This is a genomic window from Xanthobacter sediminis (assembly GCF_043195015.1).
GTDB lineage: Bacteria > Pseudomonadota > Alphaproteobacteria > Rhizobiales > Xanthobacteraceae > Xanthobacter.
Genome location: NZ_JBAFWH010000010.1, coordinates 55,916 through 111,586, shown reverse-complemented (window position 1 = coordinate 111,586; position 55,671 = coordinate 55,916). Strand labels below are relative to the sequence as shown.

The 55,671-nt window shown below is 70.9% G+C and carries 51 protein-coding genes (2 of these 51 only partly in view); 26 read left to right on the top strand and 25 right to left on the bottom strand.

Translation table 11 applies throughout. The features are described from left to right. Both rplS and trmD read right to left on the bottom strand, forming a co-directional pair. On the bottom strand, positions 1-92 hold the 5' end (the start) of the coding sequence (gene rplS, locus V5F61_RS14570) for a 50S ribosomal protein L19 (RefSeq protein WP_393988699.1). Its footprint begins 319 nt before the window's first position; 92 of the gene's 411 nt are visible here — the first part of the coding sequence; it begins with the start codon at positions 90-92; the stop codon falls past the left edge of the window. 118 nt (positions 93-210) lie between these two features. Next, positions 211-933: a tRNA (guanosine(37)-N1)-methyltransferase TrmD gene (trmD, locus tag V5F61_RS14565; RefSeq protein WP_393988800.1), complete on the bottom strand. Its 723-nt coding sequence runs from the start codon at positions 931-933 to the stop codon at positions 211-213. A 307-nt stretch (positions 934-1,240) separates the two neighbouring features. Between trmD and V5F61_RS14560 the strand changes: the two genes are divergently transcribed. Continuing rightward, positions 1,241-3,127, top strand: a complete 1,887-nt coding sequence (locus tag V5F61_RS14560; protein WP_393988700.1) for a potassium transporter Kup — start codon at positions 1,241-1,243, stop codon at positions 3,125-3,127. 196 nt (positions 3,128-3,323) lie between these two features. Next, positions 3,324-4,415 (top strand): putative bifunctional lysylphosphatidylglycerol flippase/synthetase, encoded by a 1,092-nt coding sequence (locus V5F61_RS14555; RefSeq protein WP_393988701.1) that lies wholly within the window; start codon positions 3,324-3,326, stop codon positions 4,413-4,415. 27 nt (positions 4,416-4,442) lie between these two features. On the opposite strand, the gene V5F61_RS14550 is transcribed toward V5F61_RS14555, so the two are convergent. Beyond that, a complete protein-coding gene (locus V5F61_RS14550) occupies positions 4,443-5,066 on the bottom strand; it encodes a hypothetical protein (RefSeq protein WP_393988702.1) in 624 nt (207 codons plus the stop codon). A 327-nt stretch (positions 5,067-5,393) separates the two neighbouring features. On the opposite strand from V5F61_RS14550, the gene V5F61_RS14545 reads away from it, so the two are divergent. The 7 genes from V5F61_RS14545 to phoB all read left to right on the top strand — a co-directional run bounded on the left by V5F61_RS14545 (position 5,394) and on the right by phoB (position 12,536). Further along, on the top strand, positions 5,394-6,737 hold the full coding sequence (locus V5F61_RS14545) for an ATP-binding protein (protein ID WP_393988703.1): 1,344 nt from the start codon (positions 5,394-5,396) through the stop codon (positions 6,735-6,737). 211 nt (positions 6,738-6,948) lie between these two features. Next, complete coding sequence (pstS, locus tag V5F61_RS14540; RefSeq protein ID WP_393988704.1) at positions 6,949-7,989, top strand: phosphate ABC transporter substrate-binding protein PstS; 1,041 nt, start codon at positions 6,949-6,951, stop codon at positions 7,987-7,989. Positions 7,990-8,243: 254 nt separating this feature from the next. Beyond that, positions 8,244-9,221 (top strand): phosphate ABC transporter permease subunit PstC, encoded by a 978-nt coding sequence (gene pstC / locus V5F61_RS14535; protein ID WP_393988705.1) that lies wholly within the window; start codon positions 8,244-8,246, stop codon positions 9,219-9,221. A gap of 15 nt (positions 9,222-9,236) precedes the next feature. Next, a complete protein-coding gene (gene pstA / locus V5F61_RS14530; RefSeq protein ID WP_393988706.1) occupies positions 9,237-10,070 on the top strand; it encodes a phosphate ABC transporter permease PstA in 834 nt (277 codons plus the stop codon). 84 nt (positions 10,071-10,154) lie between these two features. Then, the gene (gene pstB / locus V5F61_RS14525) at positions 10,155-10,979 is read left to right on the top strand and encodes a phosphate ABC transporter ATP-binding protein PstB (protein ID WP_393988707.1); all 825 of its coding nucleotides are present in this window, start codon (positions 10,155-10,157) and stop codon (positions 10,977-10,979) included. A 19-nt stretch (positions 10,980-10,998) separates the two neighbouring features. Continuing rightward, positions 10,999-11,727, top strand: a complete 729-nt coding sequence (phoU, locus tag V5F61_RS14520; RefSeq protein ID WP_393988708.1) for a phosphate signaling complex protein PhoU — start codon at positions 10,999-11,001, stop codon at positions 11,725-11,727. A 107-nt stretch (positions 11,728-11,834) separates the two neighbouring features. Continuing rightward, positions 11,835-12,536, top strand: coding sequence for a phosphate regulon transcriptional regulator PhoB (gene phoB, locus V5F61_RS14515; RefSeq protein ID WP_393988709.1), 702 nt, complete (start codon positions 11,835-11,837; stop codon positions 12,534-12,536). Between the two features lie 512 nt (positions 12,537-13,048). On the opposite strand, the gene V5F61_RS14510 is transcribed toward phoB, so the two are convergent. Further along, positions 13,049-13,573 (bottom strand): GcrA family cell cycle regulator, encoded by a 525-nt coding sequence (locus V5F61_RS14510; protein WP_393988710.1) that lies wholly within the window; start codon positions 13,571-13,573, stop codon positions 13,049-13,051. Between the two features lie 640 nt (positions 13,574-14,213). On the opposite strand from V5F61_RS14510, the gene V5F61_RS14505 reads away from it, so the two are divergent. From V5F61_RS14505 to V5F61_RS14490, 4 genes are all read left to right on the top strand, one after another. Further along, positions 14,214-15,422: an aspartate aminotransferase family protein gene (locus tag V5F61_RS14505; protein WP_393988711.1), complete on the top strand. Its 1,209-nt coding sequence runs from the start codon at positions 14,214-14,216 to the stop codon at positions 15,420-15,422. After that, positions 15,419-16,345: an ornithine carbamoyltransferase gene (gene argF / locus V5F61_RS14500; protein WP_393988712.1), complete on the top strand. Its 927-nt coding sequence runs from the start codon at positions 15,419-15,421 to the stop codon at positions 16,343-16,345. The genes V5F61_RS14505 and argF overlap by 4 nt, the downstream gene beginning before the upstream one ends. A gap of 161 nt (positions 16,346-16,506) precedes the next feature. Continuing rightward, positions 16,507-17,502 (top strand): Hsp33 family molecular chaperone, encoded by a 996-nt coding sequence (locus V5F61_RS14495; protein WP_393988713.1) that lies wholly within the window; start codon positions 16,507-16,509, stop codon positions 17,500-17,502. A 41-nt stretch (positions 17,503-17,543) separates the two neighbouring features. Beyond that, positions 17,544-18,158 carry a 2-hydroxychromene-2-carboxylate isomerase gene (locus V5F61_RS14490; protein ID WP_393988714.1) on the top strand — a complete coding sequence of 205 codons (615 nt, stop codon included), beginning with the start codon at positions 17,544-17,546 and terminating at the stop codon, positions 18,156-18,158. Positions 18,159-18,235: 77 nt separating this feature from the next. Here the strand turns inward: V5F61_RS14490 and V5F61_RS14485 are convergent, their stop codons facing one another. The 5 genes from V5F61_RS14485 to V5F61_RS14465 form a co-directional block, all read right to left on the bottom strand. Continuing rightward, positions 18,236-18,748, bottom strand: a complete 513-nt coding sequence (locus V5F61_RS14485; protein WP_393988715.1) for an RNA pyrophosphohydrolase — start codon at positions 18,746-18,748, stop codon at positions 18,236-18,238. A 154-nt stretch (positions 18,749-18,902) separates the two neighbouring features. Then, complete coding sequence (locus tag V5F61_RS14480; RefSeq protein ID WP_393988716.1) at positions 18,903-19,535, bottom strand: GNAT family N-acetyltransferase; 633 nt, start codon at positions 19,533-19,535, stop codon at positions 18,903-18,905. A 184-nt stretch (positions 19,536-19,719) separates the two neighbouring features. Then, on the bottom strand, positions 19,720-19,992 hold the full coding sequence (gene rpmA, locus V5F61_RS14475; RefSeq protein ID WP_393988717.1) for a 50S ribosomal protein L27: 273 nt from the start codon (positions 19,990-19,992) through the stop codon (positions 19,720-19,722). 20 nt (positions 19,993-20,012) lie between these two features. Continuing rightward, positions 20,013-20,387 carry a 50S ribosomal protein L21 gene (gene rplU / locus V5F61_RS14470; RefSeq protein WP_393988718.1) on the bottom strand — a complete coding sequence of 125 codons (375 nt, stop codon included), beginning with the start codon at positions 20,385-20,387 and terminating at the stop codon, positions 20,013-20,015. Between the two features lie 172 nt (positions 20,388-20,559). Continuing rightward, positions 20,560-21,624, bottom strand: coding sequence for a linear amide C-N hydrolase (locus V5F61_RS14465; protein ID WP_393988801.1), 1,065 nt, complete (start codon positions 21,622-21,624; stop codon positions 20,560-20,562). A 483-nt stretch (positions 21,625-22,107) separates the two neighbouring features. Between V5F61_RS14465 and V5F61_RS14460 the strand changes: the two genes are divergently transcribed. Next, complete coding sequence (locus tag V5F61_RS14460; protein WP_393988719.1) at positions 22,108-22,503, top strand: acyl-CoA thioesterase; 396 nt, start codon at positions 22,108-22,110, stop codon at positions 22,501-22,503. A 154-nt stretch (positions 22,504-22,657) separates the two neighbouring features. Here the strand turns inward: V5F61_RS14460 and hrpB are convergent, their stop codons facing one another. After that, entirely contained in the window at positions 22,658-25,132 is a 2,475-nt protein-coding gene (gene hrpB / locus V5F61_RS14455) for an ATP-dependent helicase HrpB (RefSeq protein ID WP_393988720.1), read from the bottom strand. 173 nt (positions 25,133-25,305) lie between these two features. On the opposite strand from hrpB, the gene V5F61_RS14450 reads away from it, so the two are divergent. From V5F61_RS14450 to V5F61_RS14435, 4 genes are all read left to right on the top strand, one after another. Beyond that, positions 25,306-26,508, top strand: a complete 1,203-nt coding sequence (locus V5F61_RS14450) for an ABC transporter substrate-binding protein (protein ID WP_393988721.1) — start codon at positions 25,306-25,308, stop codon at positions 26,506-26,508. Positions 26,509-26,729: 221 nt separating this feature from the next. Further along, on the top strand, positions 26,730-27,749 hold the full coding sequence (locus V5F61_RS14445) for a WD40 repeat domain-containing protein (RefSeq protein WP_393988722.1): 1,020 nt from the start codon (positions 26,730-26,732) through the stop codon (positions 27,747-27,749). A 128-nt stretch (positions 27,750-27,877) separates the two neighbouring features. Further along, the gene (locus V5F61_RS14440; RefSeq protein WP_393988723.1) at positions 27,878-28,627 is read left to right on the top strand and encodes an acetoacetate decarboxylase; all 750 of its coding nucleotides are present in this window, start codon (positions 27,878-27,880) and stop codon (positions 28,625-28,627) included. A 123-nt stretch (positions 28,628-28,750) separates the two neighbouring features. Further along, entirely contained in the window at positions 28,751-29,908 is a 1,158-nt protein-coding gene (locus tag V5F61_RS14435) for a patatin-like phospholipase family protein (RefSeq protein WP_393988724.1), read from the top strand. 273 nt (positions 29,909-30,181) lie between these two features. On the opposite strand, the gene V5F61_RS14430 is transcribed toward V5F61_RS14435, so the two are convergent. Together V5F61_RS14430 and V5F61_RS14425 are read right to left on the bottom strand one after the other, a co-directional pair. Further along, positions 30,182-31,924: an FUSC family protein gene (locus tag V5F61_RS14430; RefSeq protein WP_393988725.1), complete on the bottom strand. Its 1,743-nt coding sequence runs from the start codon at positions 31,922-31,924 to the stop codon at positions 30,182-30,184. 170 nt (positions 31,925-32,094) lie between these two features. Beyond that, positions 32,095-32,748: a TetR/AcrR family transcriptional regulator gene (locus V5F61_RS14425; protein WP_393988726.1), complete on the bottom strand. Its 654-nt coding sequence runs from the start codon at positions 32,746-32,748 to the stop codon at positions 32,095-32,097. A gap of 339 nt (positions 32,749-33,087) precedes the next feature. On the opposite strand from V5F61_RS14425, the gene V5F61_RS14420 reads away from it, so the two are divergent. Beyond that, positions 33,088-34,728: a SulP family inorganic anion transporter gene (locus tag V5F61_RS14420; protein ID WP_393988727.1), complete on the top strand. Its 1,641-nt coding sequence runs from the start codon at positions 33,088-33,090 to the stop codon at positions 34,726-34,728. 529 nt (positions 34,729-35,257) lie between these two features. On the opposite strand, the gene V5F61_RS14415 is transcribed toward V5F61_RS14420, so the two are convergent. The 9 genes from V5F61_RS14415 to V5F61_RS14375 form a co-directional block, all read right to left on the bottom strand. Continuing rightward, on the bottom strand, positions 35,258-36,064 hold the full coding sequence (locus tag V5F61_RS14415) for an enoyl-CoA hydratase/isomerase family protein (protein WP_394104050.1): 807 nt from the start codon (positions 36,062-36,064) through the stop codon (positions 35,258-35,260). Positions 36,065-36,162: 98 nt separating this feature from the next. Next, positions 36,163-37,827, bottom strand: a complete 1,665-nt coding sequence (locus tag V5F61_RS14410; protein WP_393988729.1) for an AMP-binding protein — start codon at positions 37,825-37,827, stop codon at positions 36,163-36,165. A 38-nt stretch (positions 37,828-37,865) separates the two neighbouring features. Next, positions 37,866-38,660, bottom strand: a complete 795-nt coding sequence (locus V5F61_RS14405; protein WP_393988730.1) for an ABC transporter ATP-binding protein — start codon at positions 38,658-38,660, stop codon at positions 37,866-37,868. Beyond that, positions 38,653-39,396 carry an ATP-binding cassette domain-containing protein gene (locus tag V5F61_RS14400; protein WP_393988731.1) on the bottom strand — a complete coding sequence of 248 codons (744 nt, stop codon included), beginning with the start codon at positions 39,394-39,396 and terminating at the stop codon, positions 38,653-38,655. Before V5F61_RS14400 ends, V5F61_RS14405 begins: the two co-directional genes overlap by 8 nt. Continuing rightward, positions 39,393-40,424 (bottom strand): branched-chain amino acid ABC transporter permease, encoded by a 1,032-nt coding sequence (locus tag V5F61_RS14395; RefSeq protein WP_393988732.1) that lies wholly within the window; start codon positions 40,422-40,424, stop codon positions 39,393-39,395. The genes V5F61_RS14400 and V5F61_RS14395 overlap by 4 nt, the downstream gene beginning before the upstream one ends. A 3-nt stretch (positions 40,425-40,427) precedes the next feature. Continuing rightward, positions 40,428-41,303 carry a branched-chain amino acid ABC transporter permease gene (locus V5F61_RS14390; protein ID WP_393988733.1) on the bottom strand — a complete coding sequence of 292 codons (876 nt, stop codon included), beginning with the start codon at positions 41,301-41,303 and terminating at the stop codon, positions 40,428-40,430. 11 nt (positions 41,304-41,314) lie between these two features. Beyond that, positions 41,315-42,523 carry an ABC transporter substrate-binding protein gene (locus V5F61_RS14385; RefSeq protein WP_393988734.1) on the bottom strand — a complete coding sequence of 403 codons (1,209 nt, stop codon included), beginning with the start codon at positions 42,521-42,523 and terminating at the stop codon, positions 41,315-41,317. A 443-nt stretch (positions 42,524-42,966) separates the two neighbouring features. Next, on the bottom strand, positions 42,967-43,446 hold the full coding sequence (locus V5F61_RS14380; RefSeq protein WP_393988735.1) for an RrF2 family transcriptional regulator: 480 nt from the start codon (positions 43,444-43,446) through the stop codon (positions 42,967-42,969). A gap of 5 nt (positions 43,447-43,451) precedes the next feature. Further along, positions 43,452-43,913 (bottom strand): GNAT family N-acetyltransferase, encoded by a 462-nt coding sequence (locus V5F61_RS14375; protein WP_393988736.1) that lies wholly within the window; start codon positions 43,911-43,913, stop codon positions 43,452-43,454. 206 nt (positions 43,914-44,119) lie between these two features. Between V5F61_RS14375 and V5F61_RS14370 the strand changes: the two genes are divergently transcribed. From V5F61_RS14370 to V5F61_RS14340, 7 genes are read left to right on the top strand one after another with little or no spacing between them, the layout of a single operon-like run. Then, positions 44,120-47,101: a xanthine dehydrogenase family protein molybdopterin-binding subunit gene (locus tag V5F61_RS14370; protein WP_393988737.1), complete on the top strand. Its 2,982-nt coding sequence runs from the start codon at positions 44,120-44,122 to the stop codon at positions 47,099-47,101. Beyond that, positions 47,098-47,934, top strand: a complete 837-nt coding sequence (locus V5F61_RS14365; RefSeq protein ID WP_393988738.1) for an FAD binding domain-containing protein — start codon at positions 47,098-47,100, stop codon at positions 47,932-47,934. Before V5F61_RS14370 ends, V5F61_RS14365 begins: the two co-directional genes overlap by 4 nt. Continuing rightward, complete coding sequence (locus V5F61_RS14360) at positions 47,922-48,437, top strand: (2Fe-2S)-binding protein (protein ID WP_393988739.1); 516 nt, start codon at positions 47,922-47,924, stop codon at positions 48,435-48,437. Before V5F61_RS14365 ends, V5F61_RS14360 begins: the two co-directional genes overlap by 13 nt. After that, a complete protein-coding gene (locus V5F61_RS14355) occupies positions 48,434-49,528 on the top strand; it encodes an MBL fold metallo-hydrolase (protein WP_393988740.1) in 1,095 nt (364 codons plus the stop codon). Before V5F61_RS14360 ends, V5F61_RS14355 begins: the two co-directional genes overlap by 4 nt. Beyond that, positions 49,525-50,088: a cupin domain-containing protein gene (locus V5F61_RS14350; RefSeq protein ID WP_393988741.1), complete on the top strand. Its 564-nt coding sequence runs from the start codon at positions 49,525-49,527 to the stop codon at positions 50,086-50,088. Before V5F61_RS14355 ends, V5F61_RS14350 begins: the two co-directional genes overlap by 4 nt. 22 nt (positions 50,089-50,110) lie before the next feature. Then, on the top strand, positions 50,111-50,899 hold the full coding sequence (locus tag V5F61_RS14345) for an alpha/beta fold hydrolase (protein WP_393988742.1): 789 nt from the start codon (positions 50,111-50,113) through the stop codon (positions 50,897-50,899). 20 nt (positions 50,900-50,919) lie between these two features. After that, the gene (locus tag V5F61_RS14340) at positions 50,920-51,816 is read left to right on the top strand and encodes an alpha/beta fold hydrolase (RefSeq protein ID WP_393988743.1); all 897 of its coding nucleotides are present in this window, start codon (positions 50,920-50,922) and stop codon (positions 51,814-51,816) included. A gap of 18 nt (positions 51,817-51,834) precedes the next feature. On the opposite strand, the gene V5F61_RS14335 is transcribed toward V5F61_RS14340, so the two are convergent. From V5F61_RS14335 to V5F61_RS14320, 4 genes are all read right to left on the bottom strand, one after another. Continuing rightward, entirely contained in the window at positions 51,835-52,764 is a 930-nt protein-coding gene (locus tag V5F61_RS14335) for an efflux RND transporter periplasmic adaptor subunit (protein ID WP_393988744.1), read from the bottom strand. Continuing rightward, the gene (locus V5F61_RS14330) at positions 52,761-52,967 is read right to left on the bottom strand and encodes a DUF1656 domain-containing protein (protein WP_393988745.1); all 207 of its coding nucleotides are present in this window, start codon (positions 52,965-52,967) and stop codon (positions 52,761-52,763) included. Before V5F61_RS14330 ends, V5F61_RS14335 begins: the two co-directional genes overlap by 4 nt. 11 nt (positions 52,968-52,978) lie before the next feature. Beyond that, positions 52,979-55,018, bottom strand: a complete 2,040-nt coding sequence (locus V5F61_RS14325) for an FUSC family protein (RefSeq protein ID WP_393988746.1) — start codon at positions 55,016-55,018, stop codon at positions 52,979-52,981. A 241-nt stretch (positions 55,019-55,259) separates the two neighbouring features. Continuing rightward, on the bottom strand, positions 55,260-55,671 hold the 3' portion of the coding sequence (locus V5F61_RS14320; protein WP_393988747.1) for an FAD binding domain-containing protein. The gene runs 704 nt beyond the window's last position; 412 of the gene's 1,116 nt are visible here — the last part of the coding sequence; the start codon falls outside the window, past its right edge; its stop codon occupies positions 55,260-55,262.

Below are 55,671 nucleotides of genomic sequence, written 5' to 3'. Positions count from 1 at the left end.
ATGACCGTGTCACCCGGCTGGAATTCCGGGATCGCGCGCTTCTCGGCGAGCTTGGCTGCCTGCTCGGCTTCGAGCGTTTCAATGATGTTCATGTCACCAACCTCTAGCGGTCGCCTTCAAAACGCGGGATGGCCCGCGCCTGCCCCGGCGCCGCATCGTGTCGTTGTCAGTTCAGGGGACGCGGCTCCATACATGGAAACGGGTGCGCTGTCATTCCCTTTCCTTCACCGGGCCGTCACACGCCGGTGGCGGTTCGCCCAGGAGGTCCGGCCGGCGGGCGCGGGTCACGGCCTCAGCCTCGGCATGGCGCCAGCGCCGGATGCGGGCATGGTCGCCGCTCACCAGCACCTCGGGGATGGCCACGCCTTCGAACTCCTGGGGCCGCGTGTACTGCGGATATTCCAGGAGGTTGCCGGAAAAGCTCTCGTCCTCCCCGCTCTCGGTCTTGCCCATGACGCCGGGGATGAGCCGCACGCAGGCGTCGAGCAGCAGCAGCGCTGCCGCCTCGCCACCGGAGAGCACCACGTCGCCCACGCACACTTCCTCCAGCCCGCGCGCCGCGACGATGCGCTCATCCACCCCCTCGAACCGGCCGCAGAGGATGACGGCGCCCGGCCCCGCGGCCAGCTCGCGCACCCGCGCCTGGGTGAGGGGGCGCCCGCGCGGGGTCATCAGCAGGCGGGGGCGGGGGTCGCCGGGCGGCGCGGCGGCATCGATGGCACGGGCGAGCACGTCGGCGCGCATCACCATGCCCGGGCCGCCGCCGGCCGGGGTATCGTCAACGGAGCGGTGGCGGTCGAGGGCGAAATCGCGGATCTGCAGGGCATCAAGGCTCCACAGCCCGCGCGCCAGGCCCTTGCCGGCGAGCGCGTGGCCGAGCGGGCCGGGAAACATTTCCGGGTAGAGAGTGAGGATGCTGGCGCGGAAGGTCATGGCGCGGCGCGTCCCGGCGCGGTGGGTCTCATGTCCCCGCTCATGGGCGACTTCGCCGGCGAGGTCAAATGCCCGCAGCGCGAGTGCGGGGCTGCCGTCGTGATGGCGCGCATTGTCATCCCAGGCGAACAGGGCTAGGTGTGGAGCATCCGCCATGATGCGGGATCAAGTGCTGCGGGGGCCTCCCTTGATCGAAGCTCCGTTCGGGCCACAGGGCGAGACCTGGTGCGAAAGTGATGGCGTGGTCTTGATCCTCATTCCTCCTTCCTCCCGTTCGCGCACGCGCTGAAGGGCCGGACGCTTCGCCATGGCCACCAGCCTCACCCGCGACCGCACCCGAACCCTGCCTTTCGCAGCGGAAATCGGCGCCCTCGGCGTCGTCTTCGGTGATATCGGCACCAGCCCTCTCTACACCTTGAAGCAGGGCGTGCTCGCCGTGGGCGGCACCAATTTCATGGGCGAGGACGTGCTGGGCCTGCTCTCGCTCATCACCTGGAGCATCATCCTCTCCGTCACCGTGAAATACGTGATGCTGGTGCTGCGCGCGGACAATGACGGCGAAGGCGGCATCCTCGCGCTGGTGACGCTGCTCGACCTGCACCGCAGCGCCCTGGGCCTGCGGTGGTATCTTTTGGCGGCGGGCCTTATCGGTTCGGCCATGCTCATCGGCGACGGTGTCCTCACGCCCGCCATGTCGGTGCTCTCGGCCATCGAGGGGCTGCAGGTGATCGCACCGGAGCTGGACCACTGGGTGGTGATGCTCACGGTGCTGGTCCTGCTCGCCATCTTCCTGTCCCAGCGCCTGGGCACCGAGCGCATCGCCTCGTTCTTCGGGCCGATCATGCTCCTGTGGTTCACCGTGCTCGCGGCGATGGGCGTATACGGCATCGTGCAGGCGCCACAGGTGCTGGCGGGGCTCGATCCGCGCCATGGCGTGATGCTCATGCTGGATCATCCGGGGCTGGCGGGCGTCATCCTCGGAGCCTGCTTCCTGGCCATCACCGGCGGCGAGGCGCTTTACGCCGACCTCGGCCACTTCGGCCGCAAGGTCATCGCGCGGGCCTGGCTGTTCGTGGCCATGCCGGCGCTGCTGCTCAACTATTACGGCCAGGGCGCGATCCTGCTGGTGGACCCCAACGCGGTCCGCAATCCCTTCTACGACCTCTCGCCCGACGTGTTCGACGTGCCGCTGCTGTTCCTCGCCACGGCGGCGACGGTGATCGCCTCGCAGTCGATCATCACGGGCGTGTTCTCGCTGGCCAAGCAGGCCATCGAGCTCGGCTACCTGCCGCCTATGCGCATCCGCTACACTTCCGAGCACAATGAGCAGCACATCTATGTGGGCCGCCTCAACTGGCTGCTGATGATCGCCTGCATCGCGGTGGTGGTCGGCTTCGGCGGCTCGGAACGGCTGGCTTCGGCCTACGGCATCGCGGTGGCGTTCGCCATGGTGACCACCTCGGTGCTGTTCATTGCCCAGGTGCACCGCTCCTGGGGCTGGCCGGCGCCGGCGGTGTGGGTGATGGCGGTGCTGGTGCTGACGATGGACTTCTCCTTCGCCTCCGCCAATCTCACCAAGCTGCACGACGGCGGCTGGCTGCCGCTGACCATCGCCGGCGTCATCATTCTCGTCATGGTGAGCTGGCGGCGGGGGCTGGAGGCGGTGGTGTCCCAGCAGGTGCGCTTCACCGAGCCGCTCGACGCCTTCATGGCCCGCAAGGACCGCTCCGGCGACGTGGACAGCCCGCGCACCGCCATCTTCCTCTCCCGCGCGGGCGCGATGACGCCGGTGGCGCTCTCGCGCATGGCGGAACTGCTCAAGGTGCGGTTCGAGAAGGCGGTCATCGTCTCCGTGTGGATCGCCGCCCGGCCCCGGGTCTCGGTGGAGGATCGGGTGCGGGTGACCACGCTCAACGAGAATTTCGTGCGGGTGGACCTGCGCTTTGGATACATGCAGCAGATCGACGTGCCGTCCGTGCTCGGCCCGGCGCTGAGCGCGCGCGGCATCGATCCCGATGCCGCCGTGTACGTGATCGGCCACGAGCGCATCATCCCGCCGGACGAGGTGGTGCGCCTGCGCGACATCGTGGCTCACGTGTTCGCCTTCCTCGCCCGCAATGCCGAGCGCTCCGTGGACCGCTTCGGGCTGCCACGTGCGCGCACGGTGGAGATCGGCTACCCCGTGAAGATGTGATGGAGCGGGAAGGGCCCTGCCCGCAAGCTGACGCTTTTTGATGTTCTGTGCGCGTCAGGTACGGCAGGAAGCGCGGCGCGCCGCGCAACGCCCGCAAAGAGGCGCCCTTTAAGCCGGGGCGGGGAAGCGTTCAGTCGCCGGAAAGGCGTGCCTGTTGCGCGCTTCGACGGTCCAGGGGCGGGGGGATGGTGTCGGTATGGGTGTGAGATCGGGTCTTTCCAGGGTTTGGGCCTTCCTGCGCGACAAAGTCGGTCTCCATGGTCTCGGGCTGGTGCTGAGCCTGGCCGTCATCGCCTTCGCCGCGGTGGTTCTCTACCGGATGCTTCACGATCTGAAGTTGCATTCGGTGCTGAAGGCGCTCTCCCACAAGGACCCGTTGCACGTAGGCATCGCCTTCGTGCTGGTGGCCTGCGCCTATCTGACGCTGACCTTCTATGACTGGTTCGCCCTGCGCACCATCGGCAAGAACGGCGTGCCCTACCGGGTGGCGGCGCTGGCGGGCTTCTGCTCCTATTCCATCGGGCATAACGTGGGCTTCACGGTCTTCACCGGCGGCTCGGTGCGCTACCGCATCTATTCGGCCTGGGGCCTCGGCGCCATCGACGTGGCGAAGATCTGCTTCATCGCGGGGCTCACCTTCTGGCTCGGCAATCTCGCCGTGCTGGGGCTCGGCATCACCATCCACCCCGATGCCGCCACGGCGGTGGACCACCTGCCGCCGGCCATGAACCGCATGATCGGCATCGGCGCGCTGACGCTGCTCGCGGTCTATGTGGCCTGGGTCTCCTGGGCGCCGCGCAACATCGGCCGCTCGTCCTGGTTCGTGACCCTGCCGGCAGGACGCTCCACCCTGGTGCAGATGGGCATCGGCATCCTCGACCTCAGCCTGTGCGCGGCCGCCATGTACATGCTCATGCCGGCATCGCCCTACATCGATCCGGTCTCGCTGGCGGTCATCTTCGTCACCGCCACCCTGCTAGGCTTCGCGAGCCATGCGCCGGGCGGGCTCGGTGTGTTCGATGCCGCCCTCCTAGTGGCACTGCCGCAGTTCGACAAGAGCGAGATGGTGGGCGCGCTGCTCATCTTCCGCCTCTTCTATTACATCGTCCCCTTCGCCTTTGCGCTCACGCTGCTGGGCATCCGGGAGGTGCGCCTCGGCACCTTCAGCTTCTGGCGGCGCAAGGCGTGCGCCCCGCCGGCAGCACAGGATGACGTTGAGGCACGGCGCGACGAGCCGGCCGCGGCTCCGGCCGCGCCGGAGGATCGCATCCGGCAGGCGGCGCGGTAGTGTCGCCCGCGCTGCGGCGACCTCACCTCAGAACTTGAGTGCGCCGCCGGGGATCAGGCCGAGCTTGTCCTTGGGCATCTTCACGACCTTCACCCCCGGCGGCAGCGCGAACAGCTTCGGGTCCTGGGGACCGCGAACCAGCTCGGTGGCCTCGTAGAGCATCTTCCGGCTGCCCTGGATCTCCACTTCGGCCCGCAGCGAGATGCCGTCGGGCGTGATGCAGGCTTCCAGCGACACCGCCTTGCCTTTGAGCTCCGCCGGCGGGTCGATGCGCCACTGGTCGCAGGGTGCGCCCGCCACCTCCGAGCGCCCGGTGCGGGTGCCGGTGCCGGTCACGATGCCCACCACATATTCCGGCAGCATGGGCATTTCGAGAGCGACCTTCGGCATCTGCGGGCTCAGCATGACCATGCGGCGGGTGTCGAGCTCGATGAGGGCCACCATGGTGCCCGCGACATCGGGCTTGCTTACCTCGGTCCGCATCCTGCGCTGGCTGTAGGCCATCTCGGCGAGGGCGCCATGGGGTAGCCGGGCCTTCAGGCTGAAGTCGCCGGCCGGTGCCGGCAGCGGATCGGCCAGCGCCGGCCCGAGCCCCAGCGCCAGCACGGCGGCGACCCTGCCGGACGCCCGAAAGATACGCATCGCGCCCATGAGGCACTCCCTCTCTGGGCGGTGTCATAGCAGAACCGCACCTGCCGTCCGGTCACATCGGGACGCGCGGCGTTCACATTACGTCACCAACTCGCACAGGGGCGGTCGAGGCCGGCGGCCTCGCGCACGGGGGAAATCTGTCGTAATGCCTTCGTGTTGCGGGGCGATCTTCGCATTCTGAATCCGGATGGGCGACGCGGTCCCCGGGACCGTGCCACTCCGGGCAAGGCGAGTGCCCGGGGCCGTCGCCGCTCCGGCACGGAAAAGGAAGGGCACGCCCACGCCGGCCGCGGCGCAAGGGGGCCGCGAAGAGGCGAGGGGGAAGCGATGAGCGTTCAGGATGGAGGCGCGGAGGCGCCGAGGGCCGCAGCCGCGCCATCTGCCGTGCGCAGCCGCCTCGCATGGGCGTTGGCCGAGGGGCCACGCCTGTGGCTTGTGCTGGCGGCGCTGGCTGCGGGCGCGCTTGGCGTCGTCTTCGGCCTGCTCGACCCGCTGCTGGGGTGCGCCATGGCCGTGCTCGTGGGCGGCGCGGCGCTATGGCCGCTGCCCCGGCGGGAGGCACCGGCCGCGGTGGCGCCTGTGCCGGGACCCTCGCCCCGTCGCGAGGACGCCAAGGTGGAGGCCGTGGTGTGTGCCCTGCCGGAGCCTGCGCTGCTGCTGACGCCGGAGGGCGAGATCGTCACCGCCAATGCGCGGGTGGCCCTCGCCATCGGCCCGGCGCGGGTGGGCGATCCCCTGTCGTTCCTGGTGCGGGTGCCCGAGGTGCTCGACGCGGTGCGTGCCGCAGCCACCGATGGCCTGCCGCGCCGAGTGGAGTTTGCCGAGCGGGTGCCGCTCGACCGGTGGCTGGAGGCCCATGTGGTGCCATTGCACCTCGATGTGGAAGCCAGGGGCCGCACGGGCGTCTCGCCGGATGCGGTTCTGCTCACCTTTCGCGATCTCACCCAGCAGCGCCGGGTGGAGCAGATGCGGGCGGACTTCGTCGCCAATGCGAGCCACGAGCTCCGCACGCCCCTCGCTTCCCTTTCCGGCTTCATCGAGACCCTGCAGGGGCCGGCACGCAACGATACCGCGGCGCGCGAACGCTTCCTCGCCATCATGGCCGCCCAGGCACGGCGCATGTCGCGGCTGATTGACGACCTGCTGTCGCTCTCGCGCATCGAGCTCAACGCCCACGTGCAGCCGGAGACGGAGGTGGAGCTCGACGCCATCGTCTCCCATGTGTGCGACACCCTCTCCCCCCTCGCCGCCGAGCGCGGCGTGGAGCTGGACCTTGCGCGCGTGACCCGCGGTGTGCGCGTGCGCGGCGACCGCGACGAACTGATCCGCCTGTTCGAGAACCTGGTGGAGAATGCCTTGAAATATGGCGCGGAAGGCAAGACGGTCCAGGTGGCGCTGGGCCTTGAGCCCGGGCCCCGCGGGCCCGTGGCCGTGGCCTCGGTGCGCGATTTCGGGCCGGGCATCGCGCCTGAGCACCTGCCGCGCCTCACCGAGCGCTTCTACAGGGTGGACGTTGCGGCAAGTCGGGACCAGGGTGGAACCGGGCTCGGGCTCGCCATCGTAAAGCACATCGTGGCCCGCCATCGGGGCCGTCTGGCCATCGAGAGCACCTTCGGCGCTGGCGCGAATTTCTCCGTCCGCCTGGATGTTTCGTCGGATAATAAAAAATAGTGCTGAAGTTGCAATTGGTTATTTCGTCATCCCTGTGTCACGGGGCGGTCATAGAACCTTGCCTCGCAGGGACTAGAAGTCCCCAGCCCAGTGTTGCGTCACGGCCGGGGCCATGGGCGCGCCATGCTTGCGCATCGGGGATGTGCTGCAAGGGGCGTGGATGGGTCGCCGGGGTCGTCGGGCAGCAATGACATTGGCAAGGAGAGAAATCGTGAAGCTCACCACTGCTCTCGGCGCTTTCGCCGTGACCGGCATGCTGTTCGCCGGCAGCGCTCAGGCCGTCGATTTTACCGGCGCCGGCGCCTCCTTCCCGGCCCCCGTGTACCAGGCCTGGGGCATGAAGTTTAAGGAGAAGACCGGCAACGCGCTGAACTACCAGTCCATCGGCTCCGGCGGCGGTCAGAACCAGATCATCAACCGCACCGTGGACTTCGGCGCCTCTGATGCCACCGTTCCCTCCGAGAAGCTCGCGGCCAACAAGCTGCTGCAGTTCCCGACCGTGATCGGCTCCGTGGTCGCCACCGTCAACCTCGACGGCGTCGTCACCAACCAGCTCAAGCTGACGGGCCCGGTGCTCGCCGACATCTACCTCGGCAAGATCACCAAGTGGGATGACAAGGCGATCGCCGACCTCAACCCCGGCCTGAAGCTGCCGTCGCAGGCGATCGTGCCGGTGTACCGTTCCGACTCCTCGGGCACCACCGCCATCTTCACCTCCTACCTCTCGGCCGTGAGCCCCGACTGGAAGTCCAAGGTCGGCTCGGCCACCTCGGTTCAGTGGCCGGTGGGCGCTGGCGCCAAGGGCAATGAGGGCGTGACCGGCAACGTGAAGAACACCAAGGGTGGCATCGGCTACGTGGAGTTCATCTACGCCGCCGCCAACAACCTGGTGGTGACCCAGCTCCAGAACAAGGCCGGCAAGTTCGTGACGCCGGAGACCAAGGCGTTCGAGGCCGCCGCTGCCGCCGCTGACTGGGATAACGCCACCGACTTCGCTGCGTCCATGATCGACGCCCCGGCCGAGGCCGCCTGGCCGATCGTCAGCCCCACCTACGTGCTGCTGCCGAAGGACCCCAAGAATGTCGATGCCTCGCGCGTGACCATGGAGTTCTTCAAGTGGGCCTACGGCAAGGAAGGCCGCGAGACCGCCGAGAAGCTCCACTACATCCCGCTGCCCGAGGCTGTCGTGAAGCGGGTCGAGGAAGCCTTCAAGAAGGAAATCCTCACCCCCGAGGGCAAGCCGGTCCTCTGATCCGGCGTGAGCCGATCCGCCTCGCCCGCGCTCGCGCGGGCGAGGTTCTCGGGTGAGGCGGAGGGCCCGTGCCGGGCCTCGCCTTTCCTCCGCGACGGGCGAGCGCCCGTCCGGCTCGCCTTCCGCGCATGGCGCGGCCGCGCGGGTTTCGGCGTACGAGACATGGGGCAAGAGATTTCACGCCGCCCGGCTTGATCGGTGCAGCGGTAGTCGCAACTCAAGGTCGCCCAGGGCGGCGCAGGGATGGGCATCAGATGGACGCGACGATGGATGGTTTGGGGTCGACACCGCTCGAACCCATCAGCAAGGCCAAGGGGACCGGCCGGATTTCCGATCCCATCTTCGTTGGCCTGCTCTGGGCCAGCGGCATCTTCGTGCTGGTGCTGCTCGGCCTGATCATCGCCGAGCTGTTCCAGGGCGGGTTGCCCGCGCTGCAGCACTTCGGTCTTGAGTTCATCTGGACCGCCAGCTGGAACCCGGTGACCGAGAATTACGGCGCGCTGGTGATGATTTACGGCACGCTGTTCAGCGCCGTGATCGCCGTCGTGGTCGCCCTGCCGCTGTCGTTCGGCATCGCCTTCTTCCTCACGGAGATCGCGCCGCAGCCGCTGAAGCGCCCCATCGGCGTGGCGGTGCAGCTGCTGGCCGCTGTGCCCTCCATCATCTACGGCATGTGGGGCTTCTTCGTCATCGTGCCGCTCATGGCGGCCTATGTGCAGCCCCCGCTCATCAGCGTGTTCGGCGACCTGCCGCTCATCGGCCTGCTGTTCCAGGGTCCGCCGCTCGGCTCCGGCATGCTCACCGCCGGCCTCATCCTCGCGGTGATGATCCTGCCCTTCATCACGGCGATGTTCGTGGAGACGCTGGAGTCCGTTCCGGCGATGCTGAAGGAATCGGCCTACGGCGTCGGCGCGACCACCTACGAGGTCTACAAGAACGTCTCTGTGCCCTACGGCAAGACGGCCATGGTGGGTGCCATCATGCTGGGCCTCGGCCGCGCGCTCGGCGAGACCATGGCGGTGACCTTCGTGATCGGCAACGCCACGCGCCTGTCGGCGTCGCTGTTCGCGCCGGGTGCCACCATCGCCTCCACCATCGCCAACGAGTTCCCGGAAGCCCCGCTCGGCTCCCTGAAGCTGACCTCGCTGCTGCAGCTCGGCTTCATCCTGTTCGTCATCTCCTTCATCGTGCTGGCACTGTCCCGGGCGCTCGTGCGCTCGCGGATGGACTGATCCGGGGGACCAGCCATGGCTTCGCTCGCCGCCCGCCGCGCCAAGGACAACATCGTGAAAGCGGTGTCCGTGGGTTTCGCGGCCTTCGCCCTCTTCCTTCTCGCCTGGATCCTGTGGACCCTGCTCGCCCGCGGCCTGCCGGCGCTCAGCTTCTCGGTCTTCACCAACGTCACGGCTCCGCCCGGCGCGAATGGTGGTCTCGCCAACGCCATCGTGGGCTCGCTGATCCAGGTGGGCATCGCCATGCTCATCGGCGCGCCCATCGGCATCTTCGCGGGCACCTTCCTCGCGGAGAACGGCAGGGGCACCAGGATCGCCTCGGCGACCCGGTTCGTGAATGACATCCTGCTCTCGGCGCCGTCCATCCTGGTCGGCCTGTTCATCTACTCCCTGCTGGTGGTGCCGCTCGGCGGCTTCTCCGGCTGGGCCGGCTCGCTCGCTCTCGCCATCCTGGTGATCCCGGTGGTGGTGCGCACCACCGAGGACATGCTGAACCTGGTGCCGGTGGGCCTGCGCGAGGCCGCGTTCGCCCTTGGCGCGCCGCAGTGGAAGGTGGTGATGTTCGTGACGTGGCGTGCCGCCCGCGCGGGCATCGTCACCGGCCTGCTGCTCTCCATCGCCCGCGCGGCGGGCGAGACGGCGCCTCTGCTGTTCACCTCGCTCGGCAACAATGCCTGGTCGCTCGACCTTACGAAGCCCATGGCCAGCCTGCCGGTCGCGATCTATCAGTACGCCGGAAGCCCGTTCGATGACTGGGTCGCCCTCGCCTGGGCCGGCGCGCTGCTCATCACCGTCGGTGTGCTCGTGCTGAACGTGGCGTCGCGCCTGGTGCTGGCCCGCGGCCATTGATATCGCCGCCCGGCGCTCCCGCGCCGGGCTGCCCGAGATCCAAGGCCCGGCAGCTCCGGGCACGTAAATTCCAGTGAGGCTCAGATGACGTCTGCGGTCGATCCCACCCTCAGCATCGCCACCTCGGTCGCGGCCCGGCCCGATGCGCCGCCCGCTCCCGCGAAGCTCAAGGTCGACAATCTTCAATTCTACTACGGCCAGAGCCACGCGCTGAAGGGCATCAACTTCGAGATCCCCGAGAAGCGCGTGACCGCCATGATCGGCCCCTCGGGCTGCGGCAAGTCCACGCTGCTGCGCGTGTTCAACCGGATGTACGACCTCTACCCGGGCCAGCGCGCCGAGGGGCAGGTGCTGTTCGATGGCGTGAACATCATCGGCAAGGAGCTCGACTCCACCGTGGTGCGCAGCCGCATCGGCATGGTGTTCCAGAAGCCGACGCCGTTCCCCATGTCCATCTATGACAACATCGCCTTCGGCGTGCGCCTGCACGAGCGGCTGAACAAGTCGCAGATGGACGAGCGCGTGGAATGGTGCCTGCGCAAGGCCGCCATCTGGGACGAGACCAAGGACCGCCTGAACACCTCGGCGCTCGGCATGTCCGGTGGCCAGCAGCAGCGCCTCTGCATCGCCCGCACCATCGCGGTGCGTCCGGAGGTGATCCTGCTCGACGAGCCCACCTCGGCGCTCGACCCTATCTCGACCTCGAAGATCGAGGATCTGATCGACGAGCTGAAGCGCGACTTCACCATCGTCATCGTGACCCATAACATGCAGCAGGCCGCGCGCTGCGCCGACATCACCGCCTTCTTCTACCTGGGCGAGCTGATCGAGGTGGCGCCTTCGGACGTGATCTTCACGAACCCGAAGGAGATCAAGACGCGTGACTACATCACCGGCCGCTTCGGCTGAGGAAAACAGGATGGCGCAGATGCCCGAGCATACCGTGACCTCCTTCGACGTCGAGCTCAAAGAGATCGGCCGCAAGGTGGTGGAGATGGGCGGCCAGGCCGAACGCCTGGTGGCCGACAGCATGACCGCGCTCATCAAGCGCGACATTGCCATCGCGCAGAAGGTCGTCTCGCTCGACGCGGGCGTGGACCAGGTTCAGCGTGACATTGAGGACAAGGCGGTGCTCGTCATCGCCAAGCGCCAGCCGGTGGCGAGCGACCTGCGTGAGATCGTGGCGGCCATCCGCATCGCCAACGATCTCGAGCGCATCGGCGATCTCGCCAAGAACGTCGGCAAGCGGGTGATCGCCATCGAGGGCGAGTACCATCCGCAGAAGCTGGTGCGCGGCGTGGAGCACATGTCGGACCTGGTGCTCGAGCAGCTCAAGGAGGTGCTCGACGCCTACGCCGGCCGCAACGAGGCCAAGGCGCTCGACGTGTGGGGCCGCGACGACGCCATCGACACCATGTACACCTCGCTGTTCCGCGAGCTGCTCACCTACATGATGGAAGATCCGCGCAACATCTCCGTGTGCACGCATCTTCTGTTCTGCGCGAAGAACATCGAGCGCATGGGCGACCACGCGACCAACATCGCGGAAGTCGTCTATTATATGGTGACCGGCCAGGTGCTGCCGGAGAGCCGCCCGAAGGCGGATGCCTCCAGCGACACCACGGTCGTCTTCCCCGGCCAGACCAAGCAGGCCTGAGCCCGGATGCCCTGCCCGCCGCTCCGGCGGGCAGCGGGCCGCGCCGGACCCGCCGCACGGCGGGAGGCTGTGTCGATAAACGTCTCGACGTGGATGGGTGATAGGCTGTGCCGGCGCGTATTCTGATTGTCGAGGACGAAGAGCCGTTGACCCTCCTGCTCCGGTACAATCTGGAGTCGGAGGGCTATGCGGTGGAGAATGTCGGGCGCGGCGACGATGCCGAGACCCGGCTGAGGGAGAGCGTGCCGGATCTCGTCATCCTGGATTGGATGCTGCCCGGGCTTTCGGGCATTGAGCTCTGCCGCCGCCTGCGCACGCGCCCGGAAACGGAGCGCCTCCCGGTCATCATGCTGACCGCCCGCGGCGACGAGACTGAACGTGTGCGCGGCCTTGCCACGGGCGCGGACGACTATGTGGTGAAACCTTTCTCGGTGCCGGAACTGCTGGCGCGCGTGCGCGCGCTGCTGCGCCGTGCGAAGCCGGAGCATGTGGCGACCCTGCTCCGGGCCGGTGACATCGAGCTGGACCGCGAGACCCACCGGGTGCACCGCGCGGGCCGTGAAGTGCACCTTGGGCCGACCGAATTTCGCCTGCTCGAATTCCTGATGCAGAGCCCCGGCCGCGTGTTCTCACGCGAGCAGTTGCTTGATGGCGTGTGGGGCCAGGACGTCTATATCGACGAGCGTACGGTGGACGTGCATGTCGGCCGCCTGCGCAAGGCGATCAACCGCGGGCGCCAGTCGGACCCGATCCGCACGGTGCGGGGTGCCGGCTACTCCTTCAACGAGATGTTCGCGCGGGCGCACTGATGGCCTCTGTCGTCAGGGGGCCACTCGCACTGGCTCGCGGCGATTGTTCTAGGCTATTGACCCCGCGCGTCCTCCGCTCTCCCCGGTAGCGACGTCGCCCGAAATGCGTGAGGTCGTCAAACGGCGACTTGTCACTGTCGGACGTCGCATGGAACGGGTGTGCCGACGGCGGTGTTCGGGGGCGGAAACGGGATCGTGGGCGAATCCTGGGGCAAGCCGGCTTCGCGCGCGCACCGCATGGGTACGTCCGCTCGCCTGTGATGGGCCGCGCGAGGAACAATTGGGGCTGAGGGGCAAGGACGCGCGCTGCGGCACGGCTGGCCTTGCGCCACGCGAGCCTCTGCATGGCGGTTGAAACGCATCGGTCCAAAAGGCTGCAAAGAGCCAGATCGTACGCCACCATGCGCACAAGCACGCATATCGCAGCGCAGGAGAACGACTGGCACACGCGCGCCGGCGAAGCCGGTTCCGGGCATGGCAGCCGGCCGGGCGTGGGCCCGGCCGCGCGATCGTCAGAGGTAGGCGAGGCGCCGGTCGCGACGGCGATCCTGCACCGGCTGGTAGGCGATGCGGGCGTGCTGGGTGCAATAGGGCATTCCCGGATTGCTCTTGCCGCCGCAGAAATAGAAGCTCTCGGTGCCCGGCTCGCCCACCGGCCAGCGGCAGGTGCTCTCCGTGAGGTTCATGATGGTGCAGCGCTGGCCCAGGGACACCACGTTGTCGCTGGCCACGGGCTTCGGGGCAGGGGCCGGAGCCTCCTCGGGGAGGTCGTCGATCTCTGCGGCGAGGGCGGTGTTGCCCTGCACCATGGGACGCTGCGGGCGGGTCTGGTCGCGCGGGCTTTCGGGACGGTTGGGCCGCTGCGGCCGCACCGCCGACGCCGACGACTTCGCGCGGCCGGAAAGTCCCAGCCGGTGCACCTTGCCGATCACCGCGTTGCGGGTGATGTCGCCGAGTTCATTCGCAATCTGGCTCGCGGAGAGGCCTTCGCTCCAGAGCTTCTTCAAGAGTTCGACGCGCTCGTCATTCCAGCTCATCGCTCTTTCTCCATTTGCCGCATCTTGCCGGCGCCGTCTTGTGCCGCGCCGCATTGTCGCCGAATGGCAGCACCGCCATGCTGCCCGAGATCGCCCGGACTCCCTCCTCGGCCCCACATGCCCCAAGCATGTAGAAGGTTAACAACCCATAGGTCCCAGGAAGCTTAATCGCACGAGATCTCGTAGGCGATGTGGCGTACAGTACAATATGGGGCGCGCGGGCGACAGAGTCGGTTAACGCCGGCACGTCGTTTTCCCCAGATCGTTGCCCGCCGGCATCAGGCCCCGCACCCGGGTGGAGGGGCGCCGCGCAAGTGCTGGCCGCCGGCCTTTCAGATGTGTTGACCTCGCGCGCGCGATCATTAGTATTTGACGGTGTCGGGCCGCTCCCCCGCTGGGGCGGCCTTTTTTAATTTTGCGTGCCCGGGGCCAGCGCCGCGGGGGTTCTGACGGCCGGTGGCCGCTCCAGAGGCCTCCGCCCAGCGCCAGCATCCGGTCGCCCCGATCCCCGGGGCATCCAAGGGCCGCCTTTCCGTGCGGAAGCTGCCTTCCGCGGGAACCCGGCTCGCCAACAGCAATGAAGATGTTGTCTTCGGCTTCTATATTTCGCCGGATCAGGGCACGTTTTCAGGAGGATCAAGTGATCACCGCCGTTCTGCCGACCTATGCGCGCATCGACCTCGAATTCGAGCGGGGAGAGGGCTGCTGGCTCGTCACGACGGACGGGCGACGTTTCCTCGATTTCACCGCCGGCATCGCGGTGAACGTGCTCGGCCATGCGCACCCCTACCTGGCGGAAGCGCTGAGCCAGCAGGCGCGGAAGCTCTGGCATACCTCCAACCTGTTCCGGATTCCGGGCGGGGAGAAGCTGGCCGCGCGCCTGTCTTCGGTGACCTTCGCGGACACCATGTTCTTCACCAATTCGGGCGCCGAGGCCCTGGAGTGCGCCATCAAGATGGCGCGCAAGTACCAGTTCGCGAGCGGCAACCCGGAGAAGAACCGCATCATCACCTTCCAGGGCGCCTTCCACGGTCGCACCCTTGCGACCATCGCGGCCGGCGGCAACCCGAAGTATCTTGAGGGTTTCGAGCCGGCGCTGCCGGGCTTCGACCAGGTGCCGTTCGGCGACATCGAGGCGGTCAAGGCCGCCATCACCCCCTACACCGGTGCCATTCTGCTGGAGCCGGTGCAGGGCGAGGGCGGCGTGCGCGTGCCGCCGGAGGGCTTCCTGAGGGCGCTGCGCGCCCTGTGCGACGAGAAGGGCCTGCTGCTGGTGCTCGACGAGGTGCAGTGCGGCGTGGGCCGCACCGGCAAGCTCTTCGCCCACGAATGGGAAGGCATCACGCCTGACATCATGGCCGTGGCGAAGGGCATCGGCGGCGGCTTCCCCATGGGCGCCTGCCTCGCCACCGAGGCGGCCGCCAAGGGCATGACGCTCGGCACCCACGGCTCCACCTATGGCGGCAATCCGCTGGCCATGGCGGTGGGCGGTGCGGTGCTGGATCTCGTGCTGGCCGAGGGGTTCCTCGACCATGTGAACACCATTTCCGCCCGGCTCAAGGAGAAGCTGGGAGCAGTGGTGGCGCGCCATCCGCGCGTGCTGGCGGAGGTGCGCGGCAAGGGGCTGCTCCTGGGGCTCAAGGCCCAGGTGCCGGCCGCTGATCTCGTGACGGCGATGCGCGAGGAGGGGCTGCTTGCCCCCGGCGCCGCCGACAATGTGGTGCGGCTGCTGCCGCCCCTGGTGGTCTCGGCGGACGAGGCGGACCTGGCGGTGGAGAAGATCGAGGCCGCGTGTGTGCGGCTGGAGCAGGCGCTGGCGCCCGCCCCGGCCATGGGGGCAGCGGAATGACGGAGAACGGTGTGCGCCATTTTCTCGACCTGTCGGAGATTCCGGCGGACGAGCTGCGCCGGGTGCTGGACCTGTCGAAGGATCTCAAGGCCCGGCGCAAGGCGGGCGAGATGGACCACCGCCCCCTCGTCGGCAAGACGCTGGCCATGGTGTTCGACAAGCCCTCGACGCGCACCCGCGTGTCGTTCGACGTGGCCATGCGGCAGCTCGGTGGCGAGACCATCATGCTCACCGGCCAGGAGATGCAGCTCGGGCGCGGCGAGACCATCGCCGACACTGCCCGCGTGCTCTCGCGCTTCGTGGACGCCATCATGATCCGCATCCTGGACCATGACGACCTGACGGAGCTCGCCGACTATGCCACCGTGCCGGTCATCAACGGGCTCACCCGCATCTCCCATCCCTGCCAGGTGATGGCGGACGTGCTGACCTTCGAGGAGCATCGCGGCTGCATCCAGGGCAGCCAGGTGGCCTGGACGGGCGACGCGAACAACGTGCTCGCGAGCTGGGTTCACGCCGCCGAGCGGTTCGACTTCTCCATGAAGGTGGCGACGCCGAAGGAGCTGGGGCCGCGCCAGGCGCTGAAGGATTTCGTGAAGCGCACCAAGGCCAAGGTGTCCTTCATGCGCGATCCGGAAGAGGCGGTGGAGGGCGTGGATTGCGTCCTCACCGACACCTGGGTTTCCATGGGCGACAAGGAGGCCGAGCGCCGCCACAACCTGCTGAAGCCCTACCAGGTGAACGGCGCCCTCATGGCCCGCGCGCGCAAGGACGCCATCTTCATGCACTGCCTGCCCGCCCATCGCGGCGAGGAAGTGACCAGCGAGGTGATGGACGGGCCGCAATCGGTGGTGTTCGACGAGGCCGAGAACCGCCTGCACGCCCAGAAGGGCATTCTCGCCTGGTGTTTCCACACCGCGTGAGGACCGGCGCGTGGCTTCGGCGGCGCGGGGCCTTTGCGGGCCGGAGCTGATGCCGGCCTGCTTCCGGCATCAGCTCGGCGGCGCCCCGGCGGATCGACGCTTTTTCTTCACGCCGGCCGGTTTCCACGCCATACGAGAACGGGTCAACGGAGGAGGAGCGCATGAGTGCCGCGCGCGCGCGCAGTGCCAGGGAAGAGGCGCAGGACGATATCGTCACCGCCTTCCAGGTGGATGCGCTGGACCTTCGGGGCCGCATCGTCCGGCTGGGGCCAACACTCGACAGCGTGCTCGCGCACCATGACTATCCCCCGGCCGTGAAGCGGGTGGTGGGAGAGGCCGTGGTGCTGGCGGTGCTGCTCGGCTCATCCCTCAAGTTCGAGGGCCGCTTCATCCTCCAGACCCAGACCGACGGCCCGGTGGACATGGTGGTGGCGGACTTCGTGAGCCCGGATAAGATCCGTGCCTATGCCCGCTTCGATAAGGACGCGCTCGCCGCTGCCGAGGCGCGCAACGACACCACGCCGGCCACGCTCCTCGGCCGCGGCCATCTGGCCATGACCATCGACCAGGGCATCTCCTCCAACCGTTACCAGGGGGTCGTGGCGCTGGATGGCTCTGGCCTGGAGGCGGCGGCGCACGAGTATTTCCACCAGTCGGAGCAGATCCCCACCCGCGTGCGCCTGGCAGTGGGCGAGGACGTGCGCCCGGGGGGGCAGCCCTCTTCGTGGCGCGCGGGAGGCCTGCTGGCCCAGTTCCTGCCCGACGACGCCTCCCGCGCCCGCATGGCGGACCTTTCCCCCGGCGACGCCCCGGAGGGCACCGCGCCGCACACCCTGGACGAGGACGATGCCTGGGTGGAGGCCCGCTCCCTGGTGGGCACGCTGGAAGACGTGGAACTGCTCGACAAGGATCTCTCCAGCGAGCGCCTGCTCTACCGCCTGTTCAACGAGCGGGGGGTGCGGGTGTTCGAGCCGCTGCCCATCGCCGCCCACTGCTCCTGCTCGCGCGAGCGGGTGGCGGGGGTGCTCGCGTCATTCTCGGTGGAGGAGCGGCGCGGTATGATCCAGGACGACGGCCGGGTCACGGTCACCTGCGAGTTCTGCGGCCGCAGCTACGGCTTCGCCGCGGAAGAGGTTCTGGGCGAAACGGACGCCTGAGCGCGGCGCGTGGTCGCGCCGCGGGCGTGAGGGGGCGGATCATGACCGAGATCACCTGCTATTTCAGCCCGCAGTCCGGCTATGCCTATCTCGGCCATGCCCGCCTGCGCGCCATCGCGCGGGAGGCGGGCGCCGACATTCTCTGGCGGCCGGTGGACATCCTGAAGGTGTTCGCCGCCGGCGGCTCCACCGCGCCAGCCAAGCAATCGCCTCAGCGCAATGCCTACCGAAAGGCCGATATCGTCCGTTGGGCGAAGCGCGCGGGCATCTCCATCAACACCGAACCCTCCTTCTGGCCCACGGATACGCTGCCCGCCTGCCGCCTCATCTGCGCGGCGCAGATGGAGGGCCTCGACCCGGCGGACCTCATCGGCGCCTGCCTCTCGGCCGTATGGGCGCGGGATATCCAGATCTCCGAGCGGGCAAATCTCATCCGCCTCGCGGACGGGGTGGGCCTCGACGGCGCCCGCCTTGCTGCATTGTCCGACACGGTGGAGGCGGCCGAGCGAGTGGAGCGCAGCACCGCCGAGGCGATTGAGGCCGGAGTGTTCGGCTCGCCCACCTACGTGGTGGCGGGCGAGCTCTACTTCGGCCAGGACCGGCTCGACTTCGTGGCGGAGAAGCTGGGCGCGCTGAAGGCAGGCGGGGCGGCCTGAGGCCGCCTCCCGCCATTGGCGATGGTCTTCAGCCCGCGTCCGGAGCGCTTCGCGCGAACGTCGCGTCGACCTTGGGGTTACACGCCCGAGAAGTGGCGGAAATTGCGCACCACCTCTTCATAGACCTGCCGCTTGAAGGGGATGACGAGATCGGTGATCCGCTCCAGGTCCTCCCAGCGCCAATCCATGAATTCGGGCTTGTGCACGCCACCGCCGGGAGTGGTGATGTTGATCTCTCCCTCGGCGCCGGTAAAGCGCAGGGCGAACCACTTCTGGGTCTGGCCGCGATACTTCCCTTTCCAGGCCTCGCCCGCGATGCGGCCCGGCAGGTCATAGGAGAGCCACTCCTCCACCTCGCCGAGCTTCACCACGGAGCGCATGGAGGTCTCCTCGTAGAGCTCGCGCATTGCCGCGTCGAAGGGCGCTTCGCCCTTGTCGATGCCGCCCTGGGGCAACTGCCAGGAATGGGTGGCGTCCACATGCTCCGGCCCGCCGAGGCGGCGGCCGACGAAAACCTTCCCCGCGCCGTTGAACACGCAGAGGCCCACGCACGGGCGGTAGGGAAGGTCGTGGTGGTGATGCTTGCTCATGGTCGGGCCCCCGGCGACGATTTCGCCGTGTGATGGGCCCTGCCGCGCTGCAACGCAAGATCTGCCGCAGCGGAAAGATGAGCAGTGGCGACCATCGCGCATGGAAGCCCGGGGCCAGCCGTGTCCCCGGACCTCCACGAAGGTGTCGCGTCACTCAGTGGGCGGCGGCGCGCAGATGCGGCAGCACGGTGGAGCCCCAGGCCCGGAGCGAGGCCCAGGTGCGCCGGTCGAGCTGGAAGCGATCCACGGGAACCGAGGCGCCGAGCGCGCGCACCTGGCACAGGCCGACCCCGCACCACTGGAAGCCGCACTTCTCCAGCACCCGGCGCGAGGCCGGATTGACCACCCGCGCCGCGCCCGCCAGGGTCGTGATGCCGGTCTGCGAGAAGACGTAGTCGATGACGGCGCGCGCCGCCTCGGTGGCGATGCCGAGGCCCCAATGGGGCTCGCCCACCCAATAGCCGATTTCCGGATCGGCTTCGGTGGGCCGCCGGCCGAAGCCGCACATGCCGGCGAATTCCAGGTGCCCCTCGCGCTTCAGCAGCAAGGCGAAGGTGGCGGAGTGCGGCGTGGCGGCCAAGCCCTCGACGAAGGCCTGGGCGTCGGAGGCGCGATAGGGGAAGGGCAGGTTCGCGGTCATTTCCGCGATCCGACGGTTGTTGGCGAGCTCCGCGACGGCGGGAATGTCCTCGATGCGCGGCGCGCGAAGCACCAGCCGCTCGGTCTCGAGGACGGGGATACTCGGCTCCGCGAGGGGCCTCTCGGGCGGCAGTTCGACGATGGTCATGGCGGGCTCCTGTCGGCTGGACAAACGAAAACCGGGAAGACGTCTCGTCTCCCCGGTTCGTTCGGAGCCCAGTCCGTGAAGCGGGCGGATCGTGTGATCCACTCTGGCGCTTCGGAGGCCCGGCTCAGGCTCCCCCCGGTTCGACGAGACCGGCGGGATCCTGCATTCAAGCGGTCTCGCCGGCTTACTCAGCCGCCTCGGCGGCGGCGGGAACGACCGATACGTAGGTTCGGTCGTTGGCTTTGGTGCGGAATTCCACTTTGCCGGCGACCAGGGCGAACAGGGTGTGGTCCTTGCCGATGCCCACATTGGTGCCCGGATGCCACTGGGTGCCGCGCTGGCGCACGATGATGTTGCCCGGAATGACCGCCTGGCCACCGAAGCGCTTCACGCCAAGGCGCTTGCTCTCGGAATCGCGACCGTTACGGGACGAGCCGCCTGCCTTTTTATGAGCCATTGTTGCTCTCCTCGTTCAGATCAGGCGTCGGCAGCGGCTTCGGAAGCCGGCGCGCCTTCGGTTTTGGCCTCGGCCTTGACGCTCTCGCCCAGGCCGGAAATCTCGGTGATGCGCACCACGGTCAGGTCCGCGCGGAAGCCACGCTTGCGGCGGGAATTCTGCCGGCGGCGCTTCTTGAACGCGATGACCTTGTCGCCGCGGGTCTGCTCGACCACTTCGCCGGTGACGGTGGCGCCATTGACGTGGGGGGTGCCCACGGCGGTGACCTTGCCACTCAGCATCAGCACCGGGAAGGTGAAGATGGCACCCACCTCGGCGTCGAGGTGATCGATGGTGATTTCGTCGGCGGCGGCAACGCGATACTGCTTGCCGTTTGCCTTAATGACCGCGAACATTCTGTCTCGCTTTCGTGTTCCGCCACGCCTCTCCGGGGTGATCCGGAGGGTGGGCTTCTTTCGGTCGGTTCGGGAATGCGGGCGCAAGGGCCCGCGCGAAGATGGCTGGATACAGGAAACAGGGGGCGAAAGTCAATGCGCGCCACAGGGGCGCGCGTCGCTGGCTTGCCCGCTATTTCACGTCCACCGGCATGAAGATGAAGGGCGCTGCCGGCTCGAATGCCCCTGCCGCATTGCCGGAATAGAGCCGGCCGCCGGTGAGCGGCAGCTTGCGCACGGGGGCGCCCGGCTTCAGGTCGAGGTCCGCGAGCGGCACCCAGAAGGCGTTGGGGCTGGTGGCGGAATCGAAGAAATAGACGCGGTTCTTCTGGTCGCTCACCGTGCGCCAGATGGTGGAGGCGATATTGGGCGAGCCGGGCTCGCTGAAGCCGAGCGGCACGCTCACGGCCCGCATCACGCTGGCGACGGAGCCCACCGCCTGGTTGGCGTAGCTGTGGTCGGGCACGGCGGTGATGATGGCGGGTTCGGCCTTGTCGGGCAGCGCCTTGATGAGGAAGCTCGCGCGCGCGAAGCGGTCCGCCGCCCGGAATGTGCCGGGCAGGAACACGGTGCCGCCGATCTGCTCCCAATAAGCATTGAGCGCGATCTGCTGGTCATAGGAGGGCGAGTTGGTCATCACCTGGTACTGGCGCCCGTGGTGGATGACGAGCCTGCCGCCCAGATATTCGAAGATGGCGCTGTCGCCGGAGGGGTCGGAGATGGCGAGATGGAGCTGGGCCGCGCGCCCGTTGGGCAGCACCGCGGTCACCACCACGAACGGCTCCTTGGAAAGGGCCTCGACTGCCTCGTTCACCGTGGCGAAATTGTCGAGCACATATTGCGCCCACAGGCTGATGGAGAGGGCGGGGCGCCCGTCCGGCTTGGCGTATTCGGATTCCGCCAGATAAAGCAGGTTGGCGACGAGCCCCTTCTCGTTCATGCCGTCGGCGGTGCCGACATCATAGCCGGAGGCGGTGACGCTGCCGTATTTGGAAACCCACTTCGGCGTGTTGGTACCGGCCGCGCCCTCGCGGGCGATCCCGGCTGGAAAGGCCCAGAGGTTGGAGCGCATGTCCTCCGCCCAGTCCATGGACCGGCCGGTGACCACCATGTCCTCCCCGCCGAGATAGACCGCGCGGGTGCAGGCCTCCGCCGGGCGGGTGGACGCCAGGACGCCGCCCGCCAGCGCCAGCCCCATCACCGCCATGCCGAGAAGTGAATTGGGGCCGAGCGCGGCGCCGAGGCCGAGCCCGAGGCCGGCAAGGCCGATGCCGCGCCACCTCGCCAGGGCCCGGCCGGCGGCGCGCGGGGCGCTCTCGGTCGCGGCATCGCGGCTGAGGGTAGAGCTGGTGCTCTCGGACATGTTCGGCATGGCGTTTCTCTCTGAGGTCGCGCGCGGCGCGCCGCGCGCTAGCGTGGCGCAGAACGGTACGCAGATATGCGATATTCGAGCTTGAGAGAGAAGAATGGAAGGGGAAGATACCGGCTCCACCCACACAGCCGGGTGGAGCCGGTTATCCATGCCCTGTCTGCCCCGAAAAGACATGGACAGGCAGAAGAAAGCACAGGCTGCGGGCCGATTCTCTGAGCTGGATCAAATTTGGGTGTGCGAACCCTGGATTTTGTCTAATCGGGAGGGGAGGCGGCTTCGCCGCCGGTCCGCACCGTTGGAGAGACGAGGATGTACGACAAAGAGTCGAAGATGCCCGATGGCATTCCGGTCATTCGCACCATCGCCATGCCCGCGGATACCAATCCGAGCGGGGACATCTTCGGCGGCTGGCTGATGTCGCAGATGGACCTCGCCGCAGGCAATGTCGCCGCCCGCCGTTCCCGCGGTCGCGCCGCCACCGTGGCGGTGGAGGCCATCTCCTTCCTCTCGCCCGTGCTGGTGGGCGACGAGGTGAGCCTGTTCGCTGCCCTTGAGAAGGCGGGTCGCACCTCCATGCGCATCGTGGTGGAGGCCTGGCGCCGCGCCCGCGAGAGCGAGGAGACCACCAAGGTCACCGAGGCGGTCTTCACCTTCGTCGCCATCGACGCCACCGGGCGCCCCCGCGCGCTCCCGCCCGAGGCCTGAGCACCCGCCTTCCGCTTGGCCCCGCCGCGGGCTTCGGCGTACGTTCCCCATGCCGTCGGCTCGGTCTTTGGCCGGCGCCAGGGGGCGCCAAGGGGCGCCCCCATCCCGCGCGAGCTGACCCAAGGCCCATGTCCGGGCTCGCCGGCGTTCGGCGTCAGGTGCCGCGCGGCTTGGCGCGGGTGGTGGGGGGCGCCTCGGCGGGGTCCTCCGGCCAGGGGTGCTTCGGGTAGCGCCCCCGCATCTCGGCGCGCACGTCGCGCCAGGAGCCGCGCCAGAACTGCGGCAGGTCCTTCGTCACCTGGATCGGCCGGTGTGCCGGCGAAAGCAGCGCCAGGGTGATCGGCACCCGCCCGCCGGCGATGGCGGGATGCGTCTTCAGCCCGAACAGCTCCTGCACCCGCACCTCCACCTGCGGCCCGCCCTCGGCGTCGTAGGCGATGGCGAGGCGCGAGCCGGTGGGGGCGGTGAAATGGGTGGGTGCCTCCGCCTCCAGCCGCGCCGAAAGACCATAGGGCAGAAGGGCATGGAGGGCGTTTGACACCACGTCGGCACCCACGTCGGCGCGGCCGGTCCGCCCGTCCAGGAAGGGCGCGAGCCAGGTGCCGGCGGTGGCGGCCAGCGTCGCATCGGACAGGTCCGGCCATTCGCCACCTTCGGCCGCGTGCAGGAAGGCGACGCGGGCGCGCCATTGCTTCAGGGCCGGGCTCATGGGCAGGCGCGAGAGATCCGTGCCCGCCAGCCCCTCGGCCAGGATGCGGGCGGTCTCCGCGCCCGGCGGCACCGGCTGCGGCGCGTCCGCCAGCACCAGGGCGCCGAGCCGCCGCACCCGCCGCGTCCGTACGGCGCCGGCGGCGGCATCGAAGGCGACTTCCGTGCGCTCGGTGATGGCATCGGCGAATTGCGCTTCCAGTTCCTCGTCCGTCAGTGCCGCGGCAAGGGTGATGCGGGCGGCCTCGGCGCGGCCGCTCACCTCCGCTACTGCGAGGAACGGCGCGCGGGCAAGGCTGGCGGCCGGGTCCATCACCACGCCACGGCCGTTGGCGAGCAGGAAGCGCGTGCCGTCGCCGCGCGCCTTCGCCACCCGGTCGGGATAGGCGAGGGCGAGCAGGGCGGCCGGGGAGGGTGGGGGCCCTCCGGTGCCTTTGCCGCCGGCCAGCTCGGCCCAGCGCGCGGCGAGGCGGCGGGCGTCCTCGGCCCGGCGGGAGCGGTCGCGCCGGAAGTCGTCCAGCCGATGCAGCAGGTCGACCCCATCGCCACCGAGCCCGCGCTCCGAGACCAAGGCGGCGATATTGGCGGCGAGGGGCCCCGCGCCCCGGTCGGCGCCCATCACCACCATGTGGGCGAGGCGCGGCGGCAGGGGCAGTCGCGCCATGCGGGCACCGAGGGCGGTCACGCCGTTATCGGCGTCGAGGGCGCCGAGCAGGCGCAGCAGCGCCTTCGCCTCGCTCACCGCCGGGGCGGGCGGGGGATCGAGGAAGGGCAGGGTGGCGGGATCGCGCACGCCGACGCGCGCGAGGTCCAGCACCAGCCCTGTGAGGTCGGCGGCCAGGATCTCGGGGGTGGCGAAGGCAGGAAGGGCGGCGGTCTCGCCCTCGCCCCACAGGCGGTAGCACACGCCCTGCTCGGTGCGCCCGGCGCGGCCGCGCCGCTGGTCCGCCCCGGCGCGGGAGACGCGCACGGTCTCCAGCCGGGTCAGGCCCACGTCCGGCTCGAAGCGGGGCACGCGGGAAAGGCCGCTGTCCACCACCACCCGCACCCCCTCGATGGTGAGGGAGGTTTCGGCGATGGAGGTGGCGAGCACCACCTTGCGCCGGCCCTTCGGCGCGGGCAGCACGGCGCGGTCCTGCTCCGCCTGGTCGAGGGCGCCGAACAGGGCGACAATGTCCGTGTCGGGGTCGCGCACCCGTTCGCGCAGCAGGTCCCCGGCGCGGCGGATCTCGGCGGCGCCGGGCAGGAAGGCGAGCACCGATCCGCGCTCGCGCGCCAGCGCCTCCGCGATGGCGTCTGCCATCTGGCGGTCGATGGGGATACGGGCGTCGCGGCCCAGGTAGCGGGTCTCCACCGGGAAGGCGCGGCCCTCGCTTTCCACCACCGGGGCCGGCGCCGCGCCATCGCCCATCAGCCCGGCGACGCGGGCGCCGTCGAGGGTGGCGGACATGGCGACGAGGCGCAGGTCGTCGCGCAGGGAGCGCTGGCTGTCCAGCGCCAAGGCGAGGCCCAGGTCGGCGTCGAGGCTGCGCTCGTGGAACTCGTCGAACAGCACGGCGGCGATGCCTGAAAGCTCGGGATCGTCAAGCACGATGCGGGTGAACACGCCCTCGGTCACCACCTCGATGCGGGTGCGGCGGGAGACCTCGGCCTTGAGGCGGACCCGGTAGCCCACCGTTTCCCCCACCTTCTCCCCCAGGGTCTGGGCCATGCGGTGGGCGGCGGCGCGGGCGGCGAGGCGGCGGGGCTCCAGCACCAGGATGCGCCCGCCCTTCACCCAGGGCTGGTCGAGCAGGGCGAGGGGCACGCGGGTGGTCTTGCCGGCCCCCGGAGGCGCCACCAGAACCGCGCACGAGGCGGAGGCGAGGGTGGCGGCGAGGTCGCCGAGGACGGCATCGATGGGAAGAGGAGAGGCGAACATCACGCCCGCCTCATAGGGCAGGGCGCCCGCGATTGGCAAAGGGAGGCGGGCCCGCCAGATACAACATAGAATATATGTTTAATGCGTAAAACATCAGAATGATACGTAAAATAAATTGAATCACTCGACGATGTTGTCTAAGGAGGCGCCCGAAACGTCCCTCGGAGCCCCCAATGCGCGCCCTCCTCCTTCTCGCCGCCGTCCTCGGCTTCGCCGCCACCGCCGCCCGCGCCGAGCCGCCCCCGGCGCCGCTCAGGATCGGCGTGCTCAACGACCAGTCGGGCATCTATGCGGACATGGCGGGCCCCGGCTCGGTCATCGCCGCGAAGATGGCGGTGGAGGACTTTGGCGGCAGCGTGCTCGGCCGACCCATCGAGATCGTCGCCGGCGACCACCAGAACAAGCCGGATGTGGGCGCGGCCCTGGTGAACCGCTGGATCGACGAGGACGGGGTGGACGTGATCGCCGACATTCCCACCTCCTCTGTGCTGCTGGCGGTGCAGGAGATCGGCCGGCGCAAGAACAAGCTGGTGCTGGCCTCCACCGGCGGCTCGTCGGACTTCACCGGCAAGGCCTGCGCGCCCACCGGCATCCACTGGACCTACGACACTTATGCGCTCGCGGCCGGTACCGGAAAGTCGCTGGCCAAGGACGGCCCCTGGTTCTTCGTGACCGCCGACTACGCCTTCGGCGCGGCGCTGGAGCGCGACACCGCCAAGGCGGTGACCGAGGCCGGCGGCACCATCGCGGGCGCGGTGAAGCACCCCCAGGGCACCACCGATTTCTCCTCCTACCTGCTCCAGGCCCAGGGCTCGGGGGCGAAGCTCATCGCCTTCGCCAATTCCGGCGCCGACCAGGTGAACGCCATCAAGCAGGCCAACGAGTTCGGCATTCCCCAGTCGGGCGTGAAGCTGGCGGGGCTCTACCTCCACATCACCGACATCCACGCCATCGGCCTCGACGTGGCCCAGGGGCTCATTCTCACCCAGGGCTTCTACTGGGACCTGAACGACGAGACCCGCGCCTGGTCGAAGCGCTTCTACGAGCGGCACAAGGCCATGCCCACCATGGGCCAGGCCGGCACCTATTCCGCCATCCTGCATTACCTGAAGGCGGTGAAGGCCGCCGGCACCACCGACACCGAGAAGGTGACCGCGCAGATGAAGGCGACTCCGGTGGACGACTTCTTCTCCCACGGCGGGCGCATCCGCGAGGACGGGCGCATGGTGCACGACCTCTACCTGCTGCAGGTGAAGGCGCCCTCCGAGCAGAAATACCCCTGGGACTATCTGAAGCTGATCCGCGTCATTCCCGGCGACGAGGCGTTCCGGCCCCTCAGCGAGGGCGGCTGCCCGCTGGTGGCGGCGGGGCACTGACCCCAGCCCCCGCGCGCCCGCAGCCGGATGCGCGGGGCGCGAACTCTCCTTGCGGTGAAGGCCGCGACGCGCCTAATACCAAAAAGCCCCGCGCCCCGACTCGCGGGTCCATGGTTCTGTCCGCGGGCGCCTGAGCGTGATCCATCCGGCACCGGTCGACGACCGGGCCGATGGGGGAGCGGGGCGCGGCGCGGCGGTCGCGCTTTCGGAGCTCCGCTTTCATGTCCTCCGCGCCCACCTCTTCCGCCCCCTCCAGCCTCACCGGCAAGGTGCAGCCGTTCTCCGTCGAGGGCGAGATCATCGCCGTCGCCTTCCTGGGCGCGGCTCCGGCCTGCGTCACCGGCGGCGGCAAGGTGGTGCTCCAGGGCGCGGCGGCACAGACGGTGGAGGCCCACGCCGGCGCCATTCTCGCCGCCGCCGGCGACGGCACGCGCCTCGTGACCGGCGGCGACGACGGGCGGGTGGTGGAGACCCTGGCCGGCGGGGAAACCCGCGTGCTGGCCGAGCACAGGGGCCGCTGGATCGATCGCGTGGCCCTGGGCCCCGACGGCGCGGTGGCCTATTCCGCCGGCAAGACCGCCCATGTGCTGACCGCGAAGGGCGAGGCCAGGAGCTTCGAGGCGCCTTCCACCGTGGGCGGGCTCGCCTTCGCGCCCAAGGGGCTGCGCCTTGCCATCGCCCATTACGGCGGCGTGACGCTGTGGTTTCCCAACGCGGCCGGCGCCAAGCCGGAGGTGCTGGGCTGGAAGGGCTCCCACCTCGGCGTCATCTTCTCGCCGGACGGGCGGTTCGTGGTGACCACCATGCAGGAGCCGGCGCTGCATGGCTGGCGGGTGGTGGACGGCGCCCACATGCGCATGAGCGGCTATCCCTCGCGGGTGAAGTCCTTCGCCTTTACGGCCGACGGCAAGTGGCTCGCCTCCTCCGGCTCGGGCGAGGCGGTGCTGTGGCCGTTCCAGACCAAGGACGGGCCCATGGGCAAGCAGCCCACGATGCTGGCGCCCTCGCCCGCCTCGCGCGTGACGGTGGTGGCGCCCCACCCCTCGGACCCGGTGGTGGCGGTGGGCTACGAGGATGGCATGGTGATGATGGCGCGCATCGGCGACGGCGCGGAGATCCTCCTGCGCGCGCCCACCGACGCCGCCGGCGGCGACCGGGTGAGCGGCCTTGCGTGGCATCCGGCGGGCGGGGCGGTGGCGTTCGGCACGGCGACCGGGAAGGGCGGTCTGCTCGCGTTCTGATGGCGCACGGAAAGATTTGGCCGCGTTGCGGAATTGGCGTCGCCGGGGTGTCACGGCGGGGTTTTATTGGCTAACGTGCCATGCCGTTCTCGCACCCGCGAGATCCGCGCAGCCGGAGATCCCCGCCGATGAAGATCGACGACGTCCGCCGCACCGCCTATTCGATGCCGCTCACGAGCCCCTCCTTTCCCAAGGGGCCCTACCGTTTCATCAATCGTGAGTTCATGACCATCACCTACCGCACCGATCCCGCGGCGCTGGCGAAGGTGGTGCCCGAGCCGCTCGAGGTGGTCGAGCCGATCGTCAAGTACGAGTTCATCCGCATGCCCGACTCCACCGGCTTCGGCGACTACACCGAGACTGGACAGGTCATCCCCGTGAAGTTCAACGGGGTGGAGGGCGGCTACGTCCACGCCATGTACCTGGACGACGAGGCGCCCATCGCCGGCGGCCGTGAGCTGTGGGGCTTCCCCAAGAAGTTCGCCAACCCCAAGCTTGAGGTGGAGACGGACACCCTGGTGGGCACCCTCCACTACGGCAGCGTGCTCTGCGCCCAGGGCACCATGGGCTACAAGCATGTGGCCGCCGACAAGGAGAAGGTGCTCGCCTCCCTGCTCGCGCCCAACTACATGCTGAAGATCATCCCCCACGTGGACGGCACCCCCCGCGTGTGCGAGCTGGTGCGCTATTTCCTGGAGGACGTGACCCTGAAGGAGTGCTGGGTGGGCCCGGCCGCCCTCGGCCTGTTCCCCCATGCCCTGTGCACCGTGTCGCAGCTGCCGGTGCTGGAGGTGCTCTCCGCCGTGCACCTGAAGGCCGACCTCACCCTCGGCCTCGGCGAGGTGATCTACGACTATCTCGCCGAGCCGGCGAAGTGAGCTTCGGCCGGCGCCCGCACGGGGCGCCGGCCGCCCGCCTCATTGGCGCTGCCGCGGGCACCGGCGCATGGACCGCCGCCACCGCCGCAGCGCCCTCCCATCCCGATGCCAGGACAGATGGTCATGACCGAAAGCCCGCGCGCGAAGAAGCTGCTGCCGCCCGACCTTTGCGACATCGTCAACCAGTATGACCGCATCGCCCTGGTGTTCCAGGGTGGCGGCGCGCTCGGCGCCTACCAGGCCGGCGTGTACGAAGCGCTGGCCGAGGTGGGCTGCGAGCCCAACTGGATCTCCGGCGTCTCCATCGGCGCCATCAACTCGGCCATCATCGCCGGCAACACGCCCGAGAACCGGGTGCCGCGCCTGCGCGAGTTCTGGGAAACCGTTTCCGCCCGCAAGGCCGCGCCCTGGGCGCCCGAAGGCGACATCTTCCGCCAGTGGCGTAACCAGGTGAGCGCCATGCTCACCATCGTGCAGGGCCAGCCCGGCTTCTTCCGCCCGCGCGTGCCGAGCCCCTGGCTGCTGCCGGCCGGCGCCCCCGGCGCCACCTCCCTGTATGACACCTCGCCTTTGCGCGACACGCTGCTGAATCTGGTGGACTTCGACCTCATCAATTCCGGCGCCAAGCGCTTCTCGGTGGGCGCGGTGAACGTGCGCACCGGCAATTTCATCTACTTCGACAACCGGGAAACGGTCATCGCGCCGGAGCACATCATGGCCTCCGGCGCGCTGCCGCCCGGCTTCCCGGCCATCAAGATCGACGGCGAATACTATTGGGACGGCGGCGTCGTCTCCAACACGCCGCTGCAGTTCCTGCTCGACCAGCCGGACCATCCGAGCGCGCTGGTGTTCCAGGTGGACCTGTTCAGCGCCCGCGGCTCGCTCCCGCGCGACATGTACGACGTCTCCGAGCGGCAGAAGGACATCGGCTATTCCAGCCGCACCCGCTACACCACCGACGTGTTCCGTCGCGTGCAGGAGCTGCGCCAGAAGCTCTACGAGGCACTCCAGCGCATTCCCGAGCAGCTGCGCTCCGAAGAAGACCTGGCGCTTATCGACGACTACGCCTCCTCCGGTCCGGTCAACATCTGCCACCTGATCTACCAGGAAAAGACCTACGAGAAGGAATCGAAGGACTACGAATTCTCCTATGCCTCCATGCGCGACCACTGGCAGACCGGCTACGAGGACACGGTGAAGACCCTGCAGCGCGGCGAGTGGCTGAAGAAGCCTGAGGACATCGGCATCGTCGTGCACGACATCCACCGCCTGTCCGAGTGAGGCCGACGGCCCGTGGGTATGCTTACGGGGCCGTTCTTGCCGGCTCGCGGCCAGGCCCGCGTGGTGTTCGTGCAAAAGCCGCCGGCGCGTGAAGCGCCGCTTGGCGTCGGTCGCGGACCGGGGCCGATGGCGCCGCCCACGCCCCGGCGCATCTGAGGTTCCGGCCGGGCGGGCTTCGGCCGTCCCGGCCGCCCGGGCTCCGCTCCATGTGCCGCCGCGCCTCTTGTCGCTGCGCCTTTTGCCGCCGTGGAAGGCCGTGCGGGGCGTCCCGCTTCAGGCGGCCGTGGCGCCCGCGGGCTTAAGCAGCAGGTCGCGTGCCTCCGCGAGCGCCGCCGCGATGCGGGCGGGGTCGTCGGCGTCGCGGTCGAGGGGCTCCAGCGCGGCGAGCAGAGCGTCGAGGCGCGCCATCGCCGCCCCCGCCGGGAGGCATTCGCCGGGGTTGGCGATCCAGTAGGCGCCGAGCGTCAGGTAGCCGAGGTCGCCGATGGTGGTCTCCACCTCGTGCCAGGGCTCCAGCGCCGCATCCTCCTCGGTGGCGCGGGTGAGCACCGCATTGTTGGACTGCAGCTCGAACAGCAGCTCCACGCGGGCGCTGCGCCCCTCGGGCGCGAGGGCGCGGCCGGCGTCGATGACGGCGAGGGTGCGCCGGATGGCGGCCACCGTGCGGCGGAACTGGTCGCGCACCAGCCGCTGCGGCTCGCGCAGCCCGCTCACCCAGGTCACGGCCACCGCAACGCCGGCGCCGATGAGGGTCTCCACCAGCCGGTCGAGGATCAGGTCGCGGATGGGCCCGCCGGTCGCCGCCTCGATGGAGAGCAGCGACATGGGCGTCACGAAGATCATCGCCACCGCGTAGTTGAGCGGGAGCGTCAGGCACATGGCGATGACGCAGGCGACGATCACCGCCACCAGCACCCATGGCGCGGGATCGGCGAACCCCACCAGCGCCACCACGCCGAGGCCGAGCACGGTGCCGGCCGCCCGGTGGATCGCCCGGCGGGTGGTGGCGAGGCGGCCGATCCACAGGTGCAGCACGATGGTGGAGGTGAGGATCGCCCAATAGGGGTGCCCCAGCGCCAGCCCCTGGGTGATGGCGCCGGAGATGCCGGCCGCGAGCCCGATCCGCCAGGCGGTGAACCAGGCGATGGAGTGCCGGCGGAAGCCGTGGGTGAACAGGTAGGCGAGGCTCGGCCGCCCGAGCATGGCCGGCGTGTCCGGCACGATGTCTATGAGGCGGGCGCCGGGGAAGGCGCGGCGGGCGATGGCGGCGCCGAGCCTCCGGTTGATGTCGAGCATCTCCGCCGTGAACGCCCGCTGGGCGGGCATCCGCAGGGGGCCGATGGCATTGTCCTGGAACATGAGCCAGGCGCGGTTGACGGCGAAATAGGCGCGATGCCGCAGCACCCGCAGCCCGTGGTCCAGGCTCGCCCGCGCCGCCGCCGCCTCGAACGCCGCCACCGCCTCCCCGGCCTCGAACACCGCCTGCTTCTCTGGCCGGTGCAGGTCCGGGATCAGGAACGCGAGGGTGAGGAGGGCGGTGAGGAGGCAGGCGAAGCCGGTCATGCCCACGCTGTGCCAGCCGATGTCGCCGAACAGGCCGAAATAGCTGCCGATGGCGGCGGCATAGAACAGGTGCAGCGGGCCGGGGCCGCGGGTGAGCACGAACGCGTAATAGGCGGTGGAGGTGGCGAGGATGATGGCCACCGTGGCCGGGATGACCAGCCATTGCAGCGGCGCGATGAGCACGCCGACCGCCATGGAGAGGGTGATCGCGCTGCCCACCAGCAGGCCGGTCTTGATGCGCGCCAGCAGCGCGCGCCCGCTCTCCCACTGCGCCAGCATGGCGCCGAACAGCGACATGGGGCCGATGGTGGTGCCGAAGATCGCGCAGGCGGTCACGATCGTCACCGAGGAGGTGATGCCGGTGCGGAGCGCGTTCCGCCAGGCGCCGGTCTCCCGGCTGTTGATGACGAAGAGGCCGACGATGAAGCGGCGGATGGCGGCGGGCGTGCTCATGCGTGCGCTCGCGGGCGCCGCCGGCCGGGGCGGGGGAGATGGGTCATGATGGGCAGATGGGTCCGGGCGGTCTGGAAGTCTGGTCCTGCGTCCCTCGGGAGGGGCGTAAAATGACCTAATGTTCATTTAAAGTCCAGCCGTCTCTCCCGCGTCGTCCTTCCCCTTCGTCCTCATCCGTCCCCTTGGGGCGGGCCGAAGCACAGGGTGATCTGCGCCGCGAACAGCGCGGCAATGTCCACGCGGTGGAGCGGGTCGATGACGCCGTTGTGGATCACGCCGATCCAGAGCGGCGCCGCCAGCAGGTGCGGGTGGCGCGCCAGCGTGTCGTCCTTCAGCTCGCCCCGCGCGTGGGCCCGGCGGGCGAGCGCGCCGAGGTGGGTGAGGAAGGGGGCGTACACCTCCCGCCGGTAGGTCTCGATGAGGAACGGGAATTTCGCGCCCTCGGAGATGACGAGCCGGGCCACCGCCGCCCGCCCGCCCTCCTCGATGGTTCCCATTACCGGCAGCAGGGTGCGCCGGAGATAGGCGGCCACGCTCTCGTCGGCGCCGATCTCCTGCTGCTCCGCCTCGCCCAGCGGGTTGGTGATGACATCGCGGACGATGCCCGCGAACAGGGCCTCCTTGGTCTCGAAATAGAGGTAGGAGGTGCCCTTCGCCACGCCCGCCCGTCGCGCGATGGAGGCCATGGTGGCCGCGGCGAAGCCGCGCTCCAGGAACTCCGCCATGGCCGCCGCGATGATGGCCGCCCGCGTGCGCGCCGTCTTCTCCCGGCTCGGCCCGCGCGTGCGCGGCCGCGCCTCCTCCTGCTGCCCGCCCCCGGCCACGCTCCGCCCCTCCGCAACGCCGCGGGTCCCGATGGACCCCGGCTGTCATCTGTGCGAGGTCCACCGGAGATTGCAAGCCGGCGTCGGCCGGGCGCGGCGCCATGCCCCGCCGCACGGCGGCCGAGGGCCGCGCGCCCCGTGCAAGGACGGCGGCCGGCGGTGGCCCCGTCCTGCCGTCTCCCGACGGAGGGCGCGCACCCGTGGGAACCTTGCCCCACGCCTTGCGCGCGCCGGCCGGCGGGACCATGTTTCCCGCCCCCGCGCGCGGCGCGGGGCAGGGCGCGCCCACGACGCCCGGTGCGCGGGAGGCCGGGGCAAATGCAGGTGACGGGGAAGGGCATGTCGTTCATCCCACGGCCGCGGGCGGGGGACCTGACAGCGGGACTTTGCGTCGCGGGACTGCTGCTGCCCGAGGCCGTCGCCTATGCGGGCATCGCCGGGCTGCCGCCGCAGCAGGGCATCTTCGCCGCCATCGCCGGCTGCCTGGTCTATGGCCTGGCCGGGCGCAGCCGCTTCGCCATCGTCTCGCCCACCTCCTCCTCCGCCGCCATTCTGGCGGCCACGCTGGCGATGCTGCCGGGCGACGGCGCGCTCAAGCTTGCGGCCACCACGGTGATGGTGGCGTTCGTCGCCCTCTTCCTGCTGATCGCCGCCGTCGCGCGGCTGGGCAACTTCACCGGCTTCGTCTCGCGCCCGGTGCTGCGCGGCTTCGCGTTTGGCCTCGCCGTCACCATCATCATCCGCCAGCTCCCGCACATGGCGGGCGTGGCGCCGCAATCCACCGATCTCGTCCACATCCTGCTCCAGCTCGCGGGGGAGCTGCCGCGCTGGAACCTCGCCGCGCTGGCCACCGGCGCCGGCGCCCTCGCCGCGCTGCTGGCGCTCCGGCGCTTTCCCGCCATGCCCGGCGCCCTGCTCGTCCTCGCCGGCGGGGTCGCGGCCTCCATGGCCCTCGACCTGCCGGGGCGCGGGGTGGCGGTGGTCGGGGTCATCGACATCGTGCCGGCGTGGCCCGCGTGGCCGTCCCTGACCTGGGCCGAATATTCGCAGCTCGCCCAGTTCGCCCTGCCGCTCGTGCTCATCCTGTTCGCCGAATCCTGGGGCACCATCCGCGCCATGGCGCTGCGCCACGGCGAGCCGGTGGAGGCAGACCGCGAGCTTGCCGCCCTCGGCATCGCCAACCTCGCCGCCGCGCTGGTGCAGGGCATGCCCGTGGGCGCGGGCTTCTCCGCCGGCAATGCGAGCGAGGCGGCCGGCGGCGCCACCCGCGCCACCGCGCTCATCACCGCGCTGGGGCTCGCCGCCCTGGTCGCCTTCGGCGGAACCCTGGTCGCTCACCTGCCGGAGCCGGTGCTGGCGGCGGTGGTGATCGCCGCCCTCGTCCACGCGCTGGACCCGGCGCCGTTCGCGCGGCTGTGGACCCTCGGCCGCGACCAGTATGTGGCGCTGGCGGCGGCGGCGGCGGTGCTCACGCTCGGCATCCTCGACGGGATGCTGGTGGCCATCGCCCTCTCGCTGGCCGCGGTGGTGCGGCGGCTCGCGGCGCCGCAGGTGCTGCGGCTGGGGCGGCTCGGCGCCACCCATGATTATGTGGACATCGAGCGCCACCCGGATGCCGCCCCGCCGCCGGGCATCGCCATCTGGCGGCCGGCGCAGCCGCTGTTCTTCGCCAATGCCGACCGGGCCCTGGGCCTCATCCTCGCCCGCTCGCGCGCCATTCCCGGCCTGACCGCGGTGGTGGTGAGCCTGGAGGAGAGCTTCGACCTGGACAGCACGGCGCTCGAGGCATTGATCGAACTCGACACGGCCATGGCCGGTGCCGGGCTGCACCTGCATCTTGCCCGTGCCCATGACCGGGTGCGCGACCTGCTGCTGGCCGCCGGCGCCCATGATCTGGCCGCCCGCTGCAGCTACAGCGTGGACGACGCGGTGGCGGCGGTGGGCGTGCCGGGCGACACGGCGCCCCCCTCCGCCGGCTGATGGCAGGGCGCGAGAACCCGCCGGGCGGCCCGTTGGGCAAGCCCGCGCGGCGCGTCCGCGTCTCCCATGCGATGGTGTGCGGTTTCGGCCCCGAACGGTCGTGAGCGGTCGCGGCGCGCCGACGCGGTCGCCGTGCCCCCCTGCCTCCCGTCATGGCGGCCGGGCTCAGCCTCCGGTGAAGGCGGGCTTGTGCGCGCCGGTCAAGGACCGGGGGGTCGATGGCATGCGGCTCCGGCGCGTCCGCGCTTCTCATGCGATGGTGTGCGGTTTCGGCCCCGCACGGTCGCGAGGCTGCGGCGCGCAGATGCGGTCGCTGTGCCCCCTGCGTCCCGTCATGGGGGCCGGGCTCAGCCTCCGGTGAAGGGGGCTTGCGCGCGCCGGTCAAGGACCGGGGTCGATGGCATGCGGCTCCGGCGCGTCCGCGTCTCCCATGCGATGGTGCACGGTTTCGGTGCCGCATGGTCGAGACCGGCCGGTGCGCGCAAGCCCGGTCGCCGCGTTCCGCGCGCCCCGCCATGGGCGCGCGGGCTCAGCCTCCGGTGAAGGCGGGCTGGCGCTTGTCGTGGAAGGCCTCGACACCTTCCTTGAAATCCTGGGACTGGCGCAGCCGGCTGTAGCAGTGGCCTTCCAGCTCGATGGCGATGGAGAGAGGGCTGTCCTCGGTGTCGTTCAGCAGCTTCTTGGCGGTGCGCTGGGCGATGGGCGAGAAGGCGACCAGCTCCGCCACCAGGGCGTCGGTAGCCTTTTCGAGGTCGGCGTCGGCCACCTTCTGGGTGGCGATGCCCCAGGCCAGCGCCTCGTCGGCGCCGATGCGCTTGGAGCGCATGACGATGTCCTTGGTGCGGGTGATGCCCACCATCTTCTGCAGCCGGGCCGAGCCGCCGGAGCCGGGGATCTGGCCCAGCTTCTGCTCGGGCAGGGCGTATTGGGTGGTGTCGGTGATGATGCGGAAGTCGCAGGCCAGCGACAGCTCGAAGCCGACGCCGAAGCAATAGCCGCGGTTGGCGGCGATGACGGGCTTTGCGGCGCGGGCGGGGGCGGCGATGTTCCAGGCGAGCTTGGAGACGTGCTCGGGGGAGGCCTCCATGAAGCCCTTGATGTTGCCGCCGGAGGAGAAATGCTCGCCGATGGCGCGCACGACGATGACGCGCACGCGCTCGTCCTCGTCGAGGGTCTCGAAGGCGATGCGGAGCTGGTCGCGCTGGGCCATGGAGACGACGTTGTAGGGCGGGCGCTCCAGGATGATGTCGGCGCGGGCGGCGGCCTCGTCGATCTCGACGCGGAAGCCGTCCAGGGCTGAAAGGCGCGGATCGGCGAAGGTGTAGGCGGCGGGCATGGATGAGATCTCGCTGTCGGCCTCGGCGGCGGAGGCTTCGGTTTCGGTGCGGCGGGGCTGTCGGCGCGCGCTCGGCCGGGGTGGCGGCGCGCCCGGCCTCAGCCTTGGGCGGGCCCCGCCGCGGCGCCGGCCTCGCGCAGGGTGCGGCGGTCGATCTTCAGCAGGGTGGTGCGGGGCAGGCGCTCCGCGAAGGTGATGAAGCGGGGCACCTTGTAGCCGCCGAGGGCGCGGTGCACCCGCTCCCGCAGCTCCGCCTCCAGCGCCGGGCCGCCCGCGCGCCCCGGCCGCAGCACCACATGGGCGCTCACCTGGGTGAGGCCGTCGGCATCCGGCGCCGGCACCACGGCGGCCTCGTAGACCGCCTCGTGGGCGGTCAGCTCCGCCTCGATCTCCACCGGGGAAACCCACAGGCCCTTCACCTTGAACACGTCGTTCGAGCGGCCGGCGAACCAGAAGAAGCCGTCCGCGTCGTAATAGAGCTCGTCCCCGGTGCGGGCCCAGCCGCCGCGGAAGGTCTCCAGCGACTTCTCCAGCTTGCGCCAGTAGAAGAGGGCGCCGGTGGTGCTGCGCACCTCCGCCTCGCCCACCTCGCCGGGCCCGGTCACGGGCGCGCCGTCGCGGTCAACCAGGCGCAGCTCGAAGCCGAACACCGGCTTGCCCAGGCTGCCGCGCCGGAATTCCTGCGGCCGGTTGGCGATCCATTCGTAGGTCACTTCCGAGGAGCCGATGGAATCCATCAGCTCCACGCCGAACACTTGGCCGAAGCGCTCGAAGATCTCCGGTGGCACCTTCTCGGAGGCGGTGATGGCGAGGTGCACCGAGGAGAAGTCGGGGGCGTGCCCGGTCTCCTCCACGTGGGCGATGAGGTTCTTCACGATGGTGGGCACGGTGATGAGCTTGGTGGGCCGCTCGCGCTCCACCAGGGCGATCACGTTGCCCGGCGCCGCCGGGGCCCGCGAGATGACCGCCCGCGCGCCCCAGTAGAGCGGGATCAGCACGCCCGGCCACAGGCCGTGGGTGAAGAACTTCTTCGATGTCGCGTGCACCACGTCATCGGGCGTGTAGGACCAGAACGCGCCCTGCCGCTCGGGGATGAGGCGGAAGTCGTGGACGAGATGGGGAATGCCCTTCGCGGTGCCGGTGGTGCCGCCGGAATAGAACATGTAGGCGATGTCGTGGCGGTGCGGCCGGGCCGGCGCCACCGGCGGATGCGCCTCGGCCAGCCGTGCGTCGAGCCGCAGGCGCGGGGGCCCGCCGGCCGCGTTCCCCTCGGGGGTTCCGCCGTCGGCGGGGCGCACCAGCACCCGGCGCAGGGTTTCGGGCAGGCGGGCGGCGATGGCGTCGAGCTTGGCGACCTGCTCGGCGTCGATCAGCAGCACGGCGGCATCGGTATCCTCCAGGAAATAGAGGAGGTTTTCCGCCCGGTAGGCATCGGAGACCACCACCGGCACCGCGCCGAGGCGTACCGCGCCCAGCCAGAAGGCGATGAACTCCAGGCTGTCGCTGCCGAAGATCAGGAAGCGCTCGCCGCGCCGCAGCTCCACCGCGGCCAGGGCGGCGGCGGCGCGCTCCACCTCGTCCAGCAGCTCAGCGTAGGTCAGGTGGCGCCCGTCCACCGAGAGCGCGATGCGCCCGCCGTCGCCGGCGGCCACGTGGCGGTCCAGCAGCAGCGCGGTGGGCTCGAAGCGTTCCTCCACCGGCGGGTCCTGCCAGGCGAGCCAGTCGGGGGAGTGGGGGTAGGCGGAGGAATCTCGAAGGGTCATCTGTGCTTCAGCTCGATCATGCGGCGGCGGGGTCCCGCTCAGGCCGCGCGGTCCTGGGCCTGCCGGCCGTTCTTGTAGGCGGCGATGATGCGGCGGCGCTCGGCCTCCCGGCGCGGGTCGCCCTGGTGGATCAGCTCGCCGTGGTGCAGCACGGCCGCCCGCTCGGCCACCGACAGCACGAGGTCGAGGTCGTGCTCGATCCACAGCACCGAGAGGTCGTTGCGGGAGCGGGCGAGGCCGATCATCTCCGCGATCAGCGGCCGCTCGTCGTGGGCGAGGCCCGAGGCGGGCTCGTCGAGCAGCAGCAGCGCCGGTTCGCTGGCCAGCGCGCGGGCGAGGTCCACCCGGCGCAGGATGCCGAGCGGCAGGTCGGCGCAACGCTCGTGCGCGGCGTTCGAGAGGCCGGTGAGCTCCAGCAGCGCCGCGGCGCGGGCGGTGTTCTCCCGCTCCTCCCGCAGTGCCCGCAGCGGCAGGAGCAGGGAGGAGAAGGCCCCGAGCCGGAAGCGCGGCACCAGGCCCAGCAGCACGTTCTCCAGCACCGTGAGCCCGCCGACGAGGTGCATGCCCTGGAAGGTGCGGCTGACGCCGGCGCGGATGATGCCGTGCGGGGGCAGGCGATCGATGCGCGCGCCGTCCACGGCAATGCTGCTGCCGGCGGAGGGCCGGTAGATGCCGCTGACGCAGTTCAGCAGGGCCGACTTGCCCGCCCCGTTGGGGCCGATGAGGGCGAGCACCTCGCCCGGCGCGAGATCGAGCGTGATGTGGTCGAGGACGCTGACCCCGCCGAATTCCAGGCTGACGGAGCGGAGGGACAGGCGCGGTGCTTCAGCCATGGGCGGCCTCGCTGGCGTGGGAGAGGCCGAGCATCACGTCGTGGATGGTGTCGAGGTCGCCCTCGTCCAGCCGCGCGAAGTCGGCGACGCGCCGGCCGCGGTCGATCACCACCGCGCGGTCGGCCAGGTGCGGCAGCCAGTTGCTGTCGGATTCCGCCACCAGCGCGGAGAGGCCCAGCTCGGCCCGCAGCCGCCGGAGGCTGGCGCAGAAATCCTCGATGACGGGAACCGCGAGGCCGAGGGTCGGCTCGTCCAGCAGGATCAGGCGCGGGGTGCCGAGCAGGCTCACCCCCAGCGCCAGCATCTGCTGCTCGCCGCCGGAGAGGTTGCCCGCCAGTGTCTCCCGCCGCTCGCCGAGGCGCGGGAACCAGGAGAGCACGTCGTCGAGCCGCACCCGGTCGCCGCGGGCGCGGGCGGCGCCGATGCGCAGGTTCTCGCGCACGGTGAGGAGGGGGAACACCTTCTCGCGTTCCGGCACCAGCGAGATGCCGGCGGCGAGGCGGGCGCGCACCTCGCCCCAGGGAAAGGGGCGGCCCTCGAAATGCTGCGTGCCGGAGATGCGGACCCCCGCGCGCAGCGCCCCGGCGAGGGCGAGCAGCGTGGTGGTCTTGCCGGCGCCGTTGGCGCCCACCAGGGCCACGCTCTCGCCCGCTGCCACCTTGAGGTCGAGGCCGCGGACCGCCGGGCGCAGGCCATAGGCCACCTCCAGGCGGTCGAGGAGAAGACCGGAGGTCATCGCCCGCCCTCCTTCCGCAGCCACGCCAGCACCCGCGACGGCGCTTTCAGCAGGCTCGCCGCCAGGATGGTGCCCAGCGCGATGTTCTCGAGGCCCGCCACGTGGGCGGCGGCGGGAATGCCGAGCGCCCGCAGCGTCCCGTCGATGGCCACCGGCAGCAGCAGCACCACGTAGGAGGCGACGATGGCGCCGCGCAGGCTGCCCGGCCCGCCCAAGGCGACGATGGTGAGGAAGGCCACCGCCAGATGCAGGGAATAGCTGCCGGCCTGCACATTGCCGAGGTGATAGGCGGAGAGCACCCCGCCCGCCGCCGTGATGGCGGAGGTGAGGGTGAACACCGCCGCCCGCGCGCGCACCTGGGAGATGCCGAACACGGTGGCCGCCGCCGGGTCTTCCCGCAGGAAGGTCCAGGCGCGGCCCACATGGCCCCGGCGCAGGAAGGAGAGCCCCGCCCACACCAGCGCCAGCGCCACCAGCACCAGCCCCCACCAGCGCAGTTGCGTGTCTATGGGGAAGCCGAGCACCACCGGCGGCTCCAGCAGGAAGCCGGTGGCATGGGTCACCTTGATCTCGATGTCGCTGGCGACGATCTCCACCACGTAATGGAAGCCGAAGGTGGCGACGGCGAGGTAGAGGCCGGACACCCGCAGCGTGAGCAGCGCCAGCAGCGCGCCCAGCAGCAGCCCGAGCGCCGCCGCCACCGCCACCGCCGGTAGCAGGCCGAGGCCGAGCTGGGTGGCGAGCAGGGCGGCGGTGAAGGCGCCCACCGCCATGAAGGCGGCCTGGCCGAGGGAGAGCAGGCCGGCAGTGCCGGTGAGCACGGTGAGGCTCATGCCGCCGATGGCGAGGATGCCCCCGGAGACGGCCAGATGCAGGGCGTAATCCCCCAGCAGCACCGGCAGCGCGATGCCGGCGGCGGCGGCCGTGGGCCACAGGGCGGCGCGCGCGCTCCAGCCCTGGGCGGAAGCCGGCGCCGCGGGGACCGGCGTTGCGGGGGCGAGGGGAACGGTGGCGGGTTCGGCGGGCATCGCTCACACCCTCTCGATGCTTTCGGCGCGGTTGCCGATGCCGCGCGGGCGCACGATGAGCAGCGCCAGCAGCGACAGGATGGGCACCACCTGGCTGTAGCGGGCGTCGAACCACGCGGTGGTGAGGTTTTCCGCCAGCGCCAGCAGCAGCGCGCCGATGACCGCGCCGGCGGGATTGGTGAGGCCGCCGATGATGGCCGCCACGATGCCCGAGAGCCCCACCGAGGCGCCTTCGATGGAGACCGAGGAGAAGGCCGCCGAGAGCATGCCGCCGATGGCGCTGAACACCGCCGCCAGCACCCAGATGCTGAGCAGCCGGCGGTTCACGGGAATGCCGCGCAGGCGGGCCAGGTTGCGGTTGGAGGAGAGCGCCTGGCTCTCGATGCCGAAATCGCTGTGGCGCAGCAGCACCAGCACCGCCGCCAGCAGCACGGCGCCGATGGCGATGACGGTGGGGGTGAGCACCGGCACCCGCGTTCCGAACACCGTGGTGAAGCCGAGGCGGATGGGCAGGCGGGAGATCTCGCCGCCCCAGCCGGCGGCCAGCAGCCCCAGCAGCACCACGCCCACCGCCACCGTGATGATGGTGCCGATGAAGTGGTCGTTGCCGGGATTGAGGCGCTCCACCAGCAAATAGAGCACCGCGCCGATGGCGGCGGCGGCCAGCAGCGCGGCGGCGAGCCCGGCCGCGAAGCCCGGCAGGCCGGGGCCCGCCAGGACCCAGCCGTCGCGCAGCACGTAGGCCGCCACCGCGCCGATCTCGCCGACGCAGAACACCAGTACCCGGCTCGCCCGGTAGACGAACACGACCGCCAGGGCGAGGATCGCGTAGACGACGCCGATGCCGAGCGTCGACAGCGCGAAGGAGATCGACAGCATCGGCCCCGGCCTCACTTCTTGGCGACGGCGGGCGCGCTGGTCGCCGGCAGCCACGCGCCGACCGGCGAGAAGGTCTTCTTCTCATGGTCGAAGCGGTAGAGCCGGTAGGCCGAGCTGCCGTAATGGTCGGTGGCGGAGAACTTGACGGGCGCGCCGGAAAGCCCGCCGGTGTCCACCGAGACCTGCTCCAGCGCCTTGGTGAAGGTGGCGCGGTCGCAGGGCTCGCCGCACTTGGCGGCGGCGTCGGCCACCACCAGGCCCAGGGTCCAGCCGGCGGCGTGGTAGGTCAGCAGCTCCTTGAAGCCGGCGGACTTGGCGGCGGCGCGCAGGGCTTCCGCCTGGGGGCCGGGCCCCTGGCCGTCCACGATGTAGCGGCTGTAGGTGTAGAGCTTGAGGTCGGGCGCGTCGCGCACCGCATCGCGCAGGGCATCGACGCCGATGCCGGATTCCATGTTCAGATAGACGCCGTCATAGCCCGCAGCCCCCAGGGCCGGGAGCAGCGACACCACGTGGCCGCGGCCGAAGCAGTCGGTGACCACGTCGGGGTTGATGGCCATCACCTTGTCCACCACGCCGCGGAAGTCGCGTTGGGTGAGCGGCACGATGATGCTCTCCACCTTGGTGAAGCCGTTGGCCTCGGCCGACTTGGTGGCGGCCTCGCAGGCCAGGATGCTGCCGGGCGACTCGAAGCCGAGGCACACCAGCGTCTTGCCCTTGGGCGCGATCTCGCGGGCGAACTTGCCGGCGGCCTCGCCGGTCACCGAGAAGATGAGGCCGGTGGCGAAGGCGTTGGACGTGGCGGGCGGCAGCGCCAGGGGAATGTTGGCGGGATAGGCCGCCACCACCGGCAGGCCCAGCTTCTCGGCCGAGGCGTAGACCGCCGCGTGGGTGTTGGAGACGGCGAGGCCGAGGATGGCGAGCACGTTCGCCGCCGCCAGCTCCTGCACCGCGTTCACGGAGCGCTGGGTGTCGCTCTGGATGTCGCGCACCTCGATCTGGAACGGGCGCCCGTTGACGCCGCCGGCCTTGTTGAGCTGGTCCACGAACAGCTGGAACCCGTCGAGGGTCGCCTTGAACGTGCCCTGCATGGGGCCCGACGCATCGGTGAGGTAGCCGAAGCGGAAGGGCTCGGGCGCCGCCGCGGCGGGCGCGGAGGCGAGGCAGGCGAGGGTGAGGCCCAGCGCCAGCCCCCCGAGAACACGGCTTTTTTCAGAGGACATTCCAGGGCTGCCTTGATTGATCTGCCAATTCAATCGCCTGGGAGGATGCCGCCGGCGCGGCAGGGCGCGCGGCGGGCGACATCGCCCACACGACTATAATTTAATAGATGGATTTTATCATAAATCTGTCAAGCGAATTTTGGTATTCGCAGATGCAAATTCGCGCCTCGCAGTGCCTGAAGGGGGCCGGGCGTGTGGAGCGGGGCGCTTCGCAGCCTGCGCTTCAGTGTAGAGCGCGCGGGCGGAGGGCGGGGTGGGGTCGCCATGGGTCGCTCCCGGCTCTGGGGGAGCTGGAATGCGCGTCGGCGGTCCGCGCCGCATTTTCAAGCGAAGCGGGCCGGCGCCGGTGAGGGCAATGCGCCCTCTCGGTCCTTGGGGCGATTGCCGTCAGCCGATGCGGGCGGAAGCCGGCCCGGCGCGCGGCACTCCGGACAACCGGCGCCTCAGATGTCGACGATCCAGGGCGGCGGGGCGAAGCCCGCCTCGCTTGCCCCCGCCGCCGGCGGTGTAGGCGCAGCCGCGGCGTGGCGGCGGCCGTTGTTGATGAGCGTCTGGATGGTCACGGACTTCAGGGTCGCGGAGGCGATGCGGTCGATCTCGTCGAGCACCCTGTTGACCTCGCGCGCCAGCGGCGGCAGCGCGCCGCCGCCGGGCGGGTGCGCCTCCTCGTGCCCTTCGAGCAGGAGGATGAGGTCGTACATGGTGAGCCGCTTGGCGTTGCCCGTGAAGGTGCAGCCGCCGCCGGGCCCGCGCACCGATTCCACGATGCCGGCCAGCGACAGGGTGCGCAGCACCTTGGCGAGATGATGCTGGGACATGCCGTATTTCGCGGCCAGCTCGCTGGCCGAGACCTGCTCGCCCGGCCGCGCCGCCAGCTCGACCACCGCCCAGATGGCGTACCAGGTGGAATAATGCAGCTTCATGGGGATCAGGCGGATGCGGCCGGGTCGGCCGGCGGTGTCGAGGTGAGCATCTCCAGCTCGATGAAGGGGCCGGCCATCATGCCCTGGCTGCGGAAGAAGGACATCAGCAGGTCGTCCTCCACGTGCAGGATGGTGCGCACCTTGCGGATGCCGAGCTGGCGGAAGCGGACGCGCAGCGCCTCGAACAGCAGGGCGCCGAGCCCTTCCTGCCGCGCGTCCGGGTCCACGCCGATGGCGTAGAGCCAGCCCGAGGGCGGGGCGCCGAACTCCCATTCGCGCACCTCGCCCAGCACGTAGCCGAGGATGCGCTCGGCATCGTGCGCCACCAGGAACGGCCGGGCGTGGGCCAGGTACTTGGCCGAGGAATACTTGCCGTACCAGAGGTCGGGTTTCGAGATGCCGGTGATGCGCGCGTCGATGTCGATCACGCGCGCCACGTCCGCCACCTCGGCGTCGCGGATGAGCATGGCCGTCCTTTCCGGGTCCATGGCAGGGGTCGGGGGTCCGAAGGCGGTTGTCAGGGTGCCTTTATTCGTATACTCGTACTATAATTCAAATTAACAGCGCGGCCCCATTTTTCCGAAGGATGCCGCGGGAGTTCCGCCTTGCCGCCTGCCCTCCACTCTCCTCCGCACGGTCGCCTGGCCGCGCCCGCCCGCCGGGAGCGCCATCCATGACGGTGCCCCTGGGCGGGGGCGTGCTCGGCCAGCCGGTCCCGCGAATCGAAGATACCGCGCTCCTGACCGGTCGGGGAAGATATGCCGACGACCTGCCGTCGCCCCGCGGCACGCTGCATGCCCATGTGGTGCGCTCGCCCCATGCCCATGCGCGCATCCTCTCCATCGACACCGCCGCCGCCCGCGCCGCCGAGGGCGTGGCGGCGGTGCTCACGGGGGAGGACCTGCGGGACATCACCTCGCCGTTCATGGTGGTGCTGAAGGCGCCCATCGACCAGTGGCCGCTGGCCCTGGAGGAGGTGCGCTTCGTGGGCGAGCCGGTGGCGCTGGTGCTGGCCGAGAGCCGCTATCTCGCCGAGGACGCCGCCGAGCTGGTGGAGGTGCGCTACGCGCCGGAGCCGGCGGTGCTCACCATCGCCGAGGCGCTGCGGGACGGGGCGCCGCTGGTGCATGCCGCCGCCGGCGCCAACGTCATCTCCACCCGCGACTTCACCTATGGCGACCCGGACGGCGCCTTCGCCCGGTGCCACCGGCGCGTGCGCATCCGCTCGGAATATCCGCGCAGCTCCTTCACGCCCATGGAGTGCTTCGTGGTGGTGGCGCAGTACGAGCCCGCCGACGACAGCTTCGACATCCAGGCCAACTTCCAGGGCCCCTACACCGTCCATCCGGTGATGGCGCGGGCGCTCAGGGTGCCGGGAAACCGCCTCCGGGTCCGCACCCCGCCCGACAGCGGCGGCAGCTTCGGCATCAAGCTCGCCATCTTCCCCTACATGGTGCTGATGGCCGCCGCCGCGCGCCTTGCCGGGCGGCCGGTGAAGTGGGTGGAGGACCGCAACGAGCACCTCGTCGCCGCCAATTCCGGCCCCAACCGCCTCACCGAGATCGAGGCGGCGGTGGCGGCGGACGGGCGCGTGCTGGCCCTGCGCTTCGACCAGATCGAGGACTACGGCGCCTTCCTGCGCGCGCCCATGCCGGGGCCGCTCTACCGCATGCACGGCGCCACCACCGGCGCCTACGACATCCAGAACCTCTTCGTCCGCAACCGCGTGGTGCTCACCCACCGCGCGCCGGTGGGGCTGGTGCGCGGCTTCGGCGGGCCGCAGCTCTATCTCGCGCTGGAGCGGCTGATGCACCGCGTCGCGGTCGAGCTGGGGCTCGACCCGCTGGAGGTGATCCGCCGCAATCTGGTTCCGGCCGGCGCCTTCCCCTATCGCACGGCGGCCGGCGCGCTCTACGATTCCGGCGACTATCCGCGCGCCGTGGAGGAGACCATCGGCGCGGGCCGCCTGGAGGATCTCCTGCGGCGGCGCGCGCAGGCGCGGGCGGAGGGGCGCTTCTACGGCATCGGCTTCGCCGCGGTGGTGGAGCCGGGCATGTCCAATATGGGCTACCTCTCCAACATCCTGCCCGCCAGTGTGCGCGAGCGGAACGGGCCGAAGAACGGCGCCGTCTCCCTCGCCACCGTCAGCATCGATCCCCTGGGCGCGGTGCTGGTGACGGCCGACGTGACCGTGCAGGGCCAGGGGCACGCCACCGTGCTCTCCCAGGTGGTGGCGGATGCCCTCGGCATCTCCATGGACCGCATCAAGGTGGACCTGGAGCTGGACACCCGGAAGGATGCCTGGTCCATCGCCGCCGGCACCTATTCCTGCCGCTTCTCGCCCGGCACGGCGGTGGCTGCGCACCTCGCGGCCATGAAGCTGCGCCGGCGCCTCGCTCGCACCGCCGCCGTGCTGCTGAACGTGGACGCTGCCGAGGTGGAGTTCGCCGAGGGCCGCGTGTTCTGCCGCGCCAATCCCGCCAACGGCCTCGATTTCGCCCGCGTGGCCGGCACCGCCCACTGGGCGCCCGCATTGCTGCCCGACGGCGTGCCCGCCGCCCTGCGCGAGACCGGCGTGTGGAACCCCGAGCAGCTTTCCGCTCCGAGCCCCGACGACCGCATCAACACCTCGCTCACCTACGGCTTCGTGTTCGACATGTGCGGCGTGGAGGTGGACCCGGTGACCTTCGAGGCGCGGGTGGACCGCTATGTCTCCATGCACGACGCCGGCCGCCTGCTCAATCCGCTGATCGCGGAGGGGCAGATCCGGGGCGCGTTCGTGCAGGGGCTGGCCACCGCCCTCTACGAGGAGTTCGTCTACGACGCGGATGGCGCATTCCTCACCGGCACCTTCGCGGACTATGTGGTGCCCTCGGCGCGCGAGGTGCCGGCGCTGGAGCTGCTGCACATCGAAAGCCCCTCGCCCTTCACGCCGCTCGGCGCCAAGGGGCTGGCCGAGGGCAATTGCATGAGCGTGCCGGCCTGCCTCTCCAATGCCATCGCCGACGCCCTCGGCCTTTCCGACGTGCCGCTGCCGGCCACCCCGCGCCGGCTCCACGCCGCCATGGCGCCGGCCGAGTCGGGGGCGACAGCCGAGGCGGATGTGGCTGTCGGCGCGCCCGCCGGCGCCGGCCTCGGCGGGCGGCATCTGCGCGGCTCGGGCGCGGTGGAGGTGGCGGCCCCGCCCGAGGCGGTGTGGGCGGCGCTGCTCGATCCCGAAACCCTGCGCGGCGCCATTCCCGGCTGCAGCGCCCTCACCGCCACCGGCGCCCATGCCTATGCGGCCGAGGTGGCGCTGGGGGTGGGCCCGGTGCGCGGGCGCTTCTCCGCGCAGGTGGCGCTGAGCGATCTCGACCCGCCCCGCTCGGGGCATATCGGCGGCGCCCTCTCCGGCCCGCTCGGCACCGCCGCCGGCGGCGGGCGGCTGGTGCTCACCCCCACGGCAGCGGGCACCCGCATCGCCTACGACTTCTCGGTGGAGGTGGGCGGCAAGGTGGCCTCGGTGGGCGGGCGCATGCTGGATGGCGCGGCCCGCATCGTCATCGGCCAGTTCTTCGAGCGGTTCGCCGGCGCGCTCGCCCCGGCCGGCGCCGCTCGCGCCGGCTGGCTGGCGCGGCTCCTGAGCCGTCTCTCGCGCCGCCGGAGGGCCTCATGAAGCCGCGTCCGTTCGATTATGCCCGCCCCGATACGGTGGAGGAGGCGCTGGAGCTGCTCGCCGCGCACGGCGAGGCGGCGCGCATCCTGGCGGGCGGGCAATCGCTGATGGCCCTGCTCAACCTGCGCCTCGCCGAGCCGGCGCTGCTGGTGGATATCGCCCGCATTCCGGAGCTGCGGCGCATCACGCGGCGCGGTGGGTGCGTGGAGTTCGGCGCCGCCGTCACCCAGAACGCGGCGCTGGGCTGGCCGGAGCTGGCGGATGCGGTGCCGCTGCTGGCCCGCGCCCTGCCGTGGGTGGGCCATTTCCAGACCCGCAACCGCGGCACACTGTGCGGCTCGGTGGCCCATGCGGATCCCTCCTCGGAGATCCCGCTGTCGCTCGCCGCGCTGGAGGGGGAGGTGGTGCTGCGCTCGGTGCGCGGCACGCGGGTGCTGCCCGCCTCGGCCTTCCAGAAGGGCCTGCTCTCCACCGCCCGCGCGGCCGACGAGATGATCGTGGCGGTGCGCTTTCCCGATGCGCCGGGGACCGGCGCCGCCTTCCGCGAGGTGGCGCGGCGGCACGGGGATTTCGCCATCGTGGCGCTGGCCGCCGTGGCCGGGCGCGACGGCGTGGTGCGCCTCGCGGTGGGCGGGGTGGCCGACCGGCCCCTGGTGCGCCGCCTCGGCCCCGCCGAGACCGGGAGCCCGGAGGCGCTGGAGGCCGCGGCGGACGCCCTCGCGCGCGCGGCGGGCGGGCACGACGACGTGCACGCCAGCGCCCATTACCGACGTGATCTGGTGCGCCGGCTTGGGCCGGCGGTGGTGCGGGAGGCGCTTTCATGCGCAGCGTGAAGAAGGACGAGCGGCCCGTCATCCGCTTCACCCTGAACGGGCGCGCCGTGGGCGCCCCGGCCGAGCCGCGCCTGCTGCTCACCGATTTCCTGCGTGAGCGGCTCGATGCCACCGGCACCCATGTGGGCTGCGAGCATGGCGTGTGCGGCTGCTGCACCGTGCTCATCGACGGGGTGGCGGCGCGCGCCTGCCTCACCCTCGCGGTGCAGGTGGAGGGCCGCGACGTGCGCACCGTGGAGCACCTCTCGCCGGACGGGCGCACGCTCGGCGCCCTCCAGCAGGCGTTCCACGCGCACCATGCCCTGCAGTGCGGCTTCTGCACGCCCGGCATCCTCATGTCCTTCACCGACCTCCTGGCGCGCGATCCCGATCCCGGCCGGGCGCAGGTGGAGGATGTGCTGGGCGGCCACCTGTGCCGCTGCACCGGCTACCACGCCATCGTCGAGGCGGTGCTCGACGCCGCCCGCGCCCTGCGCGCGGCCCCCATGGAGACCGCACCGTGAACGATCTTGCGCCCTCTCCCGTTCCCGCCTCCGCTCCTCCCGCCCCCGTTCCTCCCGCCCCCGTTCCTCCCGCCTCCTGGAGCCTGGAGGAGGTGGCGCCCGGCGTGCTGCGGCTCCACATGCCGCTGCCGTTCCGGGGGCTGAAGCAGGTGAACCTCTGGCTCATCCACGGGGCCGAGGGCTGGACCATGGTGGACTGCGGCTTCGGCTCGCCCGCCCACCGCGAGATGCTGGAGGAGGCGTGGCGCGCCGCCCTCGGCGGGGGCAGGATCGCGCGCCTTGTCGTCACCCATTTCCACCCGGACCACATGGGCAATGCCGGCTTCATCGCCCGCCGCTGGGGCCTGACGCCGGAGATGACACAGCTCGAATGGCTGGCCGCCCACGCCGCCTGGCACGACGGCTACAGCGACGACATCGCCGCCTCCCAGCCCTTCTTCCGCCGCCACGGGCTGGACGAGGCGCTCATCGACACCTACCGCGAGGGCTTCCTGCGCTACGGCGCCAGCGTCGATCTGCCGGCCGCCTACCGGCGCATCGCCGACGGCGACCTCCTGCGCCTCGGCGGCGCCGACTGGCGGGTCGTCACCGGCGCCGGCCATTCGCCGGAGCTCGCCACCCTCCACGCGCCGCGCCTCGGCCTCTACATCGCCGGCGACCAGGTGCTGCCGGGCATCACCCCGAACGTCAGCGTCTATCCGGGCGAGCCGGAGGCCGATCCGATCGCCGCCTATGTCGCCTCCCTCGGCCATATCCGCCGCGCGGTGGCGGACGACGTGCTGGTGCTGCCCTCCCACAAGCTGCCGTTCCGCGGGCTCCACGGGCGCCTCGACGCGCTCGACGCCCACCACGAGGCGCGCCTCGCCCACCTGAAGGCGGCGTTCCCTGCCGACGGGCGGCCCATCGCCGCCGCCGAGGCCATGGCCCACCTGTTCCCCTTCGACCTCGACGGGCACCAGGTCGCGTTCGCCATGGGCGAGACCCTCGCCCACCTCAACCACCTGCGCCGGCGCGGGGAGGCGGAAGAGCTTCCCGCCGGCGACCGGCTCGTCTACCGCCTCACCCCCTCCGCACGGGACGCCCTGCCATGACCACAGCGAAAAGCACGTCCAGGACCGCGACGAAGAGCACCACGAAGACCGCCGCCAAGTCCGCCGCCAAGACCACGGCGGAGCCCGCCGCCGCGCCGGCCACCTATACCGAGAAGGTGACCATCAACGGCAAGAACGTGGTGATCGCCCACCATGCCCCGCCGGTGGTGAATGCCGGGGTGCTGGAGAATGGCGACATCTTCCGCCTCATCAACGTGTTCGACGAGAAGTTCGCGCCCACCAACGCCACCCGCGCCGACGGCACGCCGCTGCGCCTGTTCACCTCCCCCCGCACCAAGGTGGACGTCTCCAAGCGGCGCAAGGAGGACATGTCGTTCTGGCACCGCAACGTCGATGCCCACGAGATCATCTTCTGCGTGAAGGGCGCGCTCGCCTGGGAGACGGAGCTCGGCAACGTCACCATGAAGCCGGGCGACATGCTGTTCATCCCCCGCGGCATCGCCCACCGCTCGCGTCTCGCCCCGGAGTCCACCGATGAGAACGTGCTCATCGAGCTCAAGATCGCCGACGAGCTCGAATATGTGGGCGAGGACCGCTGATCCGGCGCCGGGGAGCACTTCCATGCATGTCACAGTCAACGGTATCCGCCTCAATTACGAGATCGAGGGGCCGCAGGACGCGCCCGTGGTCACCTTCGCCCACGCCCTCGGCAACAGCCTCAGGCTGTGGGACGACGTGGCCGCCGCCCTCAGGGACCGCTACCGCGTGCTGCGCTACGACCAGCGCGGCCACGGCCTGAGCGAGGCCAAGCCCGGCCCCTACACCTTCCCGGAGCTGGAGGACGACGCCCTCGGCCTGCTCGACGCCCTCGGCATCGGCAGGACCCATTGGGTGGGGCTCTCCATCGGCGGCATGATCGGCTACGGCCTCGCCATCCGTGCGCCGGAGCGGCTCGCCTCCCTCGTCGCCTGCGACGCGCGGCCCGACGCACCGCCGGACTACGCCGCCTATTTCCAGTCGCGCATCGACAAGGCGCGCACCCTGGGCATGGCGAGCCTCGCCCAGCTCTCGGTGGAGCGCTGGTTCACGCCGCGCACGGTGGCCGCCGACCCGCCGGTGCTGGAGAAGATCCGCAATCTCGTCGCCACCACCGATCCGGTGGGCCATGCCGGCTGCTGCGAGGCGCTGAAGACCCTCGCCTACGGCCCGCGCCTCCACCTCATCCAGGTGCCCACCCTCATCCTCGGCGGCGCCGAGGACAAGGGCGCCCCGCCCGACAAGCTGGCCGAGGCGGCCGCGAAGATCCCCGGCGCGGTCCATGTGACCCTGCCGGATGCCGGCCACATCACCCCCATCGAGGCGCCCGAGGCCTTCCTCGCCGCCCTCGACGACCATCTGGCCCGCCACTGACCCCTCCAAGGAGCGCGCCCATGCCGCACGCCACCGGGCAGACCGCGCCCGTCACCCTGTCCGACGGCGCCAGCCTCCACCTGCGCCGCGCCGGCCGCCCCGATGGCCCGCGCCTGTTCCTGTCCCACGGCAACGGCTTCGCCATCGATGGCTATCGCGACTTCTGGGAGCCCCTGGCGGAGCGGTTCGACCTGGTGCTGTTCGACATGCGCAACCACGGGCGCAACCCGCCTGCCGGCGGCGACGGGCACCATTATCTCCAGCTCGCGCGGGACCTCGAAAGCGTCGCCGCGGCGGCGGCGGCGGCCTTCGGCGAGAAGCCGGCCATCGGGGTGTTCCACTCCATGTCCGCCCGCGCCGCCCTGAAGCAGGCGGTGGAGGGGCCGCGCCTGTGGGCGGCACTCGCGCTCTACGATCCGCCGAGCGTGCCGCCCCCGGCGCACCCGCTCTACGCGGCCATGCGGGCGTTCGAGATCAAGCTCGTCTCCTTCGCCCTGGAGCGGCCCGAGCGCTTCGAGAGCCCGGACGCCCTGGAGGCGCAGTTCGCCACCGGCCGGGCCCAGGCCCGCTGGACGGCGCGCAGCCGCGCCGAAATGGCCCGCGCCATCCTGCGGCCCGACGGCGCCACATGGACTTTGCGCTGTCCGCGCGAGCTGGAGGCGGCCATCTATCTCCAGGCGCTCAACCTCGACCTCTGGCCGAAGGCGGCGCAGGCGCCGCTGCCGGTGAAGATCATCGGCGCCGATCCGGAGCTGGAGGGCACGGGCCCCACCGGCCGGGCCAACGCCGCGCTCGCGGCCGAGGGCGGCTTCGCCTACGAGGCCGTGCCCGGTACCGGCCATCTGCTGCAGATCGAGCGGCCGGAGCCCTGCCGCGCCGCTTTGGTGGGCTGGCTCGAAGGGCTCGGGCTGGCCTGAGCGCGGCCGCCGCCCCGGTCATGGCGCCGGGCGGGGCCCGGCATCCCCGCGCCCGGTGATGGATACGCTGGCGGTGAGGCCGGCGGCGAGGGTGAGCGCGGGCGGCGGGTGGTCCAGCGCCACCCGCACCGGCACCCGCTGGGCGAGGCGCACCCAGGTGAAGACCGGGTTCACCGTGGCGAGCCCGGAGGCATCGGCCTGGGTGTTGGCGATGGCGATCCCCCGCCCGATGCCGGTGACATGGCCGGCGAGCCGGTGCGGATAGGCCATCAGCCTGACGGCGGCGGCATCGCCCAGGTGGATGTCGTCCAGCACCGTCTCCTCGAAATAGCCGTCCACCCAGAAGCTGTCGGCGTCCACCACCGCGAGCGCGCGCTGGCCGCTCGTCGCATAGTCGCCGGGCTGGATGACGAGGTTGGTGACATAGCCGTTCACGGGCGAGACGATGCGCGTGCGGTCGAGATCGAGCTGTGCCCTGTCGCGTGCGGCGAGCGCCTGCCGGTAGGCCGCCTCCGCGATGGCCGCCGCCGCCGCATAGCTCTCCTGCTCCTCCTTGGAGACCGAGAGCGTGGTCTGCAGCGCTCGCCGCCGGGCCTCCGCCTGCCTGTTGTCGAGATCGGCCTTCGCACGCGCCACCGACGCCTCGGCGGCGGCGAGGGCGATGCGGTAGTCGTCGGGCTCGATTTCCATCAGCAGGTCGCCCTTCCGGAGATGCTGGTCGGCGGTCACGGCGAGCGCGGCGATGCGGCCCGACACCTGGGGCGTGACGGTGACCACATAGGCCCGCACGGTGCCGTCGCGGGTCCAGGGCGTGGCCATGTAGGCGTCCCACATGCGCCAGCCGAGCCCGCCGGCGAGGGCGAGCACGCAGAGGGTGGCGAGCACCGCCGGCAGGCGGCGCGGCGCGGCGGGGCGGGCGGCGTCCAGGGCGGCGTCCAGGGCGGTCATGGGCGGCCTCCCGCACCGAGCACGACGAGGGACAGCACGATCATGTAGACGCACAGGCCGAACAGGCCGGGATGCCAGACGCGCCGGGAAACGCCCCAGCGGTCGCCCGCCACGCGCAGCGGGATGGCGAGCAGCCATGCCGCCAGCATCATCACCACGAACGGCGCGACATAGACGCCGAGAATGTCGATCTCCCTGAACATGGCCTTCTCCCTCAGATGAACGGCGGCGGAACGCCCGCCCGCCCCGTGAACAGCCCGGCATGGGCATCGATGGCCTCGCGGATCACCGTGATCCGGGCCCTTAGGCGCGCCTCCTCCGGCGCCCCTGTGCACGCTTCCTCCAAGGCCGCGAACACCGCCTGCGCGGCGGCCGGGCGCCCCGCGGCGAGGTGGGCGAGGGCGAGGGAGAGGCGCGCACGCTCCCGGGTGCCCCTCAGGCCCTGCGCGAGATCCATGATCGCCCGGCCGAGCGCGAGCAGGGCCATGAGCGCCGCGGCATCGTCTGCCGGGGCCTGCGCGGGCAGGGCTTCCAGGCGGCGGGACATGAGGGCGGTCCAGCGCGCGGGGCTGGTCGGAAGGGGCCCGCGGGCCAGCCGGTGGACATCCCGCAGCGACAGGGCGAGCAGGCGCCGGGCGCGGGCCGGCGGGTCCATCACCGGCATGGCGACGAAGAACAGCGTGCCGGTGACGGTGCCGGCGATGACCGCCAGCGCCAGGTTGAGGTAGCCGGCCGCGTCATAGGAGGCGGGATTGCCCACCCCCAGCAGCGGCAGGCTGGCGATGGACATGGCCAGGAACGCCACCGGGTGCCACGTGCCGGCCTGCATGATGCCGAGCGGCACGAACAGGGCCGCCAGCACGCCGGCCAGGGCCGGGAAGGTGGTGAGCGAGGGGAGCACGCAGACATAGAGCACGGCGCCGAGCGCCGCCATCGCGGCGGCGCCGGCCGCATAGTCTCCGGCGCGGGCGCGGGCCTCGTCGCCGAACGCGCCGAAGATCAGCGTGGTGGCGGCGGCGAACACGATGGCGAACGGGCCGGCCGGCCACGCCGTGGCCACCCAGAAGGCGGCTGTGGCGGCCACCGCCGCGAACGCCCGCGCTCCGTTCAGCACAGCGGGAAGCGGGTCCGCGACCACCGGCGGGGCCCGCCAGCGCCGCCGCGCCCCGCGCCGGGTGCGCAGCAGGAGGATGCCGGCGGCCATGGCCTCGATGCCGGTGGCGACGGTGAGGGCGGCGTCCGCCAGCATGCGGCGGGTGGCATCCCCGCACCCGATCGCGCGGATTTCCGCGATGGCCAGCCGGCAGTCCTGCGCGAGGCGTTCCGGGGCGCGGTCGATGTCGGCGGGATCAATGCGGGCGAGCACGGTGGTGAGGGCGTGCCTCAGCCCGGCGCAGTCCGCGCCGGCCCGGCCCGGATGGCTGCCCAAATGGCTCCCGATGTCGCGCCAGGCCACCAGGGCGTCCAGCAGGGCGGCTGCTGCTGCCTGCAGGTTGCCGGTGCGGGCGCGCAGGAAGGCGGATTCGCCGGTCGCCGCCGCGATGGCGGCATCGAGGGGGCCGAGCGCACGGACCATGTCGTGCCGCGCCGCGCGGGTTTCGGGCGTGTCGGTGCCGGCCACCAGCGTCGCCAGGAACCCCTGCGAGAGCCGGGCCGCCGCGTGGCGTAGCAGGCCCTCGAGCTGGCGCCCGGCGCTGCCGGTATCCGTGAGCAGCGCCACGACGGCGGCGGCGAAGATGCCGATGGCGATCTCGCCGACGCGGACCACGGCCAGGAGGAAGGCCGAGGACGGATCGGCCAGCGTATCGGCGAAGATGATGGCTGAGGTGATGCCGGCGAGCGCCGCGGCGTAGGAGGCGAAGCCCCGCAGCGTCACCACCGCGAAGCCGCAGGCGCCGCACCACAGGGCGAGGCCCAGGATCAGCAGGTCGCGCTGCTGGGGAAAGAGCGACAGCAGCGCCACCATCGCCAGCCCGCCTACGAGTGTGCCGAGGGCGCGGTGGCGCCCCTTCTGCATGGAGGCGCCGAGGCTCGGCTGGCACACGATGGCGGCGGTGGTGGCGGCCCAGAAGGGGTTTTCCAGCTCCAGCCCGTAGGTGACGAACAGGGCAAGGCACACCGACGCGGCGAGGCGGACGCCGAACAGCACGCGCGGCAGGAAGGGCGCCGCCGTCGCCCCCGCCTGACGGGCGGCAGGCGGCATGTCGCGGGGCGGGGGCAAGGGCTGGGGGCGGGCATCGGCGGTGGTGCGCATCGCTGTCTCGTCCGGGCTCGGGGTGGTCCGGAAACGAGGATAGGCGGCGGCGGGCGCGGGGAAATCATACGTGCCAGCGCCGCGATGCTACCTTGGTTTGCCTGGGGTGCCCGTCGCGGACGCCGCTCTTCTTCTTGGCGGGCGTTCCAGCAACGCGAAAACCGGCGCGTCCGGAAAACGCGCCGGTGCAAGGCGAAGAGTTCTTGCCGTGGGCAGGCCGGCGCGCCGGGCGTCCGGCGCCTCAGCCCAGGCTCTGCCCCAGCCGCTGGCCATAGGCGACGATGGCGCGTCCGGCCGGGGCGCGGGCGGCCTCATAGGCGGCGAGCGCGGCATCGAGGTCGGTGTGGGCCGCCAGCGCATCGCGCAGGGCGAAGGCGTCGCCGGCCGCCTTTGCGACCCCCATGGCGGTGTGCGGCCGGGCCACGAAGGCGGCATCGCCGAGCAGCGTGATCCGCCCCGCCGCCATGCGCGCGGGCGCATAATCGAAGATGGCGTGGATGAAGGGGCGCGGCTCGGCGGCCACCGCGGCGGCGAAGGCGGGGGGCAGCAGGCGCTCGGCATCCGCGCGCGTGGCGGCGACCGTCTCGGCGCGCACCCGCCCGGGCGCCAGGGAGAAGGGCCGGCGCACGCCCTCGATATCGGTCAGCACCGTG

Excerpts from the sequence above, each read along its gene's own strand:
- trmD (WP_393988800.1), bottom strand. The coding sequence starts at position 933 with ATGACCTTCCGCGCCAGCATCCTCACTCTCTACCCGGAAATGTTTCCC.
- V5F61_RS14560 (WP_393988700.1), top strand. The coding sequence starts at position 1,241 with ATGGCCACCAGCCTCACCCGCGACCGCACCCGAACCCTGCCTTTCGCA.
- V5F61_RS14555 (WP_393988701.1), top strand. The coding sequence starts at position 3,324 with ATGGGTGTGAGATCGGGTCTTTCCAGGGTTTGGGCCTTCCTGCGCGAC.
- V5F61_RS14550 (WP_393988702.1), bottom strand. The coding sequence starts at position 5,066 with ATGGGCGCGATGCGTATCTTTCGGGCGTCCGGCAGGGTCGCCGCCGTG.
- V5F61_RS14545 (WP_393988703.1), top strand. The coding sequence starts at position 5,394 with ATGAGCGTTCAGGATGGAGGCGCGGAGGCGCCGAGGGCCGCAGCCGCG.
- pstC (WP_393988705.1), top strand. The coding sequence starts at position 8,244 with ATGGACGCGACGATGGATGGTTTGGGGTCGACACCGCTCGAACCCATC.
- pstA (WP_393988706.1), top strand. The coding sequence starts at position 9,237 with ATGGCTTCGCTCGCCGCCCGCCGCGCCAAGGACAACATCGTGAAAGCG.
- pstB (WP_393988707.1), top strand. The coding sequence starts at position 10,155 with ATGACGTCTGCGGTCGATCCCACCCTCAGCATCGCCACCTCGGTCGCG.
- phoU (WP_393988708.1), top strand. The coding sequence starts at position 10,999 with ATGCCCGAGCATACCGTGACCTCCTTCGACGTCGAGCTCAAAGAGATC.
- V5F61_RS14510 (WP_393988710.1), bottom strand. The coding sequence starts at position 13,573 with ATGAGCTGGAATGACGAGCGCGTCGAACTCTTGAAGAAGCTCTGGAGC.
- argF (WP_393988712.1), top strand. The coding sequence starts at position 15,419 with ATGACGGAGAACGGTGTGCGCCATTTTCTCGACCTGTCGGAGATTCCG.
- V5F61_RS14495 (WP_393988713.1), top strand. The coding sequence starts at position 16,507 with ATGAGTGCCGCGCGCGCGCGCAGTGCCAGGGAAGAGGCGCAGGACGAT.
- V5F61_RS14490 (WP_393988714.1), top strand. The coding sequence starts at position 17,544 with ATGACCGAGATCACCTGCTATTTCAGCCCGCAGTCCGGCTATGCCTAT.
- V5F61_RS14485 (WP_393988715.1), bottom strand. The coding sequence starts at position 18,748 with ATGAGCAAGCATCACCACCACGACCTTCCCTACCGCCCGTGCGTGGGC.
- V5F61_RS14480 (WP_393988716.1), bottom strand. The coding sequence starts at position 19,535 with ATGACCATCGTCGAACTGCCGCCCGAGAGGCCCCTCGCGGAGCCGAGT.
- rpmA (WP_393988717.1), bottom strand. The coding sequence starts at position 19,992 with ATGGCTCATAAAAAGGCAGGCGGCTCGTCCCGTAACGGTCGCGATTCC.
- rplU (WP_393988718.1), bottom strand. The coding sequence starts at position 20,387 with ATGTTCGCGGTCATTAAGGCAAACGGCAAGCAGTATCGCGTTGCCGCC.
- V5F61_RS14465 (WP_393988801.1), bottom strand. The coding sequence starts at position 21,624 with ATGGGGCTGGCGCTGGCGGGCGGCGTCCTGGCGTCCACCCGCCCGGCG.
- V5F61_RS14460 (WP_393988719.1), top strand. The coding sequence starts at position 22,108 with ATGTACGACAAAGAGTCGAAGATGCCCGATGGCATTCCGGTCATTCGC.
- hrpB (WP_393988720.1), bottom strand. The coding sequence starts at position 25,132 with ATGTTCGCCTCTCCTCTTCCCATCGATGCCGTCCTCGGCGACCTCGCC.
- V5F61_RS14450 (WP_393988721.1), top strand. The coding sequence starts at position 25,306 with ATGCGCGCCCTCCTCCTTCTCGCCGCCGTCCTCGGCTTCGCCGCCACC.
- V5F61_RS14445 (WP_393988722.1), top strand. The coding sequence starts at position 26,730 with ATGTCCTCCGCGCCCACCTCTTCCGCCCCCTCCAGCCTCACCGGCAAG.
- V5F61_RS14440 (WP_393988723.1), top strand. The coding sequence starts at position 27,878 with ATGAAGATCGACGACGTCCGCCGCACCGCCTATTCGATGCCGCTCACG.
- V5F61_RS14435 (WP_393988724.1), top strand. The coding sequence starts at position 28,751 with ATGACCGAAAGCCCGCGCGCGAAGAAGCTGCTGCCGCCCGACCTTTGC.
- V5F61_RS14430 (WP_393988725.1), bottom strand. The coding sequence starts at position 31,924 with ATGAGCACGCCCGCCGCCATCCGCCGCTTCATCGTCGGCCTCTTCGTC.
- V5F61_RS14420 (WP_393988727.1), top strand. The coding sequence starts at position 33,088 with ATGTCGTTCATCCCACGGCCGCGGGCGGGGGACCTGACAGCGGGACTT.
- V5F61_RS14415 (WP_394104050.1), bottom strand. The coding sequence starts at position 36,064 with ATGCCCGCCGCCTACACCTTCGCCGATCCGCGCCTTTCAGCCCTGGAC.
- V5F61_RS14410 (WP_393988729.1), bottom strand. The coding sequence starts at position 37,827 with ATGACCCTTCGAGATTCCTCCGCCTACCCCCACTCCCCCGACTGGCTC.
- V5F61_RS14405 (WP_393988730.1), bottom strand. The coding sequence starts at position 38,660 with ATGGCTGAAGCACCGCGCCTGTCCCTCCGCTCCGTCAGCCTGGAATTC.
- V5F61_RS14400 (WP_393988731.1), bottom strand. The coding sequence starts at position 39,396 with ATGACCTCCGGTCTTCTCCTCGACCGCCTGGAGGTGGCCTATGGCCTG.
- V5F61_RS14395 (WP_393988732.1), bottom strand. The coding sequence starts at position 40,424 with ATGCCCGCCGAACCCGCCACCGTTCCCCTCGCCCCCGCAACGCCGGTC.
- V5F61_RS14390 (WP_393988733.1), bottom strand. The coding sequence starts at position 41,303 with ATGCTGTCGATCTCCTTCGCGCTGTCGACGCTCGGCATCGGCGTCGTC.
- V5F61_RS14385 (WP_393988734.1), bottom strand. The coding sequence starts at position 42,523 with ATGTCCTCTGAAAAAAGCCGTGTTCTCGGGGGGCTGGCGCTGGGCCTC.
- V5F61_RS14380 (WP_393988735.1), bottom strand. The coding sequence starts at position 43,446 with ATGAAGCTGCATTATTCCACCTGGTACGCCATCTGGGCGGTGGTCGAG.
- V5F61_RS14375 (WP_393988736.1), bottom strand. The coding sequence starts at position 43,913 with ATGCTCATCCGCGACGCCGAGGTGGCGGACGTGGCGCGCGTGATCGAC.
- V5F61_RS14370 (WP_393988737.1), top strand. The coding sequence starts at position 44,120 with ATGACGGTGCCCCTGGGCGGGGGCGTGCTCGGCCAGCCGGTCCCGCGA.
- V5F61_RS14365 (WP_393988738.1), top strand. The coding sequence starts at position 47,098 with ATGAAGCCGCGTCCGTTCGATTATGCCCGCCCCGATACGGTGGAGGAG.
- V5F61_RS14360 (WP_393988739.1), top strand. The coding sequence starts at position 47,922 with ATGCGCAGCGTGAAGAAGGACGAGCGGCCCGTCATCCGCTTCACCCTG.
- V5F61_RS14350 (WP_393988741.1), top strand. The coding sequence starts at position 49,525 with ATGACCACAGCGAAAAGCACGTCCAGGACCGCGACGAAGAGCACCACG.
- V5F61_RS14345 (WP_393988742.1), top strand. The coding sequence starts at position 50,111 with ATGCATGTCACAGTCAACGGTATCCGCCTCAATTACGAGATCGAGGGG.
- V5F61_RS14340 (WP_393988743.1), top strand. The coding sequence starts at position 50,920 with ATGCCGCACGCCACCGGGCAGACCGCGCCCGTCACCCTGTCCGACGGC.
- V5F61_RS14335 (WP_393988744.1), bottom strand. The coding sequence starts at position 52,764 with ATGACCGCCCTGGACGCCGCCCTGGACGCCGCCCGCCCCGCCGCGCCG.
- V5F61_RS14330 (WP_393988745.1), bottom strand. The coding sequence starts at position 52,967 with ATGTTCAGGGAGATCGACATTCTCGGCGTCTATGTCGCGCCGTTCGTG.
- V5F61_RS14325 (WP_393988746.1), bottom strand. The coding sequence starts at position 55,018 with ATGCGCACCACCGCCGATGCCCGCCCCCAGCCCTTGCCCCCGCCCCGC.